This is a genomic window from Calderihabitans maritimus (assembly GCF_002207765.1).
GTDB classification, from domain to species: Bacteria; Bacillota; KKC1; order Calderihabitantales; family Calderihabitantaceae; genus Calderihabitans; species Calderihabitans maritimus.
On record NZ_BDGJ01000023.1, the window covers coordinates 1 to 47,982 of the forward strand.

The following is a 47,982-nucleotide window of genomic DNA, read 5'->3' on the forward strand; positions in this document are numbered from 1 at the left end:
GAAGTTAAGTCCTCCTGCGCCGATGGTACTGGGGCTCCTGCCCCGGGAGAGTAGGTCGCTGCCAGAAACTTATTACTTCATCAACCCTCCTTGCCTAAAGCAGGGAGGGTTGTTTTATATTGAAGTTGTGGCGTTGAATTAGAAGAAAAGGTATAAGAAGATAGCTACTAAACTATGAATATATTAGAAAGCGCTTGAGCATTGTTTTATAACCTAAAGGACCGGCGGTACAACCGGTCCTTTTTATTGAAGAAAAAATAAGAGGGCGCGGGTATTGATCGAAGCCAGTTTGGTTTATCCGTTGGAGAGTTTGATTCCGTATGATACAATGACTATATGAATGCAGGAATATGGGGCGGATAGGGTGGGAGCGGAAGATGGATCCTATTTTAGATGCCTTGATACAGTATGTAGGCGGGAAATATATTAATCTTCATACCCCCGGCCATAAACAGGGATGCGGCATCAATCCAAAGTTTCGTGAAATGTTGGGGGAAAAAAGTTTTTCTTTTGATTTAACAGAAGTACCGGGACTTGACAATCTACATCAGCCTCAGGGAATTATTAAACAGGCTCAGGAATTAGCTGCCCGTTGTTTTGGCGCGGGAGAGACTTATTTTTTAGTCAATGGAGCAACGGCAGGGATACTGGCAAGTTTAATGGCTATTTGTCGCCCGGGAGATTATGTATTGGTTCCCCGGCATGCCCACCGTTCTGTTTGGGGAGGAATGGTTCTAACGGGAATTCGGCCCGTATATTATAAACCTGAGATACATCCCCGTTGGGGGATTCCCCTGGGGATTAGTCCGGAAGATATACAGGACAAGCTGTTCCGGCAAAACTGTAAGGCCGTATTAATTCTACATCCAACTTATCACGGTATGGTTTCGGATCTGAAAAGCATAGTAAATATCGCTCATGCCCATGGAGTAACAGTTATCAGTGATGAAGCCCATGGAGCCCATTTTGCCTTTCATTCTCGTTTGCCGGTCTCGGGGATGGCGGCGGGTGCTGATATTGCTGTGCACGGAACTCATAAAACCCTGGGAGCGCTTACGCAGACTGGCATGCTGCATGTTCACCCCACCGCGGTCGGTCGTTGGGATATTCAGCAGGCTTTAAGTATTGTGCAGACCACCAGCCCTTCTTATCTGTTCCTTGCTTCCCTGGATGCGGTCCGGAGTCAGATGCAAGTTGAGGGTCCAAAATTAATGGAAGAAGTTATTTCGATAGCCGAGACAGTTAGAACAAAAATAGCTTCTATCAAAGGAATTCATTGTTTGGGAAGAGAATTATACCAGTATCCTTCCCTTGTGGATTACGATTTAACCAAATTGGTAATATCGGCGGTTGAATTGGGTTTAACAGGTTACCAGCTGGCGAAAGAATTAAGGAATAGTTATTCCATTGAGGTAGAAATGGCTGATTTTACTACCGTTTTAATGTTAATCACAATTGGGGATAACAGGGAGATAGGAGATAAAATAGTAAAAGCACTTCAGGATTTGGCTGAACGGTACAAGGACAGTTATCTCCGGTGTCGTTGTTCTCGGCAGCGGGTGGAGAAAATGCCTTCTTTACCTAAGGTTCTGATGAGCCCCCGGGATGCCTATTTTGCTCCTAAGAGAGATATTCCCTTGCAAGAGGCGGTAGGAAAAGTTGCAGGAGAAATAGTGGCTCCGTATCCGCCGGGAATCCCAGTGGTATGTCCCGGGGAAGAGATTACCTACGAGATCGTAAATTATCTGGTTGCGGTTAGAGAACAGGGTGTGGTGTTGCAGGCGTCTAAAAATTCTCTGCTTAACCGTATCAGAATCATTGAAGTTTAACTTAAGGAGGAAGTTGCAGTAATATGTTTATAACCGTAGAGGGACTGGATGGAGCCGGCAAATCCACTCAGGCTCAAATTTTGGCTCAAAACTTAGAGAAGCGAGGTTATCAAGTTGTTCTGGCGAGAGAACCCGGTGGCACCAAAATTTCGGAAGCCATAAGAAATCTGCTTTTGGACCCCCGGCAGGAAACGATGGCCTCTTCCACTGAAGTTCTGTTATATGCTGCTGCTCGCGCCCAGTTGGTGGAGGAAGTGGTATATCCGGCTCTTCAGCGGGGGCAAGTAGTCATATGCGATCGTTTTGTGGATTCCAGCATTGCTTACCAGGGATACGGGCGGGGAATTAGCCTTGATTTTATAATAACGGTGAATCATCACGCTACCAGAGGCCTGGTGCCGGATTTGACTATTTATTTGGATATAGATCCTGCAGCAGGACTGGAGCGGGTTCGCCAAGCGGGAAAAACTGACCGGATAGAAGGAGAAACAGAAACCTTTTACCGTAGAGTGCGCCAGGGATACCTGGCCTTACTGGAACAAAATCCTAAACGCATAATAAAAGTCCGGGCCGACCGGCGGGTGACAGAAATAGCCGAAGAAATTTGGAGCTATGTAGAACGAGAGCTTCGGATTTGAATTCAGAAATTTTGTTACTTTGTTTTGGGTGGGAGACGATGTTAAGCTTCGCAAGCATAAAGGGACATGACAACGCTATTAAGCTTTTACAAAAGGCAATTTTATCTCAACGCATCAGCCATGCCTATCTTTTTGTGGGGCCCGAGGGAGTAGGAAAAGAGAAGGTTGCCTATACCTTTGCTGCGGCTCTAAATTGTTTGCGACGGCAGGGGTTCGAACCTTGTCGCCAGTGCATTTCCTGTCAAAAAATTGCCGCTGGCAATCATCCAGATTTTATGGTTATTGATCCTCAGGGAAAAAGCATAAAAATTCAACAACTACGGCAATTGCAACGAAACTTGATGTACAAACATTATGAAGGTCATTACCGGATTATTCTTATAAGGGAAGCCGATGCTATGACAGGAGAAGCGGCTAACAGCTTTTTAAAAATTTTAGAAGAACCTCCGTTAGGGACGGTATTCATACTCTTAACAACTCAAGTGCACCGTTTGCCTCCTACGGTTGTTTCTCGCTGTCAACAGGTGAAGTTTAACCCGGTACCAGAAAAAGAAATCGCGGAAATGCTTATAAAGGAAGGTATTCCCTCTGTGACGGCTCGCATAGCGGCTCGACTGTCTGAGGGACGGGTGAGCAGGGCATTTCGTTTTGCTGAGGAGATAAGTACGAAAAGAAAAGAAGCTATAGATTATGCCCAAAAAATCTTACGGGCAGATACGGTTGAACTGTTTTCGATCGTGTCTCGTTTAGAACAAGAAGAGAATCTGCAAGAAATGTTAGAGCTTATAGCTCTTTGGTTTCGGGACGTTATGGTATGGCAGGAAAGTGGTGAGGAGAAACTAGTAATTAATAATGATCAACTGGAAGCACTCAAGCAAGTAGCCTCATCTACTACAGCAGCCCGCATAGGTTTGGAAGAAGTCCAACGGGCTCAGAAACTTCTTCGCATGAACGTAAATTTACGTCTTGTTTTGGAGAACCTGGTTTTTGGATTGCGGAGGCTGGCTGTCAAATAGGGAGGGAAACGAGTTGGTTAAGGTAGTTGGGGTGCGCTTTAAGAAAGCGGGCAAAATATATTATTTTGATCCTGATAATCTAACTGTACCGGTCGGAACCAAGGTTATAGTGGAAACGGCTCGGGGATTGGAGTATGGGGAAGTGGTTACGGAACCAAAGCTGGTTCCGGAAGAAGAAACCGTCACTCCTTTGAAAAAAATAGTGAGAATTGCTACCCCTCAGGATGAGCAAAAGGTAGAAGAAAATAAAAGGCAGGAAAAGGAAGCCTTTAAGTTATGTCTAAGAAAAATTCAAGAACACGGTTTGCCAATGAAACTAATCGATGTGGAGTACACCTTTGATGTAAGCAAGATAATCTTTTACTTTACAGCTGAGGGACGGGTTGACTTTCGCGAACTGGTAAAAGACCTGGCTTCTATATTTCGTACCAGGATAGAGCTCAGACAGATTGGAGTAAGGGACGAAGCTAAAATGCTCGGAGGCCTCGGGGTTTGTGGACGTGTTCTCTGTTGTGCCTCTTTTTTGGGGGAATTTGACCCGGTTTCCATCCGGATGGCCAAGGATCAAAATTTATCTTTGAACCCCAGCAAGATTTCTGGTATTTGTGGTCGCCTAATGTGTTGTTTGCGTTTTGAAAATGAAAGTTACCAGCGCGCCAAGGAGAAGTTCCCTGCCGTGGGGAAGAAAGTAAACACCCCCCAAGGGGAAGGAAAAGTTATGGCTATTAATGTATTAAAAGAGAATGTAACGGTAGAACTGGAAGATAAAAGGACGGTTATTTTTTCCGTCCATGAAGTAGAAGAGATGGAGGAAGATTAAATCAAGGAGCCGGGATTATGAAATTGACCGAAAGTTTGATTGAACTGGAGGAAAAACTAAATGCCATACTGGCAGAGGTACGCAACCTGAAGATGCATATATATGCCTTGGAGGAAGAAAACGAGCGTCTACGGGCCAAGCTTTATGAAGAGAGGGCTCAAGGCAATGCTTTCGATAATCTAAGTCGTCTATATGACGAGGGCTTTCATGTATGTCCTCCCCATTTTGCCCGGGCTCGAAAAGCAGGTAATGACTGCCTTTTTTGTATAAGTTTTCTTCAAAAGGAAAGGAAACAAAATAATAAGTAATTGCATGGGCAGGATTAAGCCAAAGGAGTTTGAAACCAAAAGATGGGCGGGCTGTTAAGACCCGATGAAAAGGTAGAAGAACTAACCCGAAAAATCAAAATTATTCAGAGTAAGCGCGGGTATCGCTTTTCTCTGGATGCGGTTTTGTTGGCGCATTTTGTTACCCTCAGGCCGGGGGAAAAGGTAATTGACTTGGGAACCGGTTCGGGCGTGATTCCTCTGCTTCTGAAAAGTCGCCAACCAGACCTAACGGTAGTCGGATTGGAGTTGCAGGCCGAACTGGCAGATATGGCTCGGAGAAGTGTAGAACTGAACAATTTGCAGGAAACAGTTTTTATCCAGCAAGGGGATTTACGCGAGGCTATAGCCGTCTTCGGAACGAATCGGTTTGACGTAGTGGTTAGCAACCCTCCTTACTGGCGGAAGGGAGAAGGAAGGATAAATCCCGACTTTTCTAAAGCGCTTGCCCGGCACGAGCTCGAATGTACTTTGACTGATGTGATCCGGGTAGGGAGTGGTATATTAAAACCGCAGGGGAGGTTTGCTCTGATTCATCGCCCGGAAAGAATTCAAGAATTAATCCAGTTGCTGAACGAATACCATTTAGGCCTGAGCAGATTGCGTTTTGTTCAACCGCGGTTAACGGAGCCGCCCAAATTTATGCTGATCGAAGCCGTTAAAGGAAAATTCGCCAAATTAGAGATTATGCCGGTATTGGTTATTTATGATGAGTTTGAAAGGTACAGCCCTGAGCTTCAACAGATATTCCAGCGCTAAACGACAAACGGGAAGTCGTGCATTGTGGGGGGTCGGAGTTGGCGGAGAGGCAAACAGGAACTTTATATCTGGTGGGAACGCCTATAGGAAATTTAGAAGATATTACCCATCGGGCCTTAAATGTGTTACGCCACGTGGAAGTAGTCGCAGCCGAAGATACCCGCCATACCAGGAAGTTATTGTCCCATTATAATATTCATGTTTCTCTTACGAGTTATCATGAACACAACCGGGAGACTAAAGGTGATTACTTACTAAAGCTTTTACAAAAAGGCTTTGATGTAGCGCTGGTATCCGATGCCGGAATGCCGGGTATTTCCGACCCCGGTTATTCTCTAGTAGTTAAAGCAATTGAAGCGGGAATACCGGTTGTGCCCGTACCTGGCCCTAATGCGTTGATTGCTGGTTTGGTGGTATCTGGTCTGCCGACACGACGCTTTGCATTTGAAGGCTTTCTGCCGCATGACGGAAAAGCGAGGCGCAGGCGTTTAAAAGCCCTGGCGGGAGAAGAGAGGACCATGGTTTTTTACGAGTCGCCTCACCGCCTGTTAGAGACGTTAAAAGATATGCGAGAGATTTTGGGACCCAGGCCGGCGGCGGTGGCGCGGGAATTAACCAAGAAATTTGAAGAAGTAGTGCGGGGCGATTTAGACAAATTGATACAATATTTTAGTGATAATCGCCCTAAAGGTGAAATAACCCTGGTGGTAGGGGGCGCTGAGGGGAGAAGGGAAGAAATCTCTCCTTCTAGGGAAGAAATAATTCACGCGGTGGAGGGTTTGGTGGAAAAAGGAATGCCGAAAAAAGAGGCAATTAAGAAAGTAGCCGAAGATTTCGCCGTACCGAAGCGAGAAGTTTATCGTGCGGTAGTTGAAAGCAGGAAGGATTAAATTATAAAAGAGACACCGGGTTTAGGCGGTGTCTCTTCGCACGTTTAACTGGCTTGAGAAGTCAAGCCGCACGCCAAGAAGTGAAAGACCGTTACAGGTCTGTTTGCGCGTTTAACTGGCTTGAGAAGCCATGGCCAGAGCGCATTCGCGGCAAACATTCTTACCTTTGAAATTTTGAACGTTTTCTGCGTTACCGCAGAAGACGCAGGCAGGTTCGTATTTCTTCAGGATAATTTTTTCATGATCTACGTAGATTTCTAGAGCGTCCTTTTCTTCGATTCCTAAGGTGCGTCGTAGTTCGATAGGAATCACTACTCTTCCTAGTTCGTCTACCTTGCGAACAATACCGGTAGATTTTAACATGTTTCACCTCTCCCTTCTTCAACAAATTTCGACATTTGTAAGTAAATGATACCAGTGGTTCCATTAAAAGTCAATACCATTTTTGTTAAAAATTTATTAAACTTGACAAAACAGGGATAAACTTTTTATAATTACATACACGTAAAATTATATAAATAAGTAATAAAGGCTGTGAAGGGGAGGAGTAGATATAGAGTAACCGGTACCAGCGAGCGGGGATGGTGGAAGCCCGTACGGTGAAATATATCGAAGATGGCCCTGGAGCTGTCGGTCGAAAGCCTGTCGGTGATTAGGCTTAACCGTTTAGGCCCCGTTAGAGGCCAGGTGCGCAGAGAATGCGTGCCGTTAAAGGTCGCCAATATGGCGATAAATTAGGGTGGTACCGCGAAGGAGAACCTCTCGCCCCTAGGCGAGGGGTTTGATATTTTAATCGGTTAAATTTTGAAGGAGGTTGTGAAATTCGATGGGCAACAAGACCTATTATATTACTACTCCTATTTATTACCCCAGCGACAATTTGCATATCGGTCACGCTTATACTACGGTAGCAGCTGATACTATGGCGCGGTTCAAGCGAATGAAAGGCTATGATGTTTGGTTCTTAACCGGGTCGGATGAACACGGTCAGAAAATTGAACGGAAGGCTAAGGAAGCCGGGAAAGAACCTTTGGAATATGTGGATAAAATAGTGGCTAACTTCAAGCATTTGTGGAAGGCGCTTCACATATCCAACGACGATTTTATCCGTACTACGGAAGAACGGCATAAAAAAGTAGTACAGGCAATCTTCAAGAAGATTTATGATCAAGGAGATATTTATAAATCTGAATATGAAGGTTGGTACTGTACTCCCTGCGAAACCTTCTGGCTGGAACGGCAGCTGAAAGAAGGGAATTGTCCTGACTGCGGAAGGCCCGTAGAGTTATTAAAAGAGGAGAGTTACTTTTTCCGCATGAGCAAATACGCAGACCGTTTGCTACAGCATATTGAAGAGAATCCCGATTTTATTCAACCGGAAACCCGTAGAAATGAAATGATCAGCTTTATCAAGCAGGGCCTGGAAGACCTCTGCGTTTCTCGGACTACCTTCAAGTGGGGTATTCCGGTGCCTATTGACCAAAAGCATGTGATATATGTTTGGTTTGATGCCCTCACCAACTATATATCGGCCTTGGGATACGGGGAGGATAACTCCAAGTTTGACAAGTACTGGCCTGCGGATCTCCATCTCGTAGGTAAGGATATTGTTCGTTTTCATACTATCATCTGGCCTGCCATTTTAATGGCGGCAGGCATTGAATTACCCAAAAAAGTTTTTGGTCATGGATGGCTTCTGCTGGAAGGGGGTAAAATGTCCAAATCGAAAGGTAATGTGGTTGACCCCCTGGTTTTGATTGAAAAATATGGGGTAGATGCCGTGCGCTATTTTCTGCTGCGGGAAATGCCATACGGTGAAGATGGGTACTACTCTGAAGACGCCCTGATCGAGCGAATAAATACAGATTTGGCTAATGATTTTGGGAACCTGGTCAGCCGTACTACCGCTATGATTGAAAAGTTTGCCGAAGGGGTTATTCCTAGCCCTGGACAAGAGGAACCGGTGGATAGGGAGTTAATAGAACTGGCAGAGCAGACACCCCGAGAAGTGGAAAGGCAGTTGGAGCGATTTGACCTGAGTAACGCCTTAGGAGCAATCTGGAAACTGGTCAATCGGACTAATAAGTATATAGATGAAACGGCTCCCTGGGCTTTGGCGCGAGATCCAGCTAAACGTTCTCGCCTTAACACTGTACTGTATAACTTGGCAGAAGCGCTGCGGGTAGTTACGGTTCTCTGTACTCCTTTCATGCCCACCTTGCCGGATAAAGTATGGCAGCAACTGGGATTACAAGAATTTAAAGATATTCATACCTGGGATAGTACCATGCGTTGGGGAGGTGTACCGGGCGGCACCAAGATTCAGCGAGGGCCGGCCATATTTCCCCGCATAGAAACTAAAGAGAAGGGTGGGGAAGCCGGCGAGGCGCCTTCCGGGAAGGAAGAAAAGCGTCAGCAGGAAAAACAGAAAGAGTTCATTTCTATTGAAGAGTTTTCCCGCTTGGACCTGCGTATTGCAGAAGTGTTGGAAGCAGAAAACGTACCTAAAACCGATAAGCTCTTGAAACTTAAAGTCAAGGTGGGGGAAGAAGAAAGGACAGTAGTAGCAGGAATTGCCCAGTATTATCGGCCGGAAGAGTTAATCGGGAAAAAGGTGGTTGTCGTAGCCAATTTGCAACCGGCTAAGATCAGAGGTATTACATCGGAAGGAATGATTCTTGCTGCCGTAGGAGATGAACAGTTGGGGGTTTTAACGGTGGAGAAAGATCTGCCCAGTGGAGCAAAGGTGCGGTAACATGCTGTTTGACAGTCATGCCCATTTGGATGACCGTCAGTTTGCCGGAGAAGTGGACCAGGTAGTACGGCGAGCCCAGTTGGCGGGGGTCAAGTATATTCTTAATGCCGGGTATGATGTGGCGTCTTCCCGCCGTGCGGTGGAGTTGGCTGAAAAATTCGATTGTATCTATGCTGCCGTTGGTATTCACCCCCACGTAGCAAAGGAGGCTACGGAAGAGGATTTTGAAGCCCTATATCAACTGGCTCAGAACCCCAAGGTCGTGGCGGTAGGAGAAATGGGATTGGACTATTACCGGAATCTTTCCCCCCGTGATGTTCAGCAGGAAGTTTTTCGCGAGCAAATACGTTTGGCACACCGTCTAAAATTGCCGATTATCGTTCATGATCGGGATGCGCATGATGATACGGTGACTATTTTGGAAGAAGAAAGAGCCGGAGAGGTGGGCGGTGTTTTACATTGTTTCTCCGGAAGCTGGAAAATGGCCCGCCGGTGTTTAAATTTAGGGTTCTATATTTCTTTGGCAGGACCGGTTACCTTTAAGAATGCACGCTTGCACCAGGAAATTGCTAAACTGCTACCTGTTAACCACTTGCTGGTAGAGACTGATTCTCCTTATCTGACTCCGGAACCCTACCGGGGCAAACGAAACGAACCGTCCTTCGTGAAGTATGTGGTGGAGCAAATTGCCCGGCTGAAGAATATGTCTTTTGAAGAGTTGTCCTGTATAACTACGGAGAATACCAAGCGCTGTTTTAACCTGTAACCCATGGTTACAACCATGGGTTTTTTCTACAATATTTATCAAAAATTTACCATAGTATGGTACAGGAATATTTTTGTTGTCCGTCGAATACGATGTAAGCCGAGGGACAACTTGGCCGCTGGAGGTGTCTCTGGTGGAAGGAGAAGCAGTTATATCGAAGCGCCGTGGGATAGGTTTCACCGTTTTCTTTATTCTTATGGCTATGGTTCTGTTTTTAGCTGGTACTTTCCTTTATTTCTGGCTGCAAAAAGAAGTAATTATAGAAGTAGATGGGGGAAAATTGGTGCACAAGACTTTTAAAAAGACAGTGGAAGAGGTTTTAAATGAAGCCCGAATTGAATTGAAGGAAAAGGATTTGGTTGAACCGGACTTGAAAGCACCTATTGAGGATGGAGTGAGCATCAGGATAATTCGCGCTATTCCGGTAACAGTGCAGGTGGACGGTAAACTTTTAACCGTTGAAACTCCTCCTGCAACGGTGGAAAAAGTTTTATCTCAGATCGGGGTTACTTTGGGAGCGCAGGATAAGGTAAATCCTGGTTTAGATAAAATTGTTGAAGCTGGAGAAAAGATAGTGGTAACCCGAGTTACTACAAAACTGGTTACTGAGGAGATAGAGATTCCCTTTAAAGTTTTGAAACGGCAAGATTCCTCTTTAGAAAGGGGAATTCGAAAGATCATCAGGCGGGGAAAAAAAGGACGGGCCAGACAGGTATTTAGAGTTACTTTGGAGGACGGACGGGAAGTCAGTCGAGAATTGGTTAGGACGGATGTTCTAGAGAAACCTGTCGACCAGGTTGTTGCCTACGGGACTCTGCAAATCGCTTCGCGAGGAGAACATTCGTTTCGTTTTACAAAAGCTTTATGGGTGACCGCTACCGCATACACTCATACAGGCAATCCAACTAAAACCGGAATTTACCCTCGGGTAGGCACGGTAGCGGTAGATCCTAAAGTCATTCCCCTCGGAACGCGGTTGTACGTGGACGGTTATGGATTTGCGGAGGCCCAAGATATAGGTAGTGCTATCAAAGGAAACAGGATAGATGTATTTTTGGAAACGCGAGAAGAAGCTTTGCGTTGGGGAAGAAGAAAAGTTAAGGTATACCTTTTGGAATAAAGATCCTGGTTACAATCCAGGATTGTTTTGTTTTTCCCGCCAGCAAAAGTTGGATTTGTTCCTAAAAGTACAATAGGCTATAATAACTTTAGAGGGAGATAAGAAGATAAGTAGGGTGAATTATGGTTATGCTTAAACTGGCCAGTCCTCGGGTTACGAAAGAAATATTGAACCGGTATAACTTTAGGCCTAGTAAAGGGATGGGGCAGAACTTTCTAATCGACTATAATATAGTGAACATCATACTGAATGCTGCTGAACTTGACCCCCTTGACCTGGCGGTAGAAATTGGGCCGGGGATTGGAACTATGACCCGGGAAATAGCCAGCCGAGCCGGTTATGTGCTGGCCATAGAGCTGGATGAAAGATTGATATCTATTCTACAGAATACACTTGAGGAGTGTAATAACGTTGAAATAATTCACGCCGATGCTCTTAAAATTAATTTTGATCGTTTAATGGAAGAAAGGCTGGGTATATTTAAATCAAAAACTTTTAAAGTTATAGCCAATCTTCCCTACTACATCACTACGCCCTTGATAATGCATTTGTTGGAGGACCATGAAAGATGGGACCAGGCAGTTATAATGATACAAAAGGAAGTGGCGGACCGCATCCTGGCATGTCCGGGAACCAAAGAGTATGGGGCTCTCTCGGTGAGCGTACAGTATTATGCTGAACCCCAATTTATTGCTAAGGTACCCAAAACCGTTTTCTGGCCGCGTCCTGAAGTGGATTCGGCAATCGTAAAGTTAAAGAGACGTCGTGTCCCTCCCGTTGAGGTTCGAGATAAATTGTTGCTGTTTCGAGTAATTCAGGGAGTTTTCACTTACCGCAGGAAAACCATTCTTAATGCCCTGCAGAATACTTTTTCTGTAAACCGGCAAGATTTGATTAAGGTGCTTGAAACGTCGCCAATCGACCCCTCGCGCAGGGGAGAGACTCTGAGCCTCGAGGAGTTTGCCATTCTTGCTGATAACTTATTGGCTTTGCAGGAAAAAATAAAAAAAGCAAGGCTATGACATAGGCGATATGGAGAGGTTGAATGCTTATGAAGTTTATAAGTCCTAGTAAAGGAAGCCTGACCTTAGAGGAAGTTTATGCGGATATAATTGATTTCGTGAAGATGTCCCCGGACTCGCAGTACAAAGTAATCATAGGCTCCGATTCCCAGGCCCGGGAGCAGACTTGTTTTGTTACAGCCATAATCATCCACCAGGTGGGCAAAGGAGCCAGGTATTATTATAGAAAGAGCTACCACCGGAAAATTAATAGTTTAAGACAAAGGATCTTTTACGAAACTGCTTTGAGTTTAGAAACAGCCAGTAAACTGGCGGAAAAACTGGCTGAAAACGGGCTTGCTGATTTAGATGTGGAAATTCACCTAGACATTGGGCCCAGGGGAGACACCCGAGACCTCATCCGAGAGATAGTGGGAATGGTAGCGGGGAGCGGTTTTGACGCCAAAATCAAACCCGAATCTTGTGGAGCTACCAAAGTTGCTGATAAACATACCAAGTAGAAAGTATAAGTTTAAACTAACTCCTTTCTGGTTATACTGGTAAAAAACGGCCAGGAAGGAGTGGTTTGTTTGGTTAAGCCTCATGCTCTTAAACGTATAAACCAACGCATAGAAATGTATAATCTTTTTTTAAGGGTGGCTAAAAAAATAATCCAAGAAAAGAGAAGTAAGGAAGCAAAAAAATAGACTCCCTGGAATTCCAGGAAGTCTATTTTTTTTTCTAAATACCGAATACATGCTGGCCTATTCGGGTAATAATGGTTCGGGTCCATATCCAGCGACTGGTTGCTGTAGCAGGATTCCAGTAATACAAGGCTCCGCCGGAAGGATCCCATCCCTTCAAGGCGTCCTGTGCAGCCTTTTTGGCAGTCTCGTTGGGAGTCAGGTAGAACTGGCCGTCTTTGACCGCAGTGAAGGCATCCGGCTGGTAAATTACTCCTGCGATTGTATTGGGAAATTCGGGATGTTTCACGCGGTTGAGAACCACAGCCGCAACGGCTACCTGACCCTTATAGGGCTCTCCTCGGGCTTCACCGTAAACTAACTGGGCTAAGAGGTCCAAATCTTTACGGGAAATGTTTCTGTATGGCCATGAACGACTGGGGGCAGAAGCATATTCTCTGGTTTTTGTTGGAATCATCAACTGTTGGCCGGGGAAAATTGTGGTGCCGGATAGTCCATTGGCTTTCCTAATTTTGTACGGACTCACATTATATTTTTTACCTATGAGATAAAGAGAATCCCCTGCTTTAACGGTGTAGTAAATTACGCGATCGTCAGGCAACCATAGCCTTTGTCCCGGATAGATAGTTGTACTATTCAAGCGGTTATCTTTTTGAATTTGGGAAACCGGTACAGAGAACAAATTGCCAATGATATACAGAGAATCACCACGTTGAACCGTATAGATTGCTGCTTCTGAAGGCAGGGAGAAAACAACTGTTGTGAAAAAGAGGACAAGGATTAGAATAGAGATAGATCGCAAGGTTTGCATGGAATCCCTCCCTCAATCCTTTCCTTGAGCCTGTACTCCTTTGGAAACTATGTTTTATTATAGCTAACTGTTTAAGTCATGTCAGGACAAAATTTTATCCATCAGAGGTATTATGAGGAATTTTCTGGCCTTCAGCGGTCCGAATTTGACTTGTGGCAACCCCGACACACCTTAACAGGCCGTGACATATTATAAAACCAAAAAAAAGGAACTAATAAAGCATATAAATTTGTTCAAGGGGAGAGGGAGATGGCGAAAATCAAGCCTGGGGATATTGTGGCCCGAAAGTCGTACGGGGGAGATATATATTTTAGAGTTCAAAACGTAAGGGTTGGAACGAACGGAGAAAAAATATGTGTTTTAAGAGGGCTTGACGTACGTCTAATAGCAGATGCCCCGGAAGATGACCTGGAGGTTAAGAATAAGCGAGAAATTCAACATCACCGCCGCCAAATAATTAAAGAAGGCAGGGACATGCTGGAAAGAATTTTGCAACGTCAATCCCAGAACAAAAAAAAAGAAGCTTTTCCAATATACATGTTAGAGGTGCCGGGCAGGAAAAAATAGAACGCCTAAAATTTTTTGAAATACCGGGTAGGGTTCTACACATTGATGGCGACCAAGAATATCTTGAAAAGTGTCTCCATGCATATCTCCAGTTGAACGTAGAAGCGACAGGTTACTGGGTTTCAGAAGAAGATCAACCCGAGAAGGTTGTCGAGCTTTTAGAGAAGAACCCGGCCGACATATTGATTCTCACGGGGCATGACGGATTTTTGAAACGGAAGTCAGATTTTAGTAATCTAGATAACTACCGTACTTCTCGTTACTTTGTAGAGGCGGTTAAAAAAATTAGAAGGATTATCCCCAGTAAAGATACGCTAGTAATATTTGCCGGTGCCTGTCAGTCGCATTATGAAGCCATTTTAAAGGCAGGAGCCAACTTCGCTAGCTCGCCTATGCGAGCTTTAATTCATGCCTTGGACCCGGTATTTGTTGCGGAGAAAGTAGCCCATACACCGATAAGTGAAATAATTCCCTTAGAAGAATTAACAGCAGATACCATAACGGGCGCCAAGGGTATAGGAGGCATTGAAACGAAGGGGCGCCTTCGCATGGCTTACCCCCAATCGCCTTACTAAGAAAGAAAGAGAATATCTTGGTAATTGTCTTTTGGCTGATCAATACCGGAGCTAATAGCGCCGATAGGTGCCAGAAAAAGAAAAATTGTTGTTGACATCAGGTGCTATTCTTAGGTATAATTATCAGTTAATATTGACAAATGCGACGAATTGTAGTAAAATAAAATCAAATTAGATGGTAAAGAAGGTGATTGTTTGGCAGCAAAAGGCATTTTATCAGCTATAAAAGAAGATTTGGATGCTTACGTCGGCAAAAAAATTAGATTAAAGGCAAACCGAGGTAGAAAAAAAGTGATTGAAAGGGTGGGTATACTAGAGAAGACCTATCCTAATATTTTTGTGGTTAAATTGGACGAGAAGAAAAATTCAGTGCGGAGGGTATCATTCAGTTATACAGATATCCTGACTGAGGCGGTAGAATTGACGGTTTGCCGAGAAGATGGTGAAGTGAAGATCTGCGGAAATAAAAGTTAGGCCACCAGGCTGGAAGCTGGTGGCATTTTTTTTGGACAAAATTACCTACAGGAGAGATGAAAAAAATGAAGAACTAATTAACAAAATTTCTTAGGGAGGCAGCAGCAATGAGGAGATGGAAACTTGCTAAGGGATTAGCAACTATTCTTACGCTAGCTTTTCTATGGGTAATTTTATTCGGGTCTATCGCTTTGGCCCAAGATCGCTACTCCATCTTAGTATACCGGGTGAAGTACGATAGGACCAATGGATTTAATAAGATCGTTCAATACAACTGGGAAATAATGAACCGGTGGTTGAATCATTTACCCCAGAGGTTCCTATTAGTTCAAAAAAAATATCGCTGGTCCGAGAAAGCCGAAACGGAAGAAACACTGGTTCCGAAAGCAAAGCCTTCAGATGATGTCGCAGTTCTACAACCAGTGCCCCCGTCCGATCTTGTTCCGCAACCCAAAGTCAAGCCGCAGGAAGTTAAAAGCGTACGGCTTACAGCAGAGGAAAAGCAGATGATTGATCTGATCAACCAGGAAAGAACTGCCAGAGGGTTGGCTCCTTTACAGGTTGATCTGGACTTGGTAAGGACGGCCCGGATGAAGAGCGCGGATATGGTGGAAAACAGCTATTTCGGTCATAATTCTCCCAGATACGGCAGCCCTTTCGACCTGATGCGCCGGGAAGGAATAAGCTTTCGCTATGCCGGTGAAAACTTAGCGGGAGCTCCTTCCGTGGAAAAAGCCCACCAAGCCTTAATGGGAAGTGAAGGACACCGCCGTAATATCCTCAATCCCCGGTTTACTCATATTGGGGTAGGTATAGCAGAGGGTGGTCCTTACGGAAAAATGTTTACCCAACATTTTGTGGGAAGGTAGTTTTGAACAGGGTGATACGACACCCTGTTTTTTTATTTCTATCTAATGCATCTTCCCCATCCGGTTTCACCTTCTCTCGTCTTCGAATATAAATATACTGAAATGATAGCGGGAAGGTGAACAGGATGGTTCTAAAAACTTTAAGAAGGTCGAAGAAGAAGCTATTAGCTTTGGATAATGTTATTGGGGTAGGGGTTGGTTACAAAGAAGTCTCCAATCGGCGGACTGATGATGTGGCTGTACTGGTTTTTGTGAGGGAAAAAAAGGCCAGGCGTGACTTGGAGAAGGACCAGGTTGTGCCCCGGAAAATTGGATCGGTGGCTACGGATGTAATTGAGATTGGCGAAGTCAGGTTTTTACAAAGAACCGAAAAAGCCAGGCCTGCTCAACCCGGGATGAGCATAGGACATTACGCTGTTTCCGCCGGCACTTTTGGAGCGGTAGTAAAAGACAAACACACCAAGGAAGTTTTAATTCTATCCAACAATCATGTGCTTGCCAACGCCACCAGTGGTTCTGATGGCCGGGCGAAAATAGGTGATCCTGTTTTTCAGCCAGGTCCTTACGACGGAGGAAGCAAGGAAGATGTCATAGGTTATCTGGAAAGATTTACGCCCGTTGTCCCAATGGTTACTGAAGCTGAGTGCCCGGTAGCAGCGGCGGCTACCGTGGCGGCTAATGCTGCGGTTAGGATAATTAGACCGGGTTATCGGGTGCGGTTGGAAAAAGAAACGAGGAGGGAAAATTTGGTTGATGCCGCAGTTGCCCGGCCGGTCCGGCCGAACTTGATCAGGCCGGAGATCCTGGAACTGGGAGAAGTCAAAGGAACGGCAAAAGCGGAATTAGGCATGGTGGTCAGAAAAAGTGGACGGACTACAGGTGTTACCGAGGGGATAGTTAAAGCATTGCATGTAAACTTGAAGGTAAACATGGGGAATGATGTCTATGCTATGTTCGATGACCAAGTGATAACCAGTATGGATTCTGCTGGAGGCGACAGTGGTTCCTTGGTGCTTGACAAAAACAATCAAGCAGTCGGATTGCTCTTTGCAGGTTCGGATAGATTTACGGTTTTCAATCACTTAGACCACGTAATGAATGCTCTTAACATCGAATTTTGATCTTACAGTCCCGGTGGAGGGATGCAGTTGTTTCCGTTGATTTACAACAATCCATTTGAATAGCCGGTTCTATATTATCGATTGACCTGTATTTTAGCGGGGAGGTTCCCTGTTAAAAGAAAAAAAGGCTGTCAATCCAGCCTTTATAGGGTAAGTTTGCCATTGGGGGTGTTAACTAGTTGTAGAATTTTTTCTTCTTCGCCGGTTAAAGCATTGATATAGATGAGAAAGGTGTCGGTATTAAGTCTGCCTTTGAATTCGTAACAAAGCACTTCCTTTTTGGTCTCCAGTGGAATAACAGCCAACCTGGAGTTTTCTATTTTTAAGCGGGGATTTAAGAATCTTGCTGCTTCTTCTTCGGTAATACGGGGTTGGGGAAGCTCGCGTGGACGGTGGGCCATTAAATACCCCAGCGATTCAAAGCCTATTACCTGGCCGTTGTCTAAAGCAACCTGTACCTTGATTAGGTCGGGATAGATAACTACTTCATTCTGTTTATAGGCAAAGGCTATGGTAGCTACGTTTTGTTCAGCGGAGGAGTAGGTGGGAACCATATTTTTAAATCCCCGTTCCGCCAAGAACTTTTTGGCCCGCTGCAGAGCTTCTTCGGTGGAAAGGGAAGCTTCCGCAATTGACCGGGTATTTACCATCCAGACTACATGCCCGCCGGTCTGGCTGATATCCATGATTATTTTCTGACCGTCAGGGGCGCCGGGAGAAAACATCTCTACGCTGTAGGCAGGGATTACTCCGGAAACGGTACCGGTAAGGCGTACCATCCAATTGTTTTGGTTGGGAACATCGGCGAAACGTAGGGCAATTTCTCGGACGGTTTTACGGGCTTCTTCTCTGCTAATTTTTTCACCGGTCAGTCCTTGAGGTTGACGTCTCTGAATGTGGTCGGCAAAAGGGCCGTCGTAAATTAGAGTTGGCAAATCTTTTAATACTTCCTCTTCAATACTTCTAAATTCCTCCGGAGCCGGCGCAGGACCTCCTTTCGGGAGCTTCCGGGGAAGGTTCCGCTGGATTTCGCTCCAGGCCAGAAGTCCCCGGGCAGCCTTATTCTCCAGTTCATGCAATTCTTGAGTCAGACGTACTGCCCGCGCGTGAAGTTCCTCCAGTTGCAACCAATCTTTATCCCCTACAGGTCTGCCGGTTACCTGCTGTTTAACCAAGGCTAAAGCGTAGTCGCCTGTCTGCGTCAGGAATTTAGCGGTCCGGCTTATAACCGGCTGGCCGAGGGGAAGCTGATTTAAGTTGCTTTGAGCCGAATTGGCTTCATACCATATGTCGGTAAAAAGAATAACGTTCTGGTCGGGAGATCCGGAAACTAAACCTTTGGCCAGTAGAATTTGAAGGTTTTCTACATTGTTAATCAGCTCGTAAAAAGCCCTCTGATATTTATTATTTAATAACGTTTGCAGGCGTGTCCGCGCCTGGTACTGTTGGTATCCCCAAAATCCTACTGAAGCTAGGGAGATCAATAGCAGTGCGGTTAATAACGCTGCGCCTGTCCACCTCTTTTTTTTCACTTCGTTTAACCTCCCGTGGGTTATTTTTTATAAAGCGAAAACGTGACGTCCAATGGTTCTCACTATCCGTCTTGTCCAAACCCATGGATTGACAGGTTTGGCCGGGTTCCAGAAATAAAGGGCTCCGTAGGTAGGATCCCATCCGCTGAGAGCAGCCACCGCCGCCCTAACTGATTCTGGCGATGGGGGTCTGGCCCAAATTTGGCCGTTGGCTACCGACTCAAAAGCCAGCGGCTGGTAAATCACACCGGCCAAAGTGTTGGGGAAAGATGGGCTTTGAACTCGGTTGAGGATAACGGCTGCTACCGCTACTTTCCCCTCAAAGGGTTCTCCGCTGGCTTCGCCGTGAACGACCCTGGCCAAAAGATTTACTTCCTCGCTGCGGGAAACGGCCGGTGTGGATCGGTAAGGGGCGGGGGCAGGGCCAACGCCTAAAGCAGCCCATGTAGCCGGACCTACTACGCCATCTACGGCTAGTCCGTTTTTTCTCTGAAAGAGCTGAACTGCAGCAAAAGTCTTGGGACCGTAAATCCCATCTATAGGGCCGTCATAGTAACCCCATTGGCTTAGTTTCTGCTGGAGTAGAATGACATCGGGCCCTGAAGTACCCCAGTATAGAGTTCGTCTGTCTTGAGCCTGAGAAAGGTCGCCGCTGAGAAAGATGAGCAACAGTCCCCACAACAGGCCTAATATAACTAATTTATAACATTTGATTGGGAAGCGCATAGTTTCCCTCCTGCCCAATAAATAGAATTTTGTTAGATATTGTTTAACAAAGAAATGCAAACTATGCGCGATGGGACGAAATGCGGCCGGTAACAAGTTTTCAGACAGTTACATATAATGTCATTGAGTACGGTTCTGAACTTTGAAGAACACGCCTGAAGTCACTATTAGAGGAGGGATGAGAATTGTATTACGGGTATGGATATGGTTCTATGCCACCCCCAGGAGGATACGGTTACCCCGGGATGATGCCGGGACATTATGAGCATTTTGAGATGACCCGGCAGATTTATGAAATGGTGAAGGAAATGTATGAAATGATGAGAGCTATGCATGACATGATGAAGAAACATATGGATCCTTACAATAAATAATGATCAGGGTACGGGCACACCGCGTCGGGTGTGCTCTTCGATTATGAAGGAGGCATGTACATGCGATATTGGAGCGATTTTAATCATCTTCCCCGTCACCGGACGCATCTGAAGCGTTCTTCTCTGTTTGACTGGCCGTATCAGTGGCGCAAAGATATGTCAACTACTAGGAAGGACGATAAGAAGTTAAACGTACCGACAGTTCGTTCCGCGTCGGGAAAACTTGAAACTTCGGCACCGGTGGTAAAAAAGGAGAGTTTGACACGGGTAGCTCCGGAAAGACAGAAGAAGGAACGGAGAGAGAAGGGGAAAACTTTAACGTGGAGATTCCCGGAAAAGTAGTAGCGAGAGGAGAAAAAACATGTGGCGGAGGAATTTTACTGCCCCACCATCCTTCCCTTACTATAGTTTGGGAGAGCTAATTTATAATAATCCTTTACGAGAGCGAGTGGTTCCGGCCTGGTATAACAATTTTACAGTGTATTACCTGGACTTGGGAGAGACTAAAGTGACTAAAGCAGGTATTAAAACGCCTCCTATTTACTTTTTTATTCGGGGATATGATGAGGAGGGCAGGCCTTTGCTGGTTCACGGCCAGTACAACGTTTTAAGTGCAGTGCCGGTATCGGAAAACTATACTTCCTTTTGGCAGGTTCACCTGGTGGAGGTGCCTTTTGGATATCAACCTAATTTCATTCGTTCCGAACTAAGTCTACGGAAAGCAGGATTTGAGGTTACTCCTATAGATCTAATAATAAACTGCCCTGTGCTGTAGTAGAGAAGTTCCACCAGTAGAGCTTAATTCATACAATATATTAACTTTGACGTTGAAGGAAGAGACATATTTGCTACCGGTATGCATATAATTAAGCGAAGCAATTTCGAGAAAGGAGGCTAAGAGCATGTCCGGATATATAGTGGATAAAAAATTGCTGCGTGTTCAGCATGTAGTAGGGGAAAAGACGACGCAAATAACTACTAGCGACAGAGTTGAGTTTCCCCGTCATGTTAAGGAAATAACGGAAACTGATGCCCGGGTTAAGAAAATTAATGCCACAGTATTCGAGGACGAGGTGCTGATTGAAGGAATTATCACCAAACAAATTTATTATGTTGAAGAATATACCGAGGCAATGTATGAATTGTCGGTAGAGCATAGTTTCAGTGAACGGGTGGAAATTAAAGGTGTTACCCGGGGTATGGAGGCTCAGATTGACGGTCGGGTCAAGGGAGTTAGTTACCAAAGAATAGATAAACATAACTACACGGAAACGGTTACGTTGGAAATTATGGTCAAAGTAACGGAGACGGAACAGCTAGAAGTAGTTACCGATGTAACTCATCCTCAAGCGAAGCTCCGAGTGAAGAAAGAGTTGTTAAAAGTAGACAGCGTGGTTGGCGAAGATTCTGTCGAAACTACCGTAGTCGCCGCCGTCGATTTTGAACACCCGGTGAAAAAAATTAAAGATACCTATATTCAAGTGGAAGATATTAGTGCTTCGGTCCAAGATGACCAGGTAGTAGTAGCCGGGACCATACACTCTCAGATTTTTTATGTAGGGCAGGAAACAGGCCGGTTGTACGAGCAGAGTGTTAAGAAACCTTTTAAAGCAACCGTACACATTCCGGGAGCGAAACCGGGTATGAAGGCATGGGCCGAAGCGAATGTCCTTTCTGTGGATTACGAATTGGAAGCGGACAACGATGAAGCAGAGCAAACGGTTGTTTTAGAGGTCTTTGCCAAAGTTATGGAAGAACTGCAAGCAGAAGTGGTAACAGACGTTATGGGCGTACCCGTTCAGAAGGAATTGTTGAAAGTTGATAAAGTAGTGGCCGAAAAAGAGAAGACAGTGACCGTTAAGAATGAAGTCGACTGTTTCAACAAACCGGTCAAGAAAATTGTGAATACCGATACGGCGATAGAAATTGACTGGTCGGAGACAGAGGTTAAGAAAGACAAGGTAATGGTGGTTGGAGAGCTGAAGAAACGTATTACTTATGTGAGCAGCGAAGACAATGCGGTATACAGCAATTCCGTTAAAGAAAGATTTACCGCTAGCCTGGAAATGCCGGGTGTCCAGCCGGGAATGAAGGCACAGGTTCATGCGGAGGTAAGAGATATTAATTATCAATGGGACGCAGGGGCTTATGAAGTGGAGCAGGAAGCTGTTTTGTCGTTGGCAGTCAAAGTAACTCAGGCCGAACAACTAGAAGTGGTAGTTGGGGTAGGAGTGGAGGAAGAATGTCCCGCGGACGACGGAGAGCGGCCCACTTTTATAATGTATAAGTTGAAACCGGGAGATACTTTCTGGGAATTGGCCCGGAGGTACAAGGTTACGGTAGAGGAAATCCAGCAGGCCAATCCGGGGCTGGATCCCCATAACCTTCCGGTAGGAGAGTTCATCAAAATACCCTGTCCCAAGGTGCCGGGGGCCAAAGGTTGAGACAGGTCTACAACCACGGTAAAAAACCGTGGTTTTTTTGTTGCTTAAATACATTAAATGATTCAAGCCGGAAAAACTATGTATAGGAGGTAAGGGAGGAAATCGCAGTGCATATAGTGGTCTGTGTGAAACAGGTTCCTGATACTATGGAAGTGCGGATAGATCCTAAGACTAATACTCTGGTTCGTGCCGGAGTGCCTTCCATTATAAATCCTTACGATATTCATGCGGTAGAAGAGGCTATGCGATTGAAAGAAAAATTTGGAGCATCTGTAACCGCTATAACCATGGGTCCTCCTCAGGCGGAGGAGGTTCTGCGCAAAGCAATATCCTTTGGAGTGGATAAGGCCATTTTATTGAGCGACCGGGCTTTTGCCGGGTCCGATACTTTGGCCACCAGTTACGTTTTAGCTCAGGCCATCAGGAAGTTAAGCGAAGAACAACCGGTTGATTTGGTGCTTTGCGGGAAACAGGCTATCGATGGCGATACGGCCCAGGTGGGACCGGGGATAGCTACCCGCTTAAACATACCCCAACTTACTTATGTCATGAAGATCGATTATTTGGATTTGGAGAAAAGAGAAATTCAAGTACAACGAAAATTGGAAGGTGAAAGGGAAATCGTAAAAGCTACCCTGCCGGCTCTGTTAACGGTAACCAAGGACATAAATGAACTGCGATATGCCAGTTTCCCAAACCTTCTCCGGGCGGCCCGGTATCGCCCCCTCTTATGGAATAAAGAATCGCTCCTGTTGGAAGAAGGTAGGTTGGGTATTAAGGGTTCGCCTACGGCAGTTCGGCGCATTTTTGCTCCTCCCGAGCGGGAAGGCGGGGAAATTATTCCTGGTGGAATGGACAATCCAGAAAAGGCGGCGGCAGAGTTGGTGGACAAACTGATTACTACCAAGATTATAGCTGATAGATAGGAAGGAAGAAGGTACCATGGCAGTCAAAAACCTAGAAGAATATCAGGGCGTATGGGTATTTATTGAACATTCCGGCGGGGAAATAGCTCCCGTGTCCCGGGAACTTTTAGGAGCGGGAAGAAAAGTTGCCGACAAATTAAAAACAGAACTGGCAGGAGTATTGTTGGGTAGTAAGGTAGAAGAGATGATCCCGGAGGTTTTCGCCAGGGGTGCGGATAAAGTTTATGTGATTGATGACCCGGTCTTGGAACAGTATCGGACCAAACCTTTTACCCATGGTTTGTTTAATCTGGTGCAAAAATATAAACCGGAAGTCGTACTCATGGGCGCCACCACGTTGGGAAGAGATTTATCCGGAGCTGTAGCTACTAAGCTGGAAACGGGGCTTACCGCCGACTGTACGGAGTTAGATGTGGATCCCAAGTCGCGGCTTCTCCTCCAGACGCGTCCGGCCTTTGGAGGAAACATTATGGCCACCATATTATGCCGACGTCACCGTCCGCAAATGGCTACCGTACGTCCAAGAGTCATGCCCGAGCCTCCCAGGCAAGAGGGAAGGACCGGCCAGGTAATCAGAGAAGAGTTGGGTCTCCGGGAAGAAGATATTGAGACCCAAATTGTAGAAGTTATCGAGGAAAAAGGAAAGGCAGTCTACCTGGATAAGGCTGAAATCATTGTTGCCGGCGGTAGAGGATTGGGCGGTGCGGAGAATTTTAAACTGTTAGAAGAACTGGCGGATACTTTGGGGGGTACTTTGGGTGCTTCAAGGGCGGCTGTTGAGGCAGGTTGGATATCGGCGGACTACCAGGTAGGACAGACGGGAACTACCGTACGCCCCAAAGTATACTTTGCTATAGGTATTTCGGGGGCCATCCAGCACTTAGTAGGAATGCAGACTTCCGACGTAATCGTAGCCATTAACAAAGATCCGGACGCTCCCATTATTAAGGTAGCTACTTACTCTATAATCGGAGACCTTTTTAAGGTGGTTCCTGCTTTAACTCAGAGATTTCGAGAAAAGTTGGGCAAAAGTTAGGAGGGGCATCATGGCGGAAAAATTCGATGTGATTGTGGTAGGAGCCGGCCCATCGGGTATGGCTGCGGCATATCTTCTGGCCAAAGCCGGTCTAAATACCATAGTTATTGAACGGGGTGACTATCCCGGCAGTAAAAATGTCATGGGAGGAGTTCTTTACCGGTATCCAACGGAGGAGATTATCCCCGGGTTTTGGAAAGAAGCCCCTTTGGAAAGACCGGTCGTAGAGCAGAGAATGTGGCTTTTAGAACAAGATTCCGTGGTCAGTCTTGGATATAAGAGTAAAGTTTTAGGGCAAGAACCCTACAACAGTTTTACCGTCTTACGCGCCAAGTTTGACCGCTGGTTCGCCCAGCAGGGTGTAGAAGCCGGGGCGTTGCTGATAACCGAAACGGTTGTGGAAGACGTTTTGGTGGAAAAGGGGAGAGTGATTGGGGTTAGGACGGGGCGTGATGAAGGCGAGGTGCTAGCCGATGTAGTTATTTTGGCCGAAGGCGTTAATTCTATTTTGACCCAAAAATTAGGCCTACAGAAAGATGGACTGAGCACCCGGGAAGTTGCAGTTGCCGTAAAGGAAATTATAGCCCTTCCCAAGGAGAAAATTGAGGACCGCTTTAATTTGGAACCGGGAGAAGGAGCTACTATAGAACTATACGGGGCTGCCACCCAGGGGATGGTCGGTAGCGGTTTTATTTATACCAATAAAGACAGCCTGTCGGTAGGAGTGGGGGCTCTCCTGGTGGATGTGGTCAAGAAAAAGATTACTCCCAACGAGTTGCTGGAACAGATGAAAAGACACCCGGCAGTACGTCCTCTTTTGGAGGGAGGCGAAATTAAGGAATACATGGGACACCTTATCCCCGAAGGAGGTTATCGATCAATTCCTCGCTTGTACATGGACGGGCTGCTGGTGGTAGGTGATGCTGCGATGCTGGTGAACGGTATCCACCGGGAAGGGTCAAATATGGCCATGATGTCCGGCAAATTTGCGGCTGAAACGGTGATTGAGGCGAAAGAAAAAGGAGATTTTTCTGCCCAATTTTTTAGCAGATACCAAAAGAAATTGGCAGACAGCTTTATTTTGAAGGACCTCAAAAAATATGAAAATGCATCCCTGTTTTTTGAAAACAATCCCCACTTATTTACTTTATACCCGCGGTTCTTAAATTATATTGCCCATGAATTAACCATAGTGGATAATATGCCTAAAAAAGAAAAACAGAGAAAAATTTGGCAGCACATCACGGAACAGAGAGGAAAATGGCAAATCATTCGAGACCTGTACCGGGGTTGGAGGGTATTAGGATGATGAAAATAGAAGACAAGTTATTTTTAAACCGATATCAGGCGGATAAACATAGTCATTTAAAGATTCAGGACCGGGAAGTCTGCCGCCATTGTGAAGATAAACCTTGTACTTATATCTGCCCGGCTAAAGTTTATGTCTGGGACGACAAGCTGGAACGCATTGATACGGCTTATGAGGGATGCGTTGAATGCGGCACATGCCGTTACGGTTGTGCCCATGACAATATTGATTGGCGCTATCCTCGCGGAGGTTTTGGAATAATGTATAAATTTGGCTAAAAGTAATTATTTTTTTTTATCTCGGCAGGAAAAATATACTAATTGTCGAAGTACAAGATATAGATAAAAACCAGCTAATACCCCCCGATATATTGTATTAGGGAGGAATGTCGGATGACGGAGCGAGATAGACTGAATGAGGTTATTCGGAAAAAACAAGGAGAATTATATCAGTTGGTCGAGCAAAAAGAATCTTTAACTGACAGAGAAGTTTATGACAAAAGCTGTGAACTGGACCGACTTGTGGTAGAATATATGAAAATGCAAAAGATGTCGTTATGATAAGTTTTACCCTCAAGAGGCCGACATGAATTTGCGCCTTCTTTTTTTGCAAGATGAGAGGAGGCCGGGATAATGGATCCAGTAGCTTTTGAACTAGGGCCTTTTACTGTACGCTGGTATGGTCTTTTAATGAGTACCGCCATAGCTTTAGGTACCTATCTGGCCTATCGTCAAGCGGAGAGAGATAGGGTGAATCCAGAACATATTTTAAACCTGGTGCTGGTGACAGTACCCTTTGCTCTTATTGGTGCGCGGATTTACTACGTAATTTTCCGTTGGGATTTTTATCGCCAGCAGCCAGAGGAAATTATTGCCATCTGGCATGGTGGATTGGCTATCCATGGGGCGCTCATTGCGGGAACAATAGCTGCCTATTTGTATATACGCAAGAACAGGCTTAATTTTTGGCAGATGGCGGATATAGTTGCTCCCAGCATTGTTTTGGGGCAGGCTATCGGCCGGTGGGGGAATTTTTTTAACCAGGAGGCGTACGGCTATCCGACTAACCTGCCCTGGGCGATGTATATAGCAGGGGAGTACCGTCACCCGACCTTTTTATATGAATCTTTGTGGGATTTGGCTGTGTTTGTCTTTCTGCTCTGGCTGAGGAAAAGGCAGGGTGTTTATAAAGGCGATATTTTCCTCAGTTATTTAGGCTTGTATTCATTAGGCAGGTTTATTATTGAAGGTTTTCGTACGGACAGTTTGATGTTAGGCCCATTGCGGATGGCCCAGGTTATAAGTGTGGTTTTCATATTTGTTTCTGCCGTAATTTTATATCGCCGTCACCTGTTGCCGTCGGACAAACGGAATAAGTGAGAATAAATTTTCGACGCCCCTCGCCATAGTTTTTCGGCAATAACCTTTAACCTTTAATTTGTCCGCTGAGGTGTATTAAATACAACCAAAAAAAAGAAAGGATAGACCTTCTTCGCGAAAGTCTATCCTTTTATTCTTTCCACTATATCAGCGAAAAATTATTTTCCTAGCCCAGAATCTCCTCAACTTCTTCTTTATCTACGTCCATAATGTAGCGGATACCGCTTATTTCGGCGGCTTCCCGGGTAAGGGCCGCTATGTCGTCGCGAGTAATGCTGGCCAGATTGAACTTTCTGGCACCGCACATAAACTGGCGCAGTCCTTGCTTGAGACGCTCAAAGTAGGTGTAAACGCCGATGGCCCCGGTGGGCAGACGGTCAAAATCTTTACCGAAGCGCTGCCGCAGCTCACTGGCAGTAATGAATATTTGGTCGATGGTTTCGCCATAGCGTTTGTACAGGTTGGGGATCTTACCTTCTTTTACCGCATTTCCTATCGTTTTTCCTACGTGGGCAGCCGTTACCGGAGCCCTAGCCATACCAATAATTTTAACGTAAGGAGCTCCTAAAGCGAAAGCCTTGAACATTTGATCTTCCAGGGTAATTCCTCCAGCTATGGCAATGTCCGGGATATAGGCTCCTTTAGCTTTCAGTCTTTCGCAGTACTGCCACAGCAGCGATTCAATCTCAACCGTGGGAATACCCCACTCGTTCATCATCCGCCACGGGCTCATTCCGGTACCACCGCCGGCTCCATCAACGGTAAGCAAGTCGATCCTGGCATCAGAAGCAAACTTTAAGGCGCGCGCCAGGTCGGCGGGACGGTAAGCACCTGTTTTTAAGAAAATATACTTGGCTCCGGCTTTCCGCAGTTCTTCTACGCGGGCATGGAAGCTTTCTTCAGTAACCATGCCGATACGGGAATGTCTTTCAAATTCTTTAAAAGCACCGGCTTTGAAAGCTTCCTGCACCACAGGGTCTTCCGGATCGGGCAATACGATGTAACCGCGGCTTTTCAGTTGCAGAGCTCTTTCCAGGGTATTTAGCTTAACTTCTCCGCCTATATTTTTGGCACCCTGACCCCATTTGAGCTCAACTGCTTCTACACCCAGTTTTTCAATAGCATATTCCTGCACGCCCAAACGCGTATCTTCTACGTTTGCTTGTACCGCAATAATTCCGTAACCATCATACCAGTCCTGGAAAGCCTTAACTCTGGCCTCCAGATTAGGTGAATGGACTACCCGACCGTTTTTAATCTCTACATTGGGGTCCATGCCGCAGACGTTTTCTCCCACTACGATCATGGCTCCGGAAATGGCGGCTCCTGTAGCCAGTCCGTCCCAGTTGTTGGCCGCTACATTAGTGGATCCCATAGCAGCAATAACAATTGGCGTCTTTAATTTAATTTTATTCTCGGCGCCAATCTCCTGATCCAAATTAACCGCCGGGAATATAGCTTTGTCGCTGTCGGCTTCAATTCCAACAGCTCCTACGGCCGTACCCATAATGTTAAAATGAGAAAAATCAATGGGATAATCTTTCTCCGAGGCCGAAGTAGTGGTGCCGAAAGGCTGAGGATAAAGCATTTCTTTGCCGCGGAAAGCAGACTTTCCTACTTCGCAGGTCCCGGTGCAGCCATCCAAGCAGGTAGCGCAAAGACCGCTGAAAGGTGAAACCGAATTGGGAGTCCTGCTCTTGCTCAATGTAGCATCCGTCCGATTTAATTTACTAAAAGTCATTTTCTACCATCCTCCTACATTCTTTTCTCTTGCATTACTCATATAATTCCTCTGGTTTTAGTTTAACCCGCCGAACCGACCAACAATTACCGCTTCTAGTTTATCATGCCCCCTTTCCCAAAAAGAAAAAGACGCACTCAATCCCCTAAGGTGAAGATTGAGGGCGTCGTTGCCCAATAATCACAATTATTATTATAAAAAAATTTAGAACTAGTTCAATAATTATGTTAAAAGAATATTGTATACTTATTCAGCTGGTTTCTACTCTTTGGATCTAACAACCCTACCTTTTTCATAAGCTACAATTATGGATTGAGCAATCTGCCGCATGGAAGTGCGTTTGTTCATACTTTCTTTTTGGATTTTCTTAAAGGCTTCCGCTTCAGACAAATCTAAAACCTCCATCAGGATGCCCTTAGCCCGTTCTACAAGCTTTCTGGTTTCCAGAGTTTCTTTCAACCGGTGGATTTCTCTTTCTAAAGACAACATTCTTCTATAATTGGCAATAGCGATTTCAATGGCAGGAAACAGATTGGCTTCGTTAACCGGCTTTACCAGATAGGCAAAAACCCAAGAGTCTTTAGCCTGTTGTACAATATCCTTATGATTATATGCTGTTAAGAGGAGGACCGGTGCTACCCGGTCCTCCTCAATAATTTTAGCTACTTCAAGCCCGTCTTTAACTGGAAGGCGCGCATCCAGTATAGCCAGGTCGGGATGCATGCTTTTGATGGCTTTCAGGGCACTAAGACCGTCTCCTGCTTCAGCTACAATTATATAGCCGGCTTTAGTAAGCATCTCTTTTAAATTCTTGCGAAAGGCGGGATCGGCGTCGGCCAAAACGATACGGGACCCGAACATGGTTGCCCCCCTGATGGTGGAAAAATAGACAGTAACAGTAACTCTTTATAATTGTACTGCTTGTACTACAATTGTGCAACATGTCTACTCTTGTCAGTTCGTGGTATGCGTAAAATTTGTCCCGGGTAGATTAAATCATGGGTTAAAGAATTGGCAGCGCGAAGTTCTTCTACACGGAGATTGAATTTGCGTGCTATTTTCCACAAGGAATCTCCCGGGCGTACGGTATAGTTGAAATAAGCAGAGGAAGTAGAGTCGACAGGTCTTTCCTTGCCGGTGATAATTGTTACCGGCGTACCTATTTTGACCAGGGGAAACAATTCTTCAATATCTTTGTTATACATGCGAATGCAGCCATTGGAAGCTGCAGTCCCTATAGTCCAGGGATGAGGGGTGCCATGGATCCCGTAGGGGCCGTTCGGGATGCTGAGCTCTAACCATCGGGTGCCTAAAATTCCACCGGGGTTGATTATTTTTCTGGTTATGGTGTACTTTCCCGTTGGGGTGGGAGTTTGCGGCTTACCTATCGCTACCGGATAACTTTTTACTAACTGTCCGTGGCGGCAAAAATAGAGCCTTCTCTGGGCCAGGTTAACCAGAAGGTCCTCCATTTTTACTCCCTCCTGTTGGCCAGTCGAGGTTGAATTCTGGCCGGGTGAACAAAAAGGATTTTTTGCTGCTTTATGTAATATATCTATATTATATTAATATGTTCTGAGTACCTGTTGCTTGGAAGGAGAGCATATTTCTTGACTGGTTTAACTGTTCCTGCCTATGCTAAAATTAACTTAACGCTAGACGTTTTGGGCAAAAGAGAAGACAATTACCATGAAGTATCGATGATACTCCAAAGCATCAACCTGCGGGATTTAGTAACGGTCTCCCGTTCCGGAAAGGGTATTACCATTGATAGCAACACCGCTGCCATTCCCGCGGATTATGATAATCTGGCCTATAGAGCAGCCCTTTTGCTGAAGGAACGCACGGGGTTTACGGAAGGAATTCATATCTACATTGAAAAAAATATTCCCGTGGCTGCCGGCCTGGGCGGTGGCAGTGCCGACGCGGCGGCCACCTTGATAGGTATTAATTATCTACTTGGACTAGGGCTAACGCCGGGAGAATTGATCTGTCTGGGAAAACAGTTGGGGGCCGATGTACCTTTTTGTATACTAGGGGGAACGGCCCTTGTGGAAGGCATTGGAGAAAAGCTAACTATTCTTCCCAAGGCGCCGACCCTTTGGCTGGTGCTGGCCAAGCCGGAATTTGGGGTTTCTACAGCTGAAGTCTATCGCCGGTTTGATAAAAATAAGGTAACTGAACGGCCGGATAACGCTGCGGCTGTGGAAGCGCTTGCCCGAGAAGATATGGAACTGCTGGTGGCCAACATGGTTAATGTATTGGAAACTGTAACCCTGGAGCATTATCCCGAGGTTGCCCGGATCAAAGACAGAATGCTTTCGCTGGGAGCCATGCGGGCGGTTATGTGTGGCAGCGGACCTACAGTTATGGGGGTTTTTGGCGGGCAAAAGGAAGCAGAGCAGGCATATGTTTTGCTAAAGGAAGAATACCCGGAAGTGTTTTTGACTCGAACCCGCTGAGGGAGAAGGAATTATACTGGTAGAGGGGGAAAAAGAGTGACTAAAAGGTTGTCACCCATCAAGTTGGAAAACTACAAACCACTGAGGGAAATTGTATTCGAAACCTTAAGAGAAGCCATTATTAACGGCACCTTAAAACCGGGAGAAAGGCTAATGGAAGTCCAGTTGGCGGAAGAAATGGGTGTCAGCCGGACTCCGGTGCGGGAGGCTATTCGCAAACTGGAACTGGAAGGCTTTGTGGTGATGGTACCGCGGAAGGGTGCCTATGTGGCCGGGATTTCTATCAAAGATATAGCCGATGTCTTTGAGATCAGAGCGGCTTTAGAATCTCTAGCCGCCGGTCTCGCGGCCGAAAGGATTACGGAGGAAGAACTGGAGGAACTGGAACGCCTTTTGGTGCAGGTTGCTGAATGTACAGAAAGTAATGACTTGGAAAAATTGATAGAAATAGATACCCGGTTTCATGATATCCTTTATAAAGCCAGTCGCAATGAGCGCCTGGTACAGATAATAAGCAATTTGCGAGAACAAATACAGAGATTTCGCTCCACTTCGTTAGCCTTTCCCGGACGTATGAAAGAGACTTTGGAGGAGCATAAAAAGATAGTAGAGGCCCTATCGGAAAGAAATGTCGCCTTAGCTCAGGCCCTTGCCGCAGAGCATATTGAAAACGCGGAAAACAGCATGTTGGAGGCCCTCCGGGAAGGAAATATTTCCCGAGAAAGAAATTCTATAACTGAATAATTTTAGTTAAAGCGAGGCATGGGAGTATGAAGATAGATGCCGTTGTTCTGGCCGGAAATATTGGAGGTAGTAAACTGGCCGAGTGCAGCGAAACGGAAAGTGAAGCGTTAATAGAAATTGGTAATCGCTTCATGGTTGATTACGTGGTGGCTGCGCTTAAAAAATCTTCTAAAATAGGAAGGATTATAGTAGTAGGACCGGTGGTCGAGCTGACTGAGCTTTATAAAGAGGAGCCGGATATCACCGTAGTTTCTCCCGGTAAAACAGCTGTCGAAACTTTAAAGAAGGGCGTAAGAGCTTTGAATGCCGAGGGGATGGTACTGGTAGCCACCTGTGACATTCCCCTGATAACGGCGGAAGCTATAGATGACTTCCTGTCCCTTTGTGAAAAGAGACCGGGAGCCGACCTTTATTACCCGATTGTGGCCAAGGAAAGTAACGAAAAACAGTTTCCTGGCGTTAAGCGAACTTATGTGAAATTGAAAGAAGGAACATTCACGGGAGGCAACCTCTTCCTCGTTAACTCCCGGATCATAGAGCCTTGCTCCGCGAAGGCGGAGGAGATAGTTAGTTTACGAAAAAAACCACTCGCCTTATGCCGGTTAATAGGTCCCGGATTTGTATTGAAGTTTTTGCTCAAGCGCTTGTCAATCAAAGATGCCGAAGAACATTTTTCTAAATTATTGGGTATAAAAGGCGTCGGCGTTATCTCTTCTTATCCCGAAGTAGGCATCGACGTAGACAAGCCCAGCGACCTGGAGCTGGTGAGAAAAGTTTTGATTTCTTGAAAACAAACACAATAATACTAATTAAATTGTAAATCAATGTGATGACCGAAATCGTCTCAGCCCCAGAGGCAGGGGACGATTTTTTTAGGAAATGGGGAAATCCTGTTCTATCGACTACATCTGCTGGTGAGAAATCTTTTCCGTCAGTCATCCCTCTATTGGTTCCTCCGTGATATTAAGGTGGTAGCGGGAAGGGTATGCGGCATGTTTCGAATTAGGGTTATAGTTCTTTTGTTTTTAACTTTCAGTTTTCTATTTGGCCGTTTGATGACTGTTTATGCAAGCGATGTTAAACTACTGATACAAAAAGATGATTATCGGTTGGCGAAATACGAGCCGGTTGAAGGAATATATCTGGGAGCCTACGTTTTTCAAGATGCAGTTATTAATGGTGATATGGCCAAATTTAATTAATGAATTGACCGGCAAGAAGCATGCTTCATTTTTTTATTATGTAGGGTATGGGCAGCCGTTTCCTGAGAAGTGGATTGAAGAAGTGAAGTCTGTTGGGGCCATACCTCATATAGCATGGGAGCCCAATGATGGCTTGGATGTTGTTAAAGACGACGAGTATTTGAGAACTTTCGCCAGGAGGTTACGTGAAACTGAAGTACCTGTTTTTCTGAGATTTGCATCTGAAATGAATGGGGCATGGACGGCCTATACGGGTGATCCTGAAAAGTATGTTGAAAAATGGAGATTAGTTCATGATGTGATGGAAGAAGAAGCGCCTAATGTAATTATGGTATGGACGGTGTTTACGTTTCCGCAGTCTAATATACTGGATTACTATCCTGGCGATGATTATGTGGATTGGGTAGGAGTTAATATTTACAATGTGGTGTACCACAACAATGATACCAGGCAAAAAGCCGCTCACGAGGATCCACTGGAATTGCTTGATTTTGTTTACAATAATTTTAGGAACGTTGTTTGGGGTGGAAATTGATGGGTGAGCTGGAAATAGTAAGTTTGCACCATATTCACAAAGCTTTAGAGGAATTAAAGCCGGTTATACACCGTACTCCGCTGGATTTTTCGGCTACGTTCAGCAAGTTGACCGGATACAATGTATTTTTGAAAGCGGAAAATTTGCAGAAAACTGGCTCTTTTAAAATTCGGGGGGCTTACAATAAGATTCAAATGTTATCTCCGGAGGAGAAAAAGAAGGGCGTGGTAGCGGCTTCGGCGGGAAACCATGCGCAAGGCGTGGCCTTTGCCGCCTCCAGGGCCGGCATTCCCTCAACCGTAGTTATGCCCCAGTGGGCTCCTTTGTCCAAAATAATGGCGACCAGGGACTACGGGGCTAGAGTTGTATTGGCGGGAGAGAATTACGATGAAGCTTATCTGGAGGCCAGAAGCATTCAAGATAAAACAGGAGCAGTATTTATTCATGCTTTTGATGACCCGGCGGTCATAGCCGGCCAGGGTACGGTGGGGTTGGAAATTGTGGAGCAGTTACCTGATCTGGATGCGTTAGTAGTTCCAGTAGGAGGGGGAGGACTTATTGCGGGAATTGCAACGGCAGTTAAGAGTCTCCGGCCCGAAGTTGAAGTTTTTGGAGTGCAGGCTGCAAGGGTTGCTCCCGTTTTTGCCCGGTGGAAAGAAGGGAAGTTTTCAACAGAGGATACGGTAGGAACTATTGCGGATGGTATAGCGGTTAAGAGGCCGGGAGAAATAACGCTACCGCTAATTGAGCGGCTGGTTGATGATATAGTAGCGGTGGAGGACGAGATGATAGCCCAGACCATCCTCATGCTGATGGAGCGGTCGAAGTTAATTGTGGAAGGGGCGGGCGCAGCGGCTTTAGCGGCTATGTTGGCCGGAAAGGTAAGACCGAAAAGGAAAAATGTGGTGGTAATAATCAGTGGCGGGAATATTGACGTAAATATGGTTTCTAAAATTATTGAACGGGGCTTGGTTAAAACGGGGCGATTGGCTCAACTGCGTACCTGGTTGGAAGACCGCCCGGGCGCACTGCAAAAACTGCTATCGGTGGTTGCTTCTACCAGGGCGAATGTTATTTCAGTCACTCACGACCGGATCAAACCGGCTGTTCCCCTCACCCGGGCAGAGGTGACGCTGCGTTTGGAAACTAAGGATACGGAGCACATTGCCCAGATAATTAAAGCTCTTCAGGAGAAAGGATATAAGGTTAAAGAGTTACCTTAAAATTTTCAACAAATGAATAATTTGGCAAAATATGTGTTAAAATTTAAGAAAACTGGCAGGATTTTATATAAGAAGAGCGAATAGGGCATTTGTCAGCCGTTGGCTAGCCTGGAAGAAGGGTGGTGAGGAAAAGTTGCAAATCACCGATGTTCGTATCCGGAAGATAAACCCTGAAGGAAAAATGAGGGCAATTGTATCGGTAACTTTTGACAACGAGTTTGTGGTCCATGACGTTAAAGTAGTTGAGGGTCCGAAGGGGTTATTTGTGGCTATGCCCAGCCGGAGAACTCCTGCCGGTGAATTCCGGGACATAGCGCATCCGATCAATTCTAGTACCCGGGAACTTATTCAAGAGGCGGTCCTTAAGGCTTATAAAGAAGCTATTTAAGGAACCATTAATTTCTGAAGTGTCTCAGCCTCATATTTGTGAAGAGGAGCTCCGGCTCCTTTGCTTTTTGCTTAAATAAAAACTCTGAAAAGGGATTATATACGGTGAAGGAGAAAATATAATATTTTGTACAGAAAACTGTTCCTGAGGGGGCCTTGGGAGAATATGGTTTCAGCAGTGGTTTTGGCGGCAGGTAAGGGAAAGCGGATGCGTTCCCGGTTACCTAAGGTGCTCCACAAGGTGGCTGGAAAGTACATGGTAGAGCATGTGCTTGAGGCCCTCCGGGGTGCCGGAGTGAAAAACATTATCCTGGTTTTGGGGCATGAGGCTGAATTGGTGAAAGAAAAAGTTGCTCGGGATGTGGAAGTTGCTTACCAGCGGGAGCAGTTGGGGACGGGGCATGCAGTAATGCAGGCCAAGGCTTTACTTCCCGGTGACGGAGAGGACGTCCTGGTGGTATGCGGGGATACTCCTCTCCTCACTGCCCAGACTCTCAAGGAGCTTATCGAGAGGCATCAGGAAAACCGGGCCGCGGTTACAATTTTGACTTCGATCTTGCCTGATCCTACCGGATACGGGCGAATTGTTCGCGGGCCGGATGGGAAAGTGATTAGGATAGTTGAGGAAAAGGATGCTACCCCAGAAGAAAGGGAAATCAGGGAGATCAATACAGGCACTTACTGTTTCCGCCAGGAAGAACTTTTATCAGCGTTGGAAGAGATTCGTCCGGATAACGCGCAGGGTGAGTATTATCTGACCGATACCATAGACATTTTAATCCGGCGAGGGTTGACGGTAGAGGCCGTTCAGGGATCGGCGGAAGAAACCTTAGGCATAAACAACCGCGTTCAACTGGCTGAAGCGGAAAAGATTCTCCGCAAAAGGATTAACTGCGCCTTGATGGAAGCAGGTGTAACCATATTGGACCCCGACAGCACTTTTATTGACGCCGGGGTGGAGATAGGCCAGGATACGGTTATTCTACCCTTTACCTTTATTCAGGGGAATACTTATATCGGGAGTGGTTGTACGATTGGACCGGGGGTTACGGTCAGAGACAGCCGGGTAGGCGACAATGTTTCTCTTCAGTATTCAGTGGTTACGGAAAGTGAAATTGGAGACGGTTGCTCCGTTGGCCCCTATGCTTATTTGCGGCCGGGCACCGTGTTGGCGCCTAACGTTAAGATAGGCGATTTTGTGGAGGTTAAGAATTCGCGCATTGGAGCGGGCAGCAAAGTACCACACCTGTCTTACATCGGGGACGCAACTATTGGAACAGGAGTGAACATAGGTGCCGGAACAATTACCTGTAACTATGATGGAGAGAAAAAATGGCCTACTAAGATCGGTGATGGAGCATTTATCGGCAGCAATACCAATCTGGTAGCGCCGGTCGAGGTTGGGGAGGATGCCATGGTTGGAGCAGGGTCAACTATAACTAGAGACGTGCCCGCTGGTGATCTGGCTATATGTCGGGGCAAGCAGATCAATTTGAAGGGGTATGCCAGGAAAAAAAGGGGAAAAAGCAAGAACAATGACAGAAAATAATGGTTTTTTCCTGGCCAGGAAGGAAAATGGGTCAATAGCTCGAAATCATAAAGGGATTTTTTATACAGGAGGTACATCCTTGAGATGGGTTTGTTTAGCGGCAAATTGAAAATTTTTACGGCAAATGCTAATCCCGGCCTGGCCCAGGAAATAGCCGAATATTTAGGATTGAATCTAGGAGCGGCCAAGGTAACCCGTTTCAGCGATGGAGAGATCAGTATTGCCATCGATGAGAGTGTCAGGGGCGCAGACGTTTTTGTAATTCAGCCTACCTGCCATCCGGTCAATGAGAATATTATGGAGCTTCTCATTATGATTGATGCATTGCGGCGGGCTTCGGCGCGGCGCATTACGGCTGTTATTCCGTATTACGGTTATGCCCGTCAGGAAAGAAAAACAAGGGCGCGGGATCCGATTTCAGCCAAGCTGGTAGCCAACCTTATCACCGCGGCAGGTGCCCGGAGGATAGTGGCGATGGATCTGCACGCCAGCGCTATTCAGGGTTTCTTTGACATTCCATTCGACCATCTTCCGGGTGTACCTATCTTGGCTGAATACTACGCGAATAAAAAGCTGGATGACGTAGTTGTGGTGTCGCCGGATTTAGGCGGGGTTACTCGTGCCCGGTCTTTGGCGGAACGCCTGGGAGCGGAGATAGCTATTATCGATAAGAGGCGTCCTGCCCCCAATGTGGCGGAAATAATGAATATTATCGGTAACGTTAAAGGGAAAAACGTAATTATGACCGATGATATAATTGATACGGCGGGTACTATCACGCAGGGAGCCGAAGCTCTGAAGGAGCGGGGAGCCAAAGAGATTTTTGCCTGCTGTACCCACCCGGTTCTTTCGGGACCGGCCATCGAAAGACTGGAAAAGTCGGTAATATCTGAGGTCGTAGTTACCAATACTATTCCACTGCCGCCGGAAAAACAGATACCGAAAATAAAATGCCTGTCGGTTGCTCCTTTACTGGGAGAAGCCATAATTCGCATTCACGAAGATTTGTCGGTAAGCAAATTGTTTGATTAGACAGGCTGGTCTTCCTTGGTTGTTCTGGCTTCCTCGTCTTCGGGCAGTGAATTTTTCCTGGCAGTCAGCGGATAGACGGAGTTGGTTATTTCCTCTTCTTCAGCGGCCAGTTTTTCTAGAGATTTGCTTAACATGTGACCCCATTTTTTGGTATTTTGTACGGTAGTATCCCATACCTTGGTACCGGTTTCTCGAAAAGCTTTGACCTTTTCCTGCCAGGAGCCTTCGCTTTTTTGGAGGTGAGTGGCGGCTTCTTCCGCTACGACTACGGCGTTTTTACCCATAGTAAGGACGTGGTTTCGGCTAAGATAGGCCTTTCCCTTAAGCCAATTACTGATAAGACTCCCGCTGATCTCCAGAGTTTCTATTTGGCCTGTATCTGGGTGGCAGGTAAACTCGTTAACTACCCCGAAAACTTTTCCTTTTTCGGATATAACTTTTGCTCCTATCGGTGTAGGATGCTTCAGAAGTTTGTACAATTCCGGGTACAGGGCTGCTCTAACGATGACGTTTTTCTCTTCAACGGTAATAGCATGATCGCCAATTCCGTGTATTTTGTTAAAAGGAATTAACTTATGCTCTTTGAACCTGCCTTTTTGTTCTACCAGCAGGGCACTGATGGCCATGGCTTTGGGATCTACGATGACATCACGAACTTTTCCTATCTGTTCCCCTTCTTTGATGCTGATAATGGGCAGAGATATTAACTGTTTGCGGTATTTACGCATCTGCATTCACCATCCTAAATGGTTGACCTAGTTATAATTATTCACATATTTAACTGGTTATGCTAAAATTAGGTTATAATATGCGGACGAGGGGTGAGGTGTTAATGGAAGCAGTTCAGTTAGAAGCGAAAATTAGGGAAGGAAAAGGCAAGGGCTTTGCTAAAAGGCTGCGCCGTGCTAAATTTATTCCCGCTGTTCTCTATGGAAAAAAGATAGGTAACATCCCGATTCAGGTTGGCGAGCGCGATATGGAGAAGTTGCTCAGCGATTTTGGTCGGAGCGTTTTGGTAAAGCTGAAGGTAAACGATGGTGACCAAAGCGGAGAATATGACACTCTTATCCGCGAAATCCAGCGACACCCTCTTCGCGGAGATCTGCTTCACGTAGATTTCTATCAAATTTCTTTGCAGGAAAAACTAGAGGTAGAGGTTCCTATTCACCTTGTGGGAGAAGCAGTTGGAGTAAGCAAGGGAGGCATATTGCAACACGGTATCAGCGAACTGGAAATAAGATGTTTACCGACGCAGATACCCGAGGCGATTGAGGTAGATGTCAGCAACTTGGATATTGGCGATAGCTTGAGTGTTGCCGATTTGAAACTGGATGATGATATAGAGATACTCTCAGAACCTGACTCCATTATTGCAACGGTAGTAGCACCGCGACTGGAGACAGAAGAAGATAAGGAAGCCGAAGAAGCTACCGAAGCAGCGTCACCTGCGGAAGAATAAAAATGAAGCTCCCGGCTCGCCGGGAGTTTTTGTACTTTTGGAGAGATGAAAGAGTAGGGGTGGAGATGGATGAAGCTGATAGTCGGCTTGGGCAACCCGGGTGTCGAATATGAAACAACTAGGCATAACGTCGGTTTTATGGTGGTGGATTTACTGGCGGAAGAAATAGGAGCTAAAATTAAGCAAAAAAAATTTAATGCCCTGGTGGGTGAAGTTTTTCTAGGGACAGAGAAGGTTGTGCTGGCTAAACCACAAACGTTTATGAACCTGAGCGGGGAAGCAGTGGGCCCTCTCGTCCAGGCTTACTGCCTTGAGCCTTCGCAAGTAGTTGTAGTTTATGATGATTTGGATTTGGAAGTGGGGCAGTTACGCATAAGAGGGAAGGGAAGCGCCGGGGGGCATAAAGGCATGGCCTCCGTAATTAGAGCCTTAGGTACGGATGAAATTCCGCGATTGCGAATTGGTATTGGACGACCGGAGGATACGAAAAGCGTTGTAGACTACGTTTTAAGCCCTTTCCCCGAAGGAGAATGGTCGGTTATGCGGGAGGTTTTGCCCGTGGCAGTAGAAGCTTTGAAATTCTTAATCACCGAAGGCGACCTGGAAAAAGCGATGAGCCTTTATAACCATAGAAAAGCATAAAATTATAGATTTTTGGAAAGTGGAAATAGTATAAAACAGGTAAATCATAAGGAGACAGAAGAGTATGTTTATTATAGCCGGTTTACTGGCGGCAGTATTGGGTTGGGCGGCAAATAACGCTTTGTTTCAACTGCAAGGTAAAAAAGCGGTGGAAATATTCATTCCGGTGATTGAAGAAACTCTTAAGTCCTCGATAGCCTGGCTGTTGGGAGCTTCTCTGGTTCTGACCCATGCGGTTTTTGGAGCGGTTGAAGCTTTATACGACTTGCATGCGGGAAGAACCGGTAACCGAGTGGCAGCCGTAGGCAGTTTCCTAGCCCACGTGTTATTTGGAGCTATTACATGGATGGCCAAAGAAAAGACTGGCTATCTATTAGTGGGAATTTTTGCGGCAGTGTTTGTGCACCTTCTTTGGAACGGGGGAGTGTTTCGGCTAACATCGTGAATAGCTTGATGGGAGGCGAGTTTTTGAAATATAATGAAGAGTGTTGTTTAAGCGAAATGGGGGTCCCCCCTGGGGCGTCCATTATTTGGCTTTGGAACAGTAATTTTACAACAAGCATGGGGTGAAAAGGGTGCTCCTGCAAGGGCTAATTCAGTTGCTACAAAAGGATAAGGAATTCCAGGTTTTACTAAGCACTATCCGTAAAGGGGTTTCCCCCCAAGTGGTCTATGGATTGCCGGATTCGGCAAAAGTCTATTTTCTGGCGACTATGATTAACAACCTGTCCCTGCCGGTCTTGGTTATAACTCCGGACGAGGATACTGCTAAAAGGTGGGTTTCAGACTTATCCTTGTTCATATCTGAGGAAGAGGTAAGCTATTTCCCACCGCGGGAAATCTTGCCCTATGAAGTTTACGCCTATAGCCAGGATTTGCTGATCCAGCGGTTGACAGTATTGCAGAAAATAGTTTGTGGCGCAACCAAGTGCGTAGTTGTCCCCGCCAGCGCGCTTTCCACGCGGTTGGTGCCGAAGAATATTTTTGCCCAGAGCTTGATTTCTTTAAGGTTGGGAGAAACATTAGATCTTACTGAGCTAGTTGAAACTTTGGTCCAGCTGGGTTACGAGCGGGTTGATCCGGTAGAGGTGCCAGGCCAGTTTTCGGTGCGGGGAGGCATTGTCGATGTTTTCAGCCCGACTTCGAAGCAACCGGTACGTATTGAGTTTTTTGGCGACACTATTGATTCTTTACGACTGTTTGATGTTGATACCCAGCGATCCAATATTTCGGTAGAGGAAATAACTATCTCTCCTGCCCGAGAGTTTATATTGCTGCCGGAAGCCGTCGAGCGTTCGGTGCCCGTGATTGAGAAAGAGTTGGAAGAATCAGTGCAAAAGTTGATGAAGCTGGGAAAAGGCAAGTCGGCAGCCAGGTTGCAGGAAAAGATCCGCAATTTGCTGGAAAAGCTTAAGAACGGGGTTTGGGAAGAAAGCATGGAACAATTAATCAGTTTTTTCTATTCGGAAGAACTATTGTTCCAGTATTTCCCGCGTGAACCCTTAATAGTCATAGATGAAGTCTTGCGATTGGAAGAAACCATGAAACGTTTGGATTTGGAAAGAGCCTCTGTTTATGCGGATCTCATGGAGGAAGGAGAGCTTCTTCCTTCCCAAACCCGGAATTATGTCGAATACCGGCGGTTAATGGATATAGTGGAACGATATCCGCAAATTTATTTTTCACTACTTCCTCAAAATGTAAGGACAGGCGGCGTAAAGCAGACCTTTACGGTTTCGGCTAAGTCCGTTCCGTCTTTTTCCGGCAAAGTTTCTCTGCTGGTAGAAGAATTGAAAAGCTGGCGCAACCGGGGGTACCGGATGGTCTTTTTGACCTCTGGAGACAGCCGGCAGGAAAAACTTCGGGAATATCTATGGGAACAAGATATAGAGGCTCTTAAGCCGTCAGAAGGGGTAATGATTCCTGTAGAGAGGAAGGTACTAATCTGTTCAGGGGTCCTCAGCGCAGGATTCGAACTACCCCACCTGAAGCTTGTGGTTCTGACTGATGCCGAATTGTTTGGCCAACAGAAACGGCCTGCTGCTCGTAGAACCTATAAAAAGGGCGCTGTCGACGGTATTTCACTGACTACCCTAAAAGAGGGAGATTACGTGGTCCACGTACAGCATGGCATTGCCCGCTACCTAGGTATCCAGCAGGTGAAGGTTGGTGGCGTTGTTAAAGATTATTTTGTTTTACAGTATGCTGGGGATGACCGTCTGTACGTGCCGACAGACCAGGCCAAATTAATACACAAATACTCGGGTGCCGAAGGACACGTACCCCGGCTGAATCGTTTAGGTGGTAATGACTGGACTAAAGTAAAAAGCAAGGTCAAAAGATCAGTAGAGGATATGGCCCGCGAATTGCTGGAATTATACGCCGCCCGGCAAACGGTGGAAGGATATGCTTTTTCACCCGATTCGGTCTGGCAGAAAGAGTTTGAAGAAGCTTTTCCTTATCAAGAAACGCCGGATCAATTACGGGCCATTGAAGAAGTAAAAAGAGATATGATGCAACCGAAGCCTATGGACCGGCTGTTATGCGGAGATGTAGGTTATGGGAAAACGGAAGTGGCAATGCGAGCAGCTTTTAAAGCTGTTTTAGATGGAAAACAAGTTGCTGTTTTGGTACCTACTACCATTTTAGCTCAACAGCATTATTATACCTTTAAAGAACGATTTTCTTCATACCCCGTGAATATTGCGGTCTTGAGTCGTTTCCGGACTCCTAAAGAGCAGCGAAAAACGATCAAGGAGCTTAGACAGGGATTAGTAGATATTGTAATTGGCACTCACCGGCTTTTATCAGAGGATGTGACGTTTAAAGATTTAGGATTGTTGATAATTGATGAGGAACAGCGGTTTGGTGTTGCCCATAAAGAAAAACTTAAAAAGTTACGCCAGAATGTAGATGTCTTAACTTTATCGGCGACACCTATTCCGCGAACGCTCCATATGTCGTTGGCCGGCGTGCGGGACATGAGCGTTATAGAAACACCTCCGGAAGACCGTTACCCGGTACAAACGTATGTAGTTGAATATACCCCTCAATTAATTCAGAATGCTATTCGGCGGGAGTTGGAGAGAAAAGGCCAGGTTTATTTTGTGCATAACCGGGTGTCGGATATAGAGCAAGTGGCTGAAAATTTGCAAAAATTGGTACCGGAAGCGCGTATAGCTATAGCTCATGGGCAGATGAAAGAAGACAATTTAGAGGAGATTATGATGGAATTTATGGAGGGGAAATATGATGTTTTGGTTTGCACAACTATTATAGAAAACGGCCTGGATATAGGCAATGTAAATACTCTCATCGTAGATGAAGCTGATCGTTTTGGGCTTGCCCAGCTTTATCAGCTAAGAGGAAGGGTGGGGAGAACCAACCGCTTGGCTTTTGCCTATTTTACTTATCGCAAAGATAAAATACTAAATAGCGACGCAGAAAAGCGATTGAATGCAATTCGGGAGTTTACAGAGTTTGGAGCAGGTCTTAAGCTGGCGTTGCGGGACTTGGAAATTAGGGGGGCGGGGAATATCCTGGGGCCTGAACAGCACGGACACCTGCTGGCAGTAGGATTTGACCTTTACATGCAGCTTCTGGAGGAGGCGGTCCGGAAACTAAAAGGCGTTGAAGTAGTTGAAGAGAAGAAAACAGATCCGTCCATTGAGTTGAATGTGAATGCCTATATTCCCAATGAATATATTGAAGACACGGGGGTGAAGATGGAATTTTACCGCCGGTTGACTATGGTACAAGAACCGGTTGAGGTGGAGGAGATTGCCCAAGACCTTAAAGACCGTTACGGAAACTGGCCTCCGGTGGTTGAGAATCTTTTGACCATTACCCGGATCAAGGCTTTGGCTCGTAAAATCGGGATAGAAAAGGTGGTACAGCAAGGGAAGTCGGTGATTATAAATTTTGCGGGTGAAACTTATCTTAAAGGACCAAAGTTGATGGAGTTGGCCGGATTTTTCCCGGGTCAGCTCAGCTTTTCCAGTGCGGGTGGACTTTCTATCAGGTTGCGATTAGCCAACCTTAACCAGCAGGAAATTTTAAAGACTCTTTCCAAATTGTTATATACCCTAAATAGCTTGCACCCGGAAGAACAAGCTGATATAATTAACTAAAATTAACTAATTTTAGGATAGGAAGGTTGGGAGAGAGTGCACAGAAGAATACTTTTGATTGGCGCTTTAATAATGGTTGTTATCTTCGCGGTTAGCGGATGCGGCAAAAGCAATGTTGTTGCTACTGTTAACGGGGAACAGATCACCCGGGATGAGCTGGACGAACGGGTAGAAAAGCTCAAGGGCATGTCTGGACATCAGGGGGCCAGTTTAGAAGGTGAAGCGGGCGAAAAATTTATAGCAGCATTAGAAAAGCAGGCGCTGGACCAACTGATTCAGGAGTTATTGATTTTTCAAGAAGCCAAAAAGCAGGGGATAAATATAGAGACGTCGCAAATAGACGAGCATTTGGCCAAGATTAAGAGCCAGTTTCCCAGCGAAGAGATGTTCCAGCAGCTTTTGGCGCAACAGAACTTAACGGAAGAAGATCTGAGACACTATATTCTGTTCCAGTTGACAGAAGATGCCCTGTATAAGGCTGTTACTGGAGACGTAAGTGTGAGTGAGGAAGAAGTCAAAGATTATTTTGAAAAGAATAAAGAAGATTTGGTTTCTGTCAAAGTCAGCCATATTTTAATTAAGGCTCAAGAGGGACAGGTTAGCGAAGAAGAACTGGCCAAGGCCGAAGAGAAAGCCAAGGAAATTATTGAGGAACTCAATAACGGAGCTGATTTTGCAGAACTGGCCAAGAGCAAGTCTGAAGATGAGAAATCTAAAGAGGCTGGCGGCTTGATAGATATATACTTTACCAGAAACGATACTAGGCTGGTTAGGGAATTTGTGGAAGGGGCTTTCCTTTTAGCCGAGGAAGGAGATTTTAGTAAAGAACCGGTGCAGAGCCCCTATGGGTATCACATCATAAAACTGGAAGATAAGAAAGATACTTTAGAAGAATTGGAAGGGGATATTGAAACTCGTCTTTTGGCCCAAAAGAAAAATGAAGTATTCAACGAGTTTTATGAGAAGTTGCAGAAAGAGGCGGAAATAGAGAAAAATTTAGAGTAAGTCGAAGAAGTTCCTGGTCAGACTGATGTAACCAGGAACTTTTTTGTTAGCTCAATGGAAAATAATGAATAATTGCACTTAAAGCGCTATATACTAAGAGTGAAAAACAGGTAAACGTTTCAACTTCATGTTTTTTTAAGAAGGAGGGAAAACGGGTAATGAAGGCAACAGGGATCGTACGGCGAATTGATGATCTGGGTAGAGTAGTTATTCCTAAAGAGATACGCAGAACCTTAAGGATTCGAGAAGGAGACCCGTTGGAAATTTTTGTAGATCGTGAAGGAGAAGTGATTTTGAAAAAATACTCTCCTATCGGTGAGTTAGGTGATTTTGCTAAAGAATATGCAGATTCACTGTATGAAGCAATAGGGCATATCGCGTTGATAGCTGATCGGGACAACATCATTGCTGTAGCGGGTGCGTCGAAAAAAGAGTTTTTGAACAAGCCTATCGGGGCTGCGGTTGAAAAAGTTATGGAGGACCGTAAAGCGGTAATTATTAATGACCCTGGCGAGCATGCTTATTGTCGCGGGTGCCTAATCGAAAACGAAGAGGATAGTTGTAAGTTTACAGCGGAGGTTATAGCACCCATTATTGCCGAGGGGGATCCCATTGGGGCTGTTATCTTATGTTCCAGAGATCCTAACGTTAAAATGGGAGAAATGGAACTGAAACTGGCGGAAACGGCAGCAGGCTTTTTGGCCAAACAAATGGAACAATAAACAGTGGCGCTTAGCGCCGCTTTTTTTGTTATGTAATGCCCCTTGCTAACCTTTGGTGTTGCTGTTAAAATGAGGGCGAAAGTTAAGAACGGGTAGTTTGAGGAGGTAAAAATGAAAAAAGTAATCCAAGTTGTTGGATTGGGACCGGGAGCACCTGAACAGCTTCCGCTAGGAGTACTTAAGATATTAAGAAGCGGCGCCGAAGTTTTCCTACGTACGGAAAAACATCCTACGGTGAATTTTTTGCGCCAAGAAGGAATTCCTTTTTCCACTTTCGATTATTTGTATGAAACTAAAAAAACTTTCGAGGAGATTTATTCTTCTATTGTCTCCTTGCTGCTGGAACGAGTCCTGGTAGTATCGGCAGGCGAGATTGTTTATGCCGTACCGGGTAATCCTCTCGTGGCCGAAAAATCGGTCGAACTCCTCATGCAGGAAGCGCGCCGGAAGAAAATTGAAGTGTTCGTGACCCCAGCAATGGGTTTTGTAGAGGCAGTTTGTTCGGCTCTAAAAATCGACCCTATAGGAGGTATAAAAGTTTTAGACGGCTTGGCTTTGAAACCGCAAGATCTGGATCCTACGAGCGGCCTGCTTATTGCTCAGGTATACAGCCGGCACGTAGCCTCAGAGGTCAAACTAACTCTTATGGAAGTATTTTCAGATGAATGCAGGATTAAGGTGGTTAAGGCAGCGGGGATTCCAGGAGATGAAAAAATAGAGGAGATTCCGTTGTATGAATTGGACAGGCTGCCGTGGATTGACTATCTCACTACGGTGTATGTTCCCCCTGCTCGGGAAAAAATAAAACCCAGAACTGTTTATCCCTTAGATTCTTTGGTGGAAGTTATGGCCCGTCTGCGTAGTGAGGACGGTTGTCCCTGGGATCGAGCCCAGACACACGAATCTCTTAAACGCTATTTAATTGAGGAAACTTACGAAGTTATAGAGGCTATCGAAGAAGAGAATATGCATAAATTATGTGAGGAATTGGGAGACTTACTACTGCAAATAGTTTTCCATACCCAACTGGCGACGGAAAGAGATTTTTTTGATATTAATGATGTTATCAGAGGAATTGTAGCTAAGATGATTCGCCGGCATCCCCACGTTTTTGGAGATGTGAAGGCGGACACTCCTGATGAAGTAAGACGCAACTGGGAAAATATCAAACAGGAAGAACGTGGCCCAGAAAAAAATAATTTTATCCTTAATGTTCCCCGAGGATTACCGGCATTAATAAGGGCAGAGAAGGTACAAAATAAGGCGGCAAAAGTGGGTTTTGATTGGCCCGACGTAGAAGGGGTGTGGAAAAAGATTGAGGAAGAAATAGAAGAATTTAAGGAAGCTATAAATAGCGGCGACCGGAAGAAGATTTATCATGAACTCGGTGATCTCTTATTTGCGGTAGTTAACGCCGCCCGTTTCTTGGCGGTTGATCCTGAGGAAGCTCTGCATAGTACTACCAAGCGTTTCATCCAGCGGTTTTCCTACATGGAGGAACAAGCCCGCCGGCGAGGGAAAAGGCTTGAGAACATGACTCTGGAGGAAATGGATGCCCTTTGGGAAGAAGCCAAGCGAAATCAGGGATTCAGCACAAAAAATTCCCATAAAATATTGGTTTGAAAGCAGGAGATTGTTATAAATTGGCGAATATTGCTAAACGAAAACTAATTTTTACAGGAGGGATTGAGTTGAACAAAACAGAACTTGTCAGCAGCGTTGCAGAAAAAACCGATCTAACTAAAAAAGATGCAGAAAAAGTGGTTAATGCAGTTTTAGGGAGTATCGAAGAAGCGCTCTCCAGAGGTGAAAAGGTACAATTGGTTGGTTTTGGTACCTTCGAAGTTAGGGATAGAGCTGCACGTACCGGCCGCAATCCTCAGACTGGTGAAGAAATTCAAATACCCGCCACACGGGTTCCTGTCTTTAAGGCTGGTAAAGCTTTAAAAGAAGCTGTGGCCAAGTGAAATATAGGAAAATTAAAGTGCGGAAGTCGGGTTCGTATTTAGCGAACCTGATTTTTTTCTTCAGGAGGTTTTAGGAAAATATGCGTTTGGACAAATTTCTTAAATGCTCCCGCCTAATAAAGAGGCGGACTTTGGCTAAGGAATTTTGCGCTGCCGGCAGGGTGCAACTGAACGGCAAGGTTGCCAAGCCCGGGGCGGCAGTTAAAGAGGGCGATATTCTGCTAATTGATTATGGCACCAGGAAATTAAAAGTGGAGGTTTTGTCTACTTCGCCGCTGGATAAAAAGGATAGCGCCGGCCAGGCTTACCGTATAATAGACTAACAAATTTTGTTACTTATAACTCATCTTTGACAGTTAATCTTCAAAATCAATGACCCGACAACCGGAAACCCTTGAAATGACTGGGTTGCATT

Annotated in this window: 53 protein-coding genes and 1 other annotated feature; of the genes, 45 read left to right on the plus strand and 8 right to left on the minus strand. The window is 45.6% G+C overall.

Annotation, left to right across the window (positions count from 1 at the left end):
- Positions 1-377: 377 nt before the first annotated feature.
- The 7 genes from KKC1_RS03500 to rsmI are packed head-to-tail and all read left to right on the plus strand — an operon-like array spanning position 378 to position 6,278.
- Positions 378-1,829, plus strand: coding sequence for an aminotransferase class I/II-fold pyridoxal phosphate-dependent enzyme (locus tag KKC1_RS03500; protein ID WP_192868058.1), 1,452 nt, complete (start codon positions 378-380; stop codon positions 1,827-1,829).
- Between the two features lie 23 nt (positions 1,830-1,852).
- Complete coding sequence (gene tmk / locus KKC1_RS03505; RefSeq protein WP_088553127.1) at positions 1,853-2,467, plus strand: dTMP kinase; 615 nt, start codon at positions 1,853-1,855, stop codon at positions 2,465-2,467.
- A gap of 38 nt (positions 2,468-2,505) precedes the next feature.
- Positions 2,506-3,483: a DNA polymerase III subunit delta' gene (holB, locus tag KKC1_RS03510; protein ID WP_088553128.1), complete on the plus strand. Its 978-nt coding sequence runs from the start codon at positions 2,506-2,508 to the stop codon at positions 3,481-3,483.
- A 13-nt stretch (positions 3,484-3,496) separates the two neighbouring features.
- A complete protein-coding gene (locus KKC1_RS03515) occupies positions 3,497-4,303 on the plus strand; it encodes a PSP1 domain-containing protein (RefSeq protein WP_088553129.1) in 807 nt (268 codons plus the stop codon).
- Between the two features lie 17 nt (positions 4,304-4,320).
- Positions 4,321-4,611, plus strand: a complete 291-nt coding sequence (locus tag KKC1_RS03520) for an initiation control protein YabA (RefSeq protein ID WP_202819929.1) — start codon at positions 4,321-4,323, stop codon at positions 4,609-4,611.
- Between the two features lie 42 nt (positions 4,612-4,653).
- Positions 4,654-5,388 (plus strand): tRNA1(Val) (adenine(37)-N6)-methyltransferase, encoded by a 735-nt coding sequence (locus tag KKC1_RS03525; RefSeq protein ID WP_088553131.1) that lies wholly within the window; start codon positions 4,654-4,656, stop codon positions 5,386-5,388.
- A 38-nt stretch (positions 5,389-5,426) separates the two neighbouring features.
- On the plus strand, positions 5,427-6,278 hold the full coding sequence (gene rsmI / locus KKC1_RS03530; RefSeq protein ID WP_088553132.1) for a 16S rRNA (cytidine(1402)-2'-O)-methyltransferase: 852 nt from the start codon (positions 5,427-5,429) through the stop codon (positions 6,276-6,278).
- Positions 6,279-6,389: 111 nt separating this feature from the next.
- Here the strand turns inward: rsmI and KKC1_RS03535 are convergent, their stop codons facing one another.
- Positions 6,390-6,641, minus strand: a complete 252-nt coding sequence (locus tag KKC1_RS03535) for an AbrB/MazE/SpoVT family DNA-binding domain-containing protein (RefSeq protein ID WP_088553133.1) — start codon at positions 6,639-6,641, stop codon at positions 6,390-6,392.
- A 162-nt stretch (positions 6,642-6,803) separates the two neighbouring features.
- Positions 6,804-7,051 (plus strand) — a binding site (T-box leader).
- 53 nt (positions 7,052-7,104) lie between these two features.
- On the opposite strand from KKC1_RS03535, the gene metG reads away from it, so the two are divergent.
- The 5 genes from metG (at position 7,105) to KKC1_RS03560 (ending at position 12,441) form a co-directional block, all read left to right on the plus strand.
- Positions 7,105-9,033, plus strand: a complete 1,929-nt coding sequence (gene metG / locus KKC1_RS03540; RefSeq protein WP_088553134.1) for a methionine--tRNA ligase — start codon at positions 7,105-7,107, stop codon at positions 9,031-9,033.
- Between the two features lies 1 nt (position 9,034).
- Entirely contained in the window at positions 9,035-9,799 is a 765-nt protein-coding gene (locus KKC1_RS03545) for a TatD family hydrolase (protein ID WP_088553135.1), read from the plus strand.
- A gap of 76 nt (positions 9,800-9,875) precedes the next feature.
- Positions 9,876-10,919, plus strand: coding sequence for a resuscitation-promoting factor (locus KKC1_RS03550; protein WP_192868059.1), 1,044 nt, complete (start codon positions 9,876-9,878; stop codon positions 10,917-10,919).
- Positions 10,920-11,041: 122 nt separating this feature from the next.
- Positions 11,042-11,941 carry a 16S rRNA (adenine(1518)-N(6)/adenine(1519)-N(6))-dimethyltransferase RsmA gene (gene rsmA, locus KKC1_RS03555; RefSeq protein ID WP_202819930.1) on the plus strand — a complete coding sequence of 300 codons (900 nt, stop codon included), beginning with the start codon at positions 11,042-11,044 and terminating at the stop codon, positions 11,939-11,941.
- A 29-nt stretch (positions 11,942-11,970) separates the two neighbouring features.
- Entirely contained in the window at positions 11,971-12,441 is a 471-nt protein-coding gene (locus tag KKC1_RS03560) for a ribonuclease H-like YkuK family protein (RefSeq protein WP_088553168.1), read from the plus strand.
- Between the two features lie 220 nt (positions 12,442-12,661).
- Here the strand turns inward: KKC1_RS03560 and KKC1_RS17160 are convergent, their stop codons facing one another.
- Positions 12,662-13,435 (minus strand): cell wall hydrolase, encoded by a 774-nt coding sequence (locus KKC1_RS17160; RefSeq protein ID WP_088553137.1) that lies wholly within the window; start codon positions 13,433-13,435, stop codon positions 12,662-12,664.
- 249 nt (positions 13,436-13,684) lie between these two features.
- Between KKC1_RS17160 and KKC1_RS16990 the strand changes: the two genes are divergently transcribed.
- From KKC1_RS16990 to KKC1_RS03585, 5 genes are all read left to right on the plus strand, one after another.
- The gene (locus tag KKC1_RS16990; protein WP_272946646.1) at positions 13,685-14,002 is read left to right on the plus strand and encodes a sporulation peptidase YabG; all 318 of its coding nucleotides are present in this window, start codon (positions 13,685-13,687) and stop codon (positions 14,000-14,002) included.
- A complete protein-coding gene (gene yabG, locus KKC1_RS16995; protein ID WP_272946647.1) occupies positions 13,999-14,577 on the plus strand; it encodes a sporulation peptidase YabG in 579 nt (192 codons plus the stop codon). The genes KKC1_RS16990 and yabG overlap by 4 nt, the downstream gene beginning before the upstream one ends.
- 195 nt (positions 14,578-14,772) lie before the next feature.
- On the plus strand, positions 14,773-15,051 hold the full coding sequence (locus KKC1_RS03575) for a Veg family protein (RefSeq protein ID WP_088553138.1): 279 nt from the start codon (positions 14,773-14,775) through the stop codon (positions 15,049-15,051).
- Between the two features lie 107 nt (positions 15,052-15,158).
- Positions 15,159-15,920: a CAP domain-containing protein gene (locus tag KKC1_RS03580; RefSeq protein ID WP_202819931.1), complete on the plus strand. Its 762-nt coding sequence runs from the start codon at positions 15,159-15,161 to the stop codon at positions 15,918-15,920.
- 125 nt (positions 15,921-16,045) lie between these two features.
- Entirely contained in the window at positions 16,046-17,041 is a 996-nt protein-coding gene (locus KKC1_RS03585) for a chymotrypsin family serine protease (protein ID WP_088553139.1), read from the plus strand.
- Positions 17,042-17,184: 143 nt separating this feature from the next.
- Here KKC1_RS03585 and ypeB read toward each other — a convergent pair whose 3' ends face one another.
- Both ypeB and sleB read right to left on the minus strand, forming a co-directional pair.
- On the minus strand, positions 17,185-18,573 hold the full coding sequence (ypeB, locus tag KKC1_RS03590) for a germination protein YpeB (protein WP_192868060.1): 1,389 nt from the start codon (positions 18,571-18,573) through the stop codon (positions 17,185-17,187).
- A gap of 27 nt (positions 18,574-18,600) precedes the next feature.
- A complete protein-coding gene (sleB, locus tag KKC1_RS03595) occupies positions 18,601-19,299 on the minus strand; it encodes a spore cortex-lytic enzyme (RefSeq protein WP_088553141.1) in 699 nt (232 codons plus the stop codon).
- A 185-nt stretch (positions 19,300-19,484) separates the two neighbouring features.
- Here sleB and KKC1_RS03600 point away from each other — a divergent pair, with 185 nt between their 5' ends.
- From KKC1_RS03600 to lgt, 10 genes are all read left to right on the plus strand, one after another.
- Positions 19,485-19,673, plus strand: coding sequence for a hypothetical protein (locus tag KKC1_RS03600; RefSeq protein ID WP_088553142.1), 189 nt, complete (start codon positions 19,485-19,487; stop codon positions 19,671-19,673).
- A 60-nt stretch (positions 19,674-19,733) separates the two neighbouring features.
- The gene (locus tag KKC1_RS03605) at positions 19,734-20,015 is read left to right on the plus strand and encodes a hypothetical protein (RefSeq protein WP_088553143.1); all 282 of its coding nucleotides are present in this window, start codon (positions 19,734-19,736) and stop codon (positions 20,013-20,015) included.
- 19 nt (positions 20,016-20,034) lie between these two features.
- A complete protein-coding gene (locus KKC1_RS03610; protein WP_088553144.1) occupies positions 20,035-20,448 on the plus strand; it encodes a hypothetical protein in 414 nt (137 codons plus the stop codon).
- Between the two features lie 127 nt (positions 20,449-20,575).
- Positions 20,576-22,117: an SPOCS domain-containing protein gene (locus tag KKC1_RS03615; RefSeq protein ID WP_088553145.1), complete on the plus strand. Its 1,542-nt coding sequence runs from the start codon at positions 20,576-20,578 to the stop codon at positions 22,115-22,117.
- Between the two features lie 107 nt (positions 22,118-22,224).
- The gene (locus KKC1_RS03620) at positions 22,225-23,043 is read left to right on the plus strand and encodes an electron transfer flavoprotein subunit beta/FixA family protein (protein WP_192868061.1); all 819 of its coding nucleotides are present in this window, start codon (positions 22,225-22,227) and stop codon (positions 23,041-23,043) included.
- A gap of 16 nt (positions 23,044-23,059) precedes the next feature.
- Positions 23,060-24,079 carry an electron transfer flavoprotein subunit alpha/FixB family protein gene (locus tag KKC1_RS03625; RefSeq protein ID WP_088553146.1) on the plus strand — a complete coding sequence of 340 codons (1,020 nt, stop codon included), beginning with the start codon at positions 23,060-23,062 and terminating at the stop codon, positions 24,077-24,079.
- Between the two features lie 10 nt (positions 24,080-24,089).
- Positions 24,090-25,388 carry an FAD-dependent oxidoreductase gene (locus KKC1_RS03630; protein ID WP_088553147.1) on the plus strand — a complete coding sequence of 433 codons (1,299 nt, stop codon included), beginning with the start codon at positions 24,090-24,092 and terminating at the stop codon, positions 25,386-25,388.
- Positions 25,388-25,666 carry a ferredoxin family protein gene (locus KKC1_RS03635; protein WP_088553171.1) on the plus strand — a complete coding sequence of 93 codons (279 nt, stop codon included), beginning with the start codon at positions 25,388-25,390 and terminating at the stop codon, positions 25,664-25,666. Before KKC1_RS03630 ends, KKC1_RS03635 begins: the two co-directional genes overlap by 1 nt.
- Positions 25,667-25,780: 114 nt before the next feature.
- A complete protein-coding gene (locus KKC1_RS03640; RefSeq protein ID WP_088553148.1) occupies positions 25,781-25,948 on the plus strand; it encodes an aspartyl-phosphate phosphatase Spo0E family protein in 168 nt (55 codons plus the stop codon).
- A 72-nt stretch (positions 25,949-26,020) separates the two neighbouring features.
- Entirely contained in the window at positions 26,021-26,767 is a 747-nt protein-coding gene (gene lgt / locus KKC1_RS03645) for a prolipoprotein diacylglyceryl transferase (RefSeq protein ID WP_088553149.1), read from the plus strand.
- Positions 26,768-26,933: 166 nt separating this feature from the next.
- On the opposite strand, the gene KKC1_RS03650 is transcribed toward lgt, so the two are convergent.
- The 3 genes from KKC1_RS03650 to KKC1_RS16685 form a co-directional block, all read right to left on the minus strand.
- Complete coding sequence (locus tag KKC1_RS03650; RefSeq protein WP_088553150.1) at positions 26,934-28,508, minus strand: FMN-binding glutamate synthase family protein; 1,575 nt, start codon at positions 28,506-28,508, stop codon at positions 26,934-26,936.
- A gap of 261 nt (positions 28,509-28,769) precedes the next feature.
- Positions 28,770-29,369 (minus strand): ANTAR domain-containing response regulator, encoded by a 600-nt coding sequence (locus KKC1_RS03655; protein ID WP_088553151.1) that lies wholly within the window; start codon positions 29,367-29,369, stop codon positions 28,770-28,772.
- Between the two features lie 65 nt (positions 29,370-29,434).
- A complete protein-coding gene (locus tag KKC1_RS16685) occupies positions 29,435-29,980 on the minus strand; it encodes a L,D-transpeptidase family protein (protein ID WP_088553152.1) in 546 nt (181 codons plus the stop codon).
- Between the two features lie 138 nt (positions 29,981-30,118).
- On the opposite strand from KKC1_RS16685, the gene ispE reads away from it, so the two are divergent.
- The 9 genes from ispE (at position 30,119) to KKC1_RS03700 (ending at position 37,642) form a co-directional block, all read left to right on the plus strand.
- Positions 30,119-30,970 (plus strand): 4-(cytidine 5'-diphospho)-2-C-methyl-D-erythritol kinase, encoded by an 852-nt coding sequence (gene ispE, locus KKC1_RS03665; protein WP_088553153.1) that lies wholly within the window; start codon positions 30,119-30,121, stop codon positions 30,968-30,970.
- 36 nt (positions 30,971-31,006) lie between these two features.
- On the plus strand, positions 31,007-31,714 hold the full coding sequence (locus tag KKC1_RS03670) for a GntR family transcriptional regulator (RefSeq protein WP_192868062.1): 708 nt from the start codon (positions 31,007-31,009) through the stop codon (positions 31,712-31,714).
- Positions 31,715-31,740: 26 nt separating this feature from the next.
- On the plus strand, positions 31,741-32,502 hold the full coding sequence (locus KKC1_RS03675) for a nucleotidyltransferase family protein (RefSeq protein WP_088553154.1): 762 nt from the start codon (positions 31,741-31,743) through the stop codon (positions 32,500-32,502).
- A gap of 204 nt (positions 32,503-32,706) precedes the next feature.
- Positions 32,707-32,916 (plus strand): hypothetical protein, encoded by a 210-nt coding sequence (locus KKC1_RS16690; protein ID WP_238134182.1) that lies wholly within the window; start codon positions 32,707-32,709, stop codon positions 32,914-32,916.
- Positions 32,879-33,451, plus strand: a complete 573-nt coding sequence (locus tag KKC1_RS03680) for a glycosyl hydrolase (protein WP_238134183.1) — start codon at positions 32,879-32,881, stop codon at positions 33,449-33,451. Before KKC1_RS16690 ends, KKC1_RS03680 begins: the two co-directional genes overlap by 38 nt.
- Positions 33,451-34,674, plus strand: coding sequence for a threonine ammonia-lyase (gene ilvA / locus KKC1_RS03685; protein ID WP_088553155.1), 1,224 nt, complete (start codon positions 33,451-33,453; stop codon positions 34,672-34,674). Before KKC1_RS03680 ends, ilvA begins: the two co-directional genes overlap by 1 nt.
- 133 nt (positions 34,675-34,807) lie before the next feature.
- A complete protein-coding gene (gene spoVG / locus KKC1_RS03690; RefSeq protein ID WP_088553156.1) occupies positions 34,808-35,062 on the plus strand; it encodes a septation regulator SpoVG in 255 nt (84 codons plus the stop codon).
- A gap of 165 nt (positions 35,063-35,227) precedes the next feature.
- Positions 35,228-36,610, plus strand: coding sequence for a bifunctional UDP-N-acetylglucosamine diphosphorylase/glucosamine-1-phosphate N-acetyltransferase GlmU (gene glmU, locus KKC1_RS03695; protein WP_088553157.1), 1,383 nt, complete (start codon positions 35,228-35,230; stop codon positions 36,608-36,610).
- Between the two features lie 84 nt (positions 36,611-36,694).
- The gene (locus KKC1_RS03700; RefSeq protein WP_088553158.1) at positions 36,695-37,642 is read left to right on the plus strand and encodes a ribose-phosphate diphosphokinase; all 948 of its coding nucleotides are present in this window, start codon (positions 36,695-36,697) and stop codon (positions 37,640-37,642) included.
- Here KKC1_RS03700 and KKC1_RS03705 read toward each other — a convergent pair.
- Positions 37,639-38,370 carry a PRC-barrel domain-containing protein gene (locus KKC1_RS03705; RefSeq protein ID WP_192868063.1) on the minus strand — a complete coding sequence of 244 codons (732 nt, stop codon included), beginning with the start codon at positions 38,368-38,370 and terminating at the stop codon, positions 37,639-37,641. The genes KKC1_RS03700 and KKC1_RS03705 overlap by 4 nt on opposite strands.
- Positions 38,371-38,474: 104 nt before the next feature.
- Between KKC1_RS03705 and KKC1_RS03710 the strand changes: the two genes are divergently transcribed.
- From KKC1_RS03710 to KKC1_RS03750, 9 genes are all read left to right on the plus strand, one after another.
- The gene (locus KKC1_RS03710) at positions 38,475-39,101 is read left to right on the plus strand and encodes a 50S ribosomal protein L25/general stress protein Ctc (RefSeq protein ID WP_192868064.1); all 627 of its coding nucleotides are present in this window, start codon (positions 38,475-38,477) and stop codon (positions 39,099-39,101) included.
- A gap of 69 nt (positions 39,102-39,170) precedes the next feature.
- The gene (gene pth / locus KKC1_RS03715; RefSeq protein WP_088553161.1) at positions 39,171-39,743 is read left to right on the plus strand and encodes an aminoacyl-tRNA hydrolase; all 573 of its coding nucleotides are present in this window, start codon (positions 39,171-39,173) and stop codon (positions 39,741-39,743) included.
- Between the two features lie 64 nt (positions 39,744-39,807).
- A complete protein-coding gene (locus KKC1_RS03720) occupies positions 39,808-40,188 on the plus strand; it encodes a hypothetical protein (RefSeq protein WP_088553162.1) in 381 nt (126 codons plus the stop codon).
- Between the two features lie 130 nt (positions 40,189-40,318).
- Complete coding sequence (gene mfd / locus KKC1_RS03725) at positions 40,319-43,873, plus strand: transcription-repair coupling factor (RefSeq protein WP_202819932.1); 3,555 nt, start codon at positions 40,319-40,321, stop codon at positions 43,871-43,873.
- A gap of 36 nt (positions 43,874-43,909) precedes the next feature.
- Positions 43,910-44,878: a peptidylprolyl isomerase gene (locus KKC1_RS03730; protein ID WP_088553163.1), complete on the plus strand. Its 969-nt coding sequence runs from the start codon at positions 43,910-43,912 to the stop codon at positions 44,876-44,878.
- 158 nt (positions 44,879-45,036) lie between these two features.
- Positions 45,037-45,600, plus strand: a complete 564-nt coding sequence (spoVT, locus tag KKC1_RS03735; protein WP_088553164.1) for a stage V sporulation protein T — start codon at positions 45,037-45,039, stop codon at positions 45,598-45,600.
- Between the two features lie 111 nt (positions 45,601-45,711).
- Entirely contained in the window at positions 45,712-47,223 is a 1,512-nt protein-coding gene (gene yabN, locus KKC1_RS03740) for a bifunctional methyltransferase/pyrophosphohydrolase YabN (protein ID WP_088553165.1), read from the plus strand.
- A gap of 68 nt (positions 47,224-47,291) precedes the next feature.
- Positions 47,292-47,567 (plus strand): HU family DNA-binding protein, encoded by a 276-nt coding sequence (locus KKC1_RS03745; protein WP_088553174.1) that lies wholly within the window; start codon positions 47,292-47,294, stop codon positions 47,565-47,567.
- 80 nt (positions 47,568-47,647) lie between these two features.
- Positions 47,648-47,890 (plus strand): RNA-binding S4 domain-containing protein, encoded by a 243-nt coding sequence (locus tag KKC1_RS03750; RefSeq protein ID WP_088553166.1) that lies wholly within the window; start codon positions 47,648-47,650, stop codon positions 47,888-47,890.
- Positions 47,891-47,982 lie beyond the last annotated feature (92 nt).

What these genes read in the sequence shown, in the direction of transcription:
- pth (WP_088553161.1), top strand. Translation starts at nt 39,171, where the DNA reads ATGAAGCTGATAGTCGGCTTGGGCAACCCGGGTGTCGAATATGAAACA.
- metG (WP_088553134.1), top strand. Translation starts at nt 7,105, where the DNA reads ATGGGCAACAAGACCTATTATATTACTACTCCTATTTATTACCCCAGC.
- KKC1_RS03520 (WP_202819929.1), top strand. Translation starts at nt 4,321, where the DNA reads ATGAAATTGACCGAAAGTTTGATTGAACTGGAGGAAAAACTAAATGCC.
- KKC1_RS03635 (WP_088553171.1), top strand. Translation starts at nt 25,388, where the DNA reads ATGAAAATAGAAGACAAGTTATTTTTAAACCGATATCAGGCGGATAAA.
- spoVT (WP_088553164.1), top strand. Translation starts at nt 45,037, where the DNA reads ATGAAGGCAACAGGGATCGTACGGCGAATTGATGATCTGGGTAGAGTA.
- KKC1_RS03700 (WP_088553158.1), top strand. Translation starts at nt 36,695, where the DNA reads ATGGGTTTGTTTAGCGGCAAATTGAAAATTTTTACGGCAAATGCTAAT.
- KKC1_RS16690 (WP_238134182.1), top strand. Translation starts at nt 32,707, where the DNA reads ATGTTTCGAATTAGGGTTATAGTTCTTTTGTTTTTAACTTTCAGTTTT.
- KKC1_RS03710 (WP_192868064.1), top strand. Translation starts at nt 38,475, where the DNA reads ATGGAAGCAGTTCAGTTAGAAGCGAAAATTAGGGAAGGAAAAGGCAAG.
- KKC1_RS03535 (WP_088553133.1), bottom strand. Translation starts at nt 6,641, where the DNA reads ATGTTAAAATCTACCGGTATTGTTCGCAAGGTAGACGAACTAGGAAGA.
- KKC1_RS03545 (WP_088553135.1), top strand. Translation starts at nt 9,035, where the DNA reads ATGCTGTTTGACAGTCATGCCCATTTGGATGACCGTCAGTTTGCCGGA.
- glmU (WP_088553157.1), top strand. Translation starts at nt 35,228, where the DNA reads ATGGTTTCAGCAGTGGTTTTGGCGGCAGGTAAGGGAAAGCGGATGCGT.
- KKC1_RS03615 (WP_088553145.1), top strand. Translation starts at nt 20,576, where the DNA reads ATGTCCGGATATATAGTGGATAAAAAATTGCTGCGTGTTCAGCATGTA.
- KKC1_RS03720 (WP_088553162.1), top strand. Translation starts at nt 39,808, where the DNA reads ATGTTTATTATAGCCGGTTTACTGGCGGCAGTATTGGGTTGGGCGGCA.
- KKC1_RS03675 (WP_088553154.1), top strand. Translation starts at nt 31,741, where the DNA reads ATGAAGATAGATGCCGTTGTTCTGGCCGGAAATATTGGAGGTAGTAAA.
- KKC1_RS03640 (WP_088553148.1), top strand. Translation starts at nt 25,781, where the DNA reads ATGACGGAGCGAGATAGACTGAATGAGGTTATTCGGAAAAAACAAGGA.
- KKC1_RS03525 (WP_088553131.1), top strand. Translation starts at nt 4,654, where the DNA reads ATGGGCGGGCTGTTAAGACCCGATGAAAAGGTAGAAGAACTAACCCGA.
- KKC1_RS17160 (WP_088553137.1), bottom strand. Translation starts at nt 13,435, where the DNA reads ATGCAAACCTTGCGATCTATCTCTATTCTAATCCTTGTCCTCTTTTTC.
- KKC1_RS03750 (WP_088553166.1), top strand. Translation starts at nt 47,648, where the DNA reads ATGCGTTTGGACAAATTTCTTAAATGCTCCCGCCTAATAAAGAGGCGG.
- KKC1_RS03580 (WP_202819931.1), top strand. Translation starts at nt 15,159, where the DNA reads ATGAGGAGATGGAAACTTGCTAAGGGATTAGCAACTATTCTTACGCTA.
- KKC1_RS16990 (WP_272946646.1), top strand. Translation starts at nt 13,685, where the DNA reads ATGGCGAAAATCAAGCCTGGGGATATTGTGGCCCGAAAGTCGTACGGG.
- sleB (WP_088553141.1), bottom strand. Translation starts at nt 19,299, where the DNA reads ATGCGCTTCCCAATCAAATGTTATAAATTAGTTATATTAGGCCTGTTG.
- KKC1_RS03650 (WP_088553150.1), bottom strand. Translation starts at nt 28,508, where the DNA reads ATGACTTTTAGTAAATTAAATCGGACGGATGCTACATTGAGCAAGAGC.
- KKC1_RS03610 (WP_088553144.1), top strand. Translation starts at nt 20,035, where the DNA reads ATGTGGCGGAGGAATTTTACTGCCCCACCATCCTTCCCTTACTATAGT.
- KKC1_RS03605 (WP_088553143.1), top strand. Translation starts at nt 19,734, where the DNA reads ATGCGATATTGGAGCGATTTTAATCATCTTCCCCGTCACCGGACGCAT.
- ilvA (WP_088553155.1), top strand. Translation starts at nt 33,451, where the DNA reads ATGGGTGAGCTGGAAATAGTAAGTTTGCACCATATTCACAAAGCTTTA.
- KKC1_RS03680 (WP_238134183.1), top strand. Translation starts at nt 32,879, where the DNA reads ATGCAGTTATTAATGGTGATATGGCCAAATTTAATTAATGAATTGACC.
- KKC1_RS03500 (WP_192868058.1), top strand. Translation starts at nt 378, where the DNA reads ATGGATCCTATTTTAGATGCCTTGATACAGTATGTAGGCGGGAAATAT.
- yabN (WP_088553165.1), top strand. Translation starts at nt 45,712, where the DNA reads ATGAAAAAAGTAATCCAAGTTGTTGGATTGGGACCGGGAGCACCTGAA.
- tmk (WP_088553127.1), top strand. Translation starts at nt 1,853, where the DNA reads ATGTTTATAACCGTAGAGGGACTGGATGGAGCCGGCAAATCCACTCAG.
- lgt (WP_088553149.1), top strand. Translation starts at nt 26,021, where the DNA reads ATGGATCCAGTAGCTTTTGAACTAGGGCCTTTTACTGTACGCTGGTAT.
- KKC1_RS03560 (WP_088553168.1), top strand. Translation starts at nt 11,971, where the DNA reads ATGAAGTTTATAAGTCCTAGTAAAGGAAGCCTGACCTTAGAGGAAGTT.
- KKC1_RS03705 (WP_192868063.1), bottom strand. Translation starts at nt 38,370, where the DNA reads ATGCGTAAATACCGCAAACAGTTAATATCTCTGCCCATTATCAGCATC.
- KKC1_RS16685 (WP_088553152.1), bottom strand. Translation starts at nt 29,980, where the DNA reads ATGGAGGACCTTCTGGTTAACCTGGCCCAGAGAAGGCTCTATTTTTGC.
- KKC1_RS03630 (WP_088553147.1), top strand. Translation starts at nt 24,090, where the DNA reads ATGGCGGAAAAATTCGATGTGATTGTGGTAGGAGCCGGCCCATCGGGT.
- KKC1_RS03585 (WP_088553139.1), top strand. Translation starts at nt 16,046, where the DNA reads ATGGTTCTAAAAACTTTAAGAAGGTCGAAGAAGAAGCTATTAGCTTTG.
- KKC1_RS03625 (WP_088553146.1), top strand. Translation starts at nt 23,060, where the DNA reads ATGGCAGTCAAAAACCTAGAAGAATATCAGGGCGTATGGGTATTTATT.
- rsmA (WP_202819930.1), top strand. Translation starts at nt 11,042, where the DNA reads ATGGTTATGCTTAAACTGGCCAGTCCTCGGGTTACGAAAGAAATATTG.
- KKC1_RS03655 (WP_088553151.1), bottom strand. Translation starts at nt 29,369, where the DNA reads ATGTTCGGGTCCCGTATCGTTTTGGCCGACGCCGATCCCGCCTTTCGC.
- holB (WP_088553128.1), top strand. Translation starts at nt 2,506, where the DNA reads ATGTTAAGCTTCGCAAGCATAAAGGGACATGACAACGCTATTAAGCTT.